Origin of the sequence: Archangium lansingense, from assembly GCF_026626635.1 — a bacterium.
Classification (GTDB): Bacteria; Myxococcota; Myxococcia; order Myxococcales; family Myxococcaceae; genus Archangium; species Archangium lansingense.
In genome coordinates this window covers 3,904,547-3,962,217 of sequence record NZ_JAPNKA010000001.1, presented here as the reverse complement: position 1 = coordinate 3,962,217, position 57,671 = coordinate 3,904,547, and the positions used below count along the sequence as shown (strand labels likewise).

The following is a 57,671-nucleotide window of genomic DNA, read 5'->3' as shown; positions in this document are numbered from 1 at the left end:
GGAGTCGTATCGAGCTGTGTGCTCCTGCTCGTCGTGGCGCCGTTCGCCGCGTGGGGCGTGGAGGACCGGCTGAAGCAATCCTCCGAGCTGGAGGTAAGCACCCCCGTCGTGGGTGAGCCCTCCGCGACCATCCGCAACCCGGTCATCACCCGGGGCCAGGACGAGTCGCTCGTCGTCTGGGCGGACCAGCGCGACGAGCGCGAATGGCACCTGTACGGCGCGTGGGTGGGAAGCGACGGCGCCCCCCAGGGCAATACCTTCCTCATCGGCGCGGAGGTCCCCGCCGGGTCCGCCCCCCTCGTGGCCTTCAACGGCACCGACTACCTGGTGGTCTGGGCGGGCCGCGATCCGGCGGACGTCTACCAGTGGAGGGTCTGGGGCCAGCGGGTCTCCCGCTCGACGGGGGTCCGCGAGGCCCGCCCCTTCGCCATCACCTCGGGCGAGCGTACGGATATCGGACTCGCCGCCGCGAACGGCGTCTGGTTCGTCGTGTTCGCCGGCTGGGGCTCGGACGCGACGAAGGGAGACATCCACGGGGTGCGCGTGAGCGCGGCGGGAGAGGTGCTCGATGCCTCGCCGTTCCCCGTCTCGCACGGTGCCAATGACGAGCAACAGGTGGCCGTGGGCTCCAACGGCACGGGCCTGCTGGTGGCCTGGCAGGACCAGCACCTGGGCCTGCGCTGCGCGAGGGTCTCCTCTTCTGGAGACGTCGCGACGACGGTGATGTCCCTCAGTACCAGTCCGGGCTACCCCGCGGGCGCTCGAATCACGAGCGATGGAGAGCGCTTCCTCGTGACTTGGAATGACGAACCCGGCTCCAAGACCTGGGGCATGTATGGCGTCCGGGTGGACGCGAATGGTGCCCTCGTGGGAGCGCCCTTCCTCATCGACAACGACTACGGAGTCGACCAGGTGCGCATCGCGTACGATGGCACGCGGTACATGGTGGTGTTCGGCGACTGGCGGTTCAACGACGAGGGCCTGAGCCGCTGGTTCGTCCAGGCCGTGCGCATCGGCACCGACGGGACCGTGCTGGACTCGCCGCCCCTGCGCCTGGCGGAGCTGGACTCGAGCGACCTGGCGCGGCCGGCGGTCGCCCGCGAGGGGAACGGCTTCCGGGTCGTCTGGAACAGCGGCGCGCGGCTCATCTCGCGCACCATCACCACCGACGGGCTGCCCGCCGCGGCCACGACGCAGCTCAACCGGCCCTTCAACTCGCAGAGTGCTCCGGCGGTGGCCTTCGATGGGCACCAGTTCCTGATCGTCTGGGAGGACGGCCGCTCCGGGGTGACGAACATCTACGCCACCCGCATGCTCCCGGATGGGACGTCCCTGGATGGAGCGGGCTTCCCCCTCAGCGCGTACCCGGCGGCGCAGCGGCAGCCGGCCGTCACCTTCGATGGGACCCACTTCGTCGTGGCCTGGGAGGACAAGCGCTCGGGGAACATGGACCTCTACGCCGCGCGCGTCGGGACGGACGGCTCCCTCGTGGACCCCGAGGGCTTCCGGGTGGCCGGCTCGCCCGGCGCCGAGCAGACGCCTGCGCTCGCCTCGGATGGTCAGGGTGGTGTCCTGGCCGCCTGGGTGGTGGACTCGGGAAGCGCGCAGGAGCTGTTCGGAGCACGGCTCTCCGGGGGCACGGTCGTGCCGCTGTCCGGCTCCATCTCCGGACAGGCCTCGGTGGCCTACACGTCTGCGTATAGCCGCAACCTCACCGTCAGCTACGGAGGTGGCAGCTACCTGGTGGCCTGGGTGGACCGACGCCGGGGCGGCTCGCACATCTGGGGGGCGCGCCTGTCCGCCACCACGGGCGCGGTGGAGACGTCCCCGTTCTCCATCTCGGCGATGAGCTCGGATCTCAAGCAGCCGGTGTCCGCCTTCGACGGCACGGACTTCCTGGTCCTCTGGGTCGGAGGGGCCACCGCCAGGAGCTTCGGTGCGCAGCGCATCAGCGTCACGGGCGTGCCGCAGGGCTCGCCGCTGGCGCTGGGCGACAGCTACAGGCCCGACCTCCCTCCCGGCCTGGCGTTCGACGGAAGCGACTTCGTGGTGGCCTGGGAGGTCTCGTTCCATCACCTCCTCCAGAGCCAGTCCTTCTCGCCCCTCGGCGAGATCACCGGCAACGAGCGCATCGACCCGACCCCGGGCCGCAGGCTCGACACCTACCGGGGCCACGCCCTGGCGAGCGGCCCCGCGGGCCAGTCGCTCCTCGTCTACACCCGCTATGACTCGCAACCCGCGAACGCGTTCCGGCTCGGCGCCCGGCTGCTGAGCAACTCCGGCCCCGCCTACGTGCCGGACGCGGGGACTCCGCCGGAGACGCCCGAGGAGCCGGGCTCGGGCTGCGGCTGCACCAGCACGTCCGGTGGCCTGTGGCTCGTGGGAGCCCTGCTCGCCTGGGCGGGGGCGATGGGTTCCCGGCGGAAGCGCGCCTGACGGACCGTGGGCCGCGGAACACGCGCGGCATCCGGGGCCGGTGTCAAAGAACTCGGTGCGACACCTCGCGCTCTCCGAGTCGTCCCTACGAATCGTCGACCCCCTTCTCGGGTCCCTACGAGTCGTCTGACACCCTTCTCGGACACCCTTCTCGCGGGGCCCGGGGGCCCGGGGGCCCGGTGTCGCTACGGGCAGCTCGGGTCCTGGCCTCCACAGGTGCCCTGGCTGCACGAGGTGCCCTGGACACACGACAAGGGCTCGTCCGCGCACGACTCACCGAGCTGCTGGCGGGGCTGGCAGGTGCCGTCGATGCAGGCGAGGGTCCAGCCACACAGACTGAACTGGACGTCGCACGACTCGCCCTCGGACGCGGGGCGCCGGCAGACGTGGGTGTCCGGGTCGCAGAAGAGGTCCGGTGCGCAGGGCTCCAGCTCGGCGACGCCCGAGTACTCGCAGGACTGGCCCTCCCCCAGGGGCTGCCGGCAGGTGGATTGGATGGAGACGAGGCCCTCCGCGCACAGCCTGGAGGACGGGCTCTGCATTCCCTCTCCGCGTTGGGACTGGCACGTACCGCAGTAGAACGGGGCCGAGGAATTGCAGACGGACCGGGTGCCACACTCACCGCTCCAATGGCAGGGTTCTCCGTCCGCCACCTGACCGAAGAGGACCCGGCAGTCCGCGGACATTCCCACGCCCTCCAGCAGCATCCGCAGGGAGATCGGGCGCACGTCACAGGAGCCGGTCCGGATCTTCTCCAGACAGGTCTTGGCCGCATCCTCGTCGTAGCGCATCCGGCCGGCGCGCAGGGCCACGCTGTATTGCGCGTTCAGCCCTAGCTGGCCAATGAACCCATCCAACTGGCCGCGCTTGCAGGAGCCCACGTCGTGGGACACTCCGCAGCGCACGTATCTTTCGCACAGGGCTCCGGCGAGCGCCGAGTCGAAGGTAACTCTCGGCTGTGGGTCTCACCCTCTCGAGCACCTCGCGGCAACCGCTCGCCCGCGCAAGGCCGTGGTGCGCCTGGTGCGCGACGTGCATGCTTCCTTGGGCGGCCTCCTTCACCCTCCTGGGCATGTCGCAAGGCCCTCCTGGCCCTCCACCTACCCCGTCCCTCACCCGCAACAGGGCTCCCATGCAGCCTATGCTCAACAGCGCCCCCATCCGTCCTATGCTCCGCCATGTCCTCCCACTTGGAGTTTCCATGTCAAGAAGCGCCGTCTTGTTGCTGGTTTCGTTGTTGCTGACCCTCGGTGGCTGCAAGCCTGGAGAAGCTGGGCCGCCGGGGGAACAGGGGCCGGCCGGTCCCAAGGGCGACACCGGCCCCGCTGGTCCCCAAGGCATTGCCGGAGACCCGGGTCCCAAGGGCGACACCGGCCCCGCTGGTCCCCAAGGCATTGCCGGAGACCCGGGTCCCAAGGGCGACACCGGCCCCGCTGGTCCCCAAGGCATTGCCGGAGACCCGGGTCCCAAGGGCGACACCGGCCCCGCTGGTCCCAAGGGCGACTCAGGCTCGGTCAGCGGGAACGTCGTACACAGGTCGGTCTACACCCAGACAAGTCTTTTGTCGGCGAACGCCGCTGACTATCCAGACCTTCCTGGTCTCCGGGGTACTGTGTATGCGCCGGTCGGTTCTTACGTGGATCTGAACTTCAACGCCACGGATGCCGCAGTGTCCCCGACCGACGGGCCAGATTGCTCGATTATCGTGTGCATGGATGGCACGACTTGCAAAACCCAGTTCGTGAGTCAAAGGAATTGGTCTCTCTACAGCATCAGCGTAGACGCGGCAATCGTGAAGCAGGCACGTGACAAAACCGACGACCACATCTTCAGCGTGCAACTGGGCAAGCTCGGCGGGGGAAGCGACCCGTGTACGATTGGAAACGGGACCTTGGTTGTTACGGTCAGGAACTCTCCGTAGCGAGTGAGTCGAGCTCTCCCAAGCTGGTCGGGTCGAGGATCGGCGCGGTGGTGTGCAGGCGGGCCCTTGGCTGTATCCGCCGTTTCCGGCTTCGTGCCCGTTTGGGGTCCACCATCACTCTGTCTCCGATCCCCGCCACATCGAATCGGACAGGCGGTGGGCCTGCTCCCGCCGGCTCATTCAGGCTCGGGGTGCCTCCACAGGTCGGTGGTTGGAGGGGGCTTGGCGATAGTGAGCCGCGCCAGAGAAGGCATCGTGGGATGTTCGTGCGGCAGCTTCATCCCGATCCAGAGGCCGGTGTCAGGGGCCGGTGTCGGGGCCGGTGTCAAAAAACTCGTTGCGACACCTCGCGCTCTCCGAGTCGTCCCTACGAGTCGTCGACACCCTTCTCGGGTCCCTACGAGTCGTCTGACACCCTTCTCGGGGCCTCATGCAGTCAACATGGAGCGCTCCGCCGCTAGACGAGCACCCGGAGAAGGCCGCGCGTCGCCAGCATCCTCTGAACGTGGTGGCCAAAGTCCACGTGCTCGGGGTTGGTGATGGTGAAGCGCTCTGGAGTCAAGACGTAGGCTAAGGTCGGCCAGCATGGTGAATGCTGGAATTTCCCCTCCAGTTTGCTCCAACACTCAAGCACGGTGACACTTGAACGCAACGAATGACTCCTTGAAGAATCCTCCTCTGAACTCAGAAGCGACTGAGATACCGAAGCCCGGTGCCGGGTCTAGTATTTCCTCTGACCGTCCGATCGATTCGCTCGAAGCAGACCGGTACGGACTCCGGCAGCACTTCATCCCGCGCCTCGCACGCCTCGCCTTGGAATGGCCCACCAGGGACGGACTGGTTGTCGGGCTGTTCGGATCATGGGGTATCGGCAAGACATCCATTCTGTACATGTTCCGCGACTACGTGAATCAGAGCCGGGAACGGTACAAAAACGTGATCTTCGCCTCGTTCAATCCCTGGTTCTACGAGGACACCGGTGCGCTCATCACCTCGTTCTTCGCTACAATCGCAGCAGAAATCAGCGTGGATGAAAAAACGCCGTGGGCGCAGGCTGCGGGGGCACTTAAGGCCATGGGTTCGTTCCTTACCGCCGCATCCAAGGGCATTAGCATCTTCGGTGTGAACGTAGACGCAGAGAAGATCAAGGAAGCTGCAAAAATAGCCACAGACGCCCTCAATCAAACAGGGGAAATCACGAGCAGCCTCACTGGACTCGCAGAACTCGCGGGCGCGGGCCAGAAGAAGCTTGAAAAGCACCGAACCGATGTAGAGAACGCGCTCAAAAAGTTGGGGGAGTCCGGCGGACGAGTCGCTGTTCTGATTGACGATGTCGATCGTCTTAACAAGTCGGAACTGCTCAGTTTGCTACGCCTCGTCCGCACTGTGGCTGACTTGCCTTACGTGACGCTAGTTGTCTCAATGGACGACGTGCGCGTCCGAGACGTCTTGGGATCTGCCGTTTCCGAAGGATATGGGCAGGGCTATCTCGACAAAATCGTCCAAGTGCCCCTGCACGTTCCATTACCAAGCCGCGAAGCAATGGCCACTGATTTGGCCGCTCAACTCGAGATGGCATTCAAATCGAGGGGTGTACCCCTTCCGGTGGAACTTACACCCACTCAATTCTCAAGCCAACGGACAGCTCTCGGCCTCTTAGTGTCTCTCGTTCGCACCCCTCGGGACTTGGCGAGGTACATGAACGGGTTACGAACGCTACTTCTCGCCGGTGAAGATCCTGACGTCCACCCTACGGACGCGGCTCTTATTGAGGCGCTTCATATCTTCTACCCTGACGTCTACGACCGTGTTCGCCGCCACAAAGACTTCCTAACCGGCTCATCTTACGACAATCTCTACTACGGGTCGGCGACTCGTGATCGAGAGCAAGCGAAAACCACTCTATCCGCCAAGTTGGAGCAAATTATCCGCGGAGGCGTGTCTACCCTCGGGACGAAGAGCGAGGAATCAATTCAGGGGCTACTCACATTACTATTCGGCGACTTAACGGATCCAGAGGCAAATCGGGACGAAGCGGCGGACGCGGCGGAGCGGAAAATCCGGAGTCCTGTGGCTTTCGACAATTACTTCCGCTACGCACCGTCTATCGGAGCAGTTATGCGAGGCGAGGTGGATGCACTTCTCGAAAAGCTTTTGTCCCACGCCCGTGCGGCATCCCAAATTGAGAGTGCTGTAGTTCTGGCTGAGGCGTTCACAGGTCGGGGCCAGCAGGCCGCAGAGCAGATGATGGAAGATCTCGGATATAGGCTTCGGTCCATTGACCTCGGCCTATTGGAGTGGATCGGCAAGGGGGTTATCGCGATCACTGAGCAACTGCCTTCGGATATTACCCTTGGTCTTCTGGCTAAGGTCCTAGAAGCCATGACGCGCTTTCAGTTCGAAGATGAACGCAGATGGAGTGACAAGGAGGCTCAAGCTCAAGCTCGTAATCTCCTCATGATTGCCATCCATTCGCCGCTTTCAGTCGTCCAGCTTTACACGTTGACGATGTGGTCTAAGCATTTGGTGAACGAGGAAGTGCATCGTGAACTTGCTGCCGCGTGGCTCCAACGCCTCGACAAATACCTCCAGGAAGGAGATCTGTTTGGTGAACCAGATGTGGAAGAAGCACCTAAAATCTTCCCGTTCGCCATGAAGATGATCACCGTTCTTGACGAGGCCTCCCCGGTGTCGCTGGATGCGTTTAGATCCCACCTCGTCGAGTACGTGGAGCGCCTCCCCCAACGCCTGCCGCAGGCTCTTTATCTGGTTTCATCGGTGAGCAATAACATCCCTAGGAGCTTGTCGGAGAACCCCACCGTAGAGGGTGGGCCAGGAGGGTGATGCCCCAGGTGGTTCTTCAGAGGGAAGGAGAGTTCTGGTTGAAGGTGGAGGGTGAGCGCCACCACGACGAAGAAGCCGGAGCAGGCCGACCTGTTGAAAGTAGCCGCCAGCGAGAAGCCGGAGCGGGAGGAGGCGAAGAGCTCCGCCCGCTTCACCTCGCCGAGGCCGTTCCGGGAATGGCAACCGGAGCAGGGGCAGCTGCTGCCGCAGTACGCGCGGGAAGTGCTGGGAGAGGGGCACCTGGCGTGCTTCTTCGTCGACTTGAGGAAGGCGCTCGATTTCAGCCCGATTCTGAGCGCGTACACGAAGGAGTGCGGCCAGCCGGCCTACCACCCGGTGATGATGGCGCTGCTGCTCATGTACGCGTACGCGCGAGGCATTACGAGCAGCCGGGAGATTGAGCGGCGGTGTGAGACGGACCTCGCCTTCCGCTACCTGACGGGAGGAGAGAGGCCGGACCACGACACGGTGTGCACTTTCCGGGTGCGGCATCTGGAAGCCTTCCGGGTGCTCTTCGTGGACACGCTGAGGCTGGCGCGCAGCTCGGGGCTCAAGAAGCTTGGGCACCTGTCGGTGGACGGCACGAAGGTGAAGGCCAACGCCAGCAAGCACAAGGCCATGAGCTACGGACGGATGGAGGAGTGCATGAAGAAGCTGGACGAGCAGATTGACAGGCTGTTGGAAGAGGCAGCGGCGCTGGATGCCGAGGAGAACAAGCGCTACGGCAAGGGGCGGCGCGGAGATGAGCTGCCCGAGGAGCTGAAGGACCCCAAGAAGCGCGCCGAGCGACTGCGGGAGGCGGCGCGTCAACTGGAGGCGGAGAAGAAGCTCGAGCTGGCGGTGGAGAAGGAGAAGCGACGAGAGAAGATTGGCAAGGCCAAGGAGGACTTGGAGAAGGAGGCCAGGGAGAAAGCCGAGGCCAGGGGCGAGAGGCCGGAGGAGGCGAAACCTTCCGAGAAGGCGCAGCGCAACTTCACCGACCCGGAGTCACGAATCATGCCCAGGGGAGGCACCTTCCAGCAGTCCTACAACGCGCAGGTGGCGGTGGACGCGGACACGCAGCTGATAGTGGCGCAGGAGGTGGGGCAGAGCAGCAGCGATGCACGCCAGCTGTTCCCCATGGTGGAGCAGGTGGAGGCCAACACGGAGCTGGTGCCCGAGGAGCTGAGCGCGGATTCGGGCTACCTGTGCCAGCAGGACATTGAGAAGGTAGAGGCCAAGGGAGTGGAGTGCTTCATCGCCACCGGGCGCGACAAGCATGGGGAGGAGGCACCGCCGGCCCCACGAGGGCGACGGCCGGCGGGCATGAGTTTCAAGGAGCGGATGAAGCGCAAGCTCTCGACGAAGCGGGGGCGCAATGCATACGCGCGGCGCAAGGTGACGGCCGAGCCGGTGATTGGACAGGTAAAGAACGGAGTGCTGCCACGCTTCTCGCTGCGGGGCCTCACCAAGGTGCAAGGGGAATTCTCGCTGGCGTGCGCCGTCCACAACCTCAAGAAGCTGTGGAAGCAGGGCTGGGAGCTTCCCAGCCTTGCCGCGCAGGCCGCGTAGCGGCGAGGTAGCTGCGAGGCGGGCGACCATGGGCCACATCGGCCACGCCCCCAGTACCCGCCTGTGGTGCCATATGGTGTCTGCTATGCGCTACCGCACCGCTGGCTGATTCGCCGACAAGCTCCTAGTCTATTGAATCCCAGGCGTTCACGGGAGGACCTCTTCGACTCTCTCCAAAAAGTATTCGGCAATTACGAGCGACTCCGTCCCGTGTACGAGGAATTTCGGAGGAGGGGATTTGACGCGGGACGCTACGTCCATCTGTTGGAAGATTTTGGCGGGCTGTTCTGATGTGATGAGGCACTTCATCAGTCACGAAAGGACACGAACTACGCCCAGAGCCCTACTTTCTGCCGGGAAGGGAATCCACGACGCAGGACGAACACCTCGGCCCGCCATAACTCGTCTCAACCCCACTCCAGAGGCCCTTCCGATGCCGTAATCACTTCCTATGGAGGCACTGTCGCGAGTCGTGGACGAGTGCGCATCCAACCATTAAGACAGCACACCTCGCTAACGACGAGGCTGCGGCGTAGAATTGGAGGAGCGATGCCCATCGAAACTATTCGGATTCTGACGCGACTGAGGGACGAGCACTCGATGTCGAACAACCAGTTTCGGCGGGTGCATCACTTCTCCGCGAACGGGAAGTCGAACACCACGATCAACGTCCATCTCGGTTATTGTGGCACACTGCTGACGAGCGAGTTCTCTAGCGACGGGAATGTCCGCACTCGGGAGAGGTTACGGATCGTGCTCGACAAGAGGGACATGGACGCCGATTGGGAGACAGCAATCGCCGCAGCGCTCGCGCAGTATCCGTTGCCCTGAGCGAAGCCATCATAATCCAAGGAGGCTCTTATGCGTGTACTGCAGACGCTGATGTCGAAAGAGGGGTTCCGGGATTCCACGCACAATGATCTGCGGTTCCGAGCATTGAAGGCACTACTCGTGATAGCGAAGACGACCGAGTGCCACTTGCTCCAACTCCCGATGGGCTTCCTATTCGCGACAGATGAGGCCGACCGGGACCAACTGCTCGGTCGCGTTGTGGGCGAAGCGCGCGGGGCGGTCGTCGGCGGAATTGACGTCGGTGCGGCGTCTAAACGGAACGTGACCAAATCGGAAGTGCTCGCCCGGAGGCTTCCATACTTCGGATTCGTGGCGACCGGCGGCGGTCAACTGAGCGGCCCGTGGCGTCAGACGAGCACGACAAACAGCAACTACGATCCGCAGCAGGCATTCCCAAGTCGCGAACGCACGGTGGCGGTCGCAGGCGTCGAAGTGTCGGTGCTGCTCTGCGGCGAAATCTTCAACCCGGAAGCGGCGAAGGCCATTGGCAAGATGCGACCGTCGGTCGTCTTCGCGCCGGGCCACGCCAGCATGGGGATGGGCCTCATTCCCGCCCTCCAGCGCATCCACGAGTCGACGAACTGCCCAGTGCTCCACTCTCACCATGTTGCCAATGCGGAAACGATCCACGCGATTGCGGCGAATGGAGAGCAGGACTCACAGAGCGTCAACGCGAACTGGCAATATGAGCCGAAGCCCACTGGGCCGTTCTGGTACGGGTGGGCGGTGAGGAAGGTGTAGCCCCGGGAAAGCCTCGGCACCTCATAAGGGGCCAAGCGGCGACGCATCAACGGGGCACAGAGCCGTCGCCACCGTCCAGGCTGGTGACAGGAGGGCGCGGCACTGCGACAGGCAGAAGGCACTGACCCTGGTAGGCCACGGTCTGCGGTGGGCAGGGGCGCTTCTCAATCGGAAGCCAGCATGCGCCGGACACCTCCACCTCAAGGCCCTCTGTACACGGAGCCCCCTTCTGGTTCTTCCGCGGGCGCGGAGCCTCGCCAGAGCGGACCGGCACGGGGTCCACATTGACGTCCGTGGCCCAGACCTCCTCCGCGGCCTCTTCTCGCCCCCGCCCCTCGGCAACAGGTGCCAACGCTGCCGGCAACAGTGCCACCATGAGCACGGCGGCAACCGCCAGCGCCAACCCCATGCGCCGCCAGGGACGAGGCTCGTCTGAGGAGGGAAAGGCGGCAGACATCCAGCCCACGCCCTCGCGCACCGACTCGAACAGGCACATCAGCGCCTCCACCGAGTGCTTGTCGGGGGCCACGGCCCAGCGCGAGTCCTCTACCTCCAGGGCCACGTAGCCGGGCGAGGTCGAGGAGACGCAACGCACCCGCCAGTCACCGGGTAGCGGCACTCCGTCTCCCTCAGCGGGCTTGAACACCAGGGCCGTTGCACCGCTCGTCTCGTGCGTGGCCCGGTAGAGCTCCCCGTGGCGGAGCTCGTCCTGCGGCACCTGCTCGTGGAGCTGGTACGGCCCCAGTTGCTCCAACTCCTCCCCGCTCGACTCTGGCTCTTTCTTCACGCGCACTCCTCGCTGGCCTTCCCTGACCGCTCGCGGCCCGGCCCCCTCCTTCGCACCAGGCACGTGCCCCACTCAAGAAGGTACACGGTGGCGCCAGAGCGTCCTACCTCACGAGTCCCGCGAGAGTGGATGCAATGACTGGACCCGTCGGCCGTAGAATGGCGGCCTGCCGAGGAGATCGCCATGGGCTCCCCCCAAGAGACGAAGCCGAGCCGCCCCAAGTGGAGGCTGTACCTGTTGGATGCCGCCTTGCTGGGCGTACTGTTCGTGGGCCGCGCCAGCATCGCGGACCACTACCACGTGCCCTCCGGCTCCATGGAGCCGACGCTCGCGGTGAAGGACCACCTCGCGGTGGACAAGCGGGCCTACGGGCTGCGCATCCCCCTCACGCACACCTGGCTCACCGAGTCGGAGCCGCAGCGAGGGGACGTGGTTGTCTTCGACTCGCCCATTGACGGCAAGGTGATGGTGAAGCGGCTGGTGGGAGTGCCGGGGGACCGCATCGCCTTCGATGGCGAGGCCCTGCTGCTCAACGGCCAGCGGGTGCCCCAGGAGCAGACCGCGGACGGCGCGCGACTGGAGCTGCTCCCGGGAGCGCACCACGCGCTGCACCCTGAATTGGACCAGGGGCCCGCGATGGACGAGGTAGAGATTCCGCCTCGGCACTACCTGGTGATGGGGGATCACCGAGGCAACTCGGCGGACAGCCGCGTCTGGGGACTGCTGCCGCGCGAGAACCTGTTGGGCCGCGTGGTGGCGGTGCTCTACAGCTCACGCGAGGGGCTCTCCGGTACCGAGCGCTGGTGGATTCCGATGAGCACGGACGAGGGCACCGGCGTAGACCCTCGCCTCACGCGCTAGCGGAACCTGCCAGCAGTCTCGTAACCGAGCTCACCTCTGGACCGCGAGGATACGGCGGCCGGCCACGTCGATGGCATAGGTAGCCTCCATGTCCAGAAGGGGTCCGCCCTTTTCGCAAACCTTGGGTAGCAGGGTGATGCGGACGAACATCGCCCCTTCCGGTCCAGGGGAAGCAATCACCTCATACGACTCACGCTGATAGAGACACACTTCCTCCGGGGTTGCCCCGAGATGGGGCTTTACGTCCAGGGGAAGAAAGTCGTCCATGGCAAGTTGCATGGCCGTGGCCACGGTTCCAGAGATCGTTGTTCGGGTCTCCTTCGGTAGTTCCAGGGGAAACTGGACGCGCGCCGCTTCCTCCGGTGGAGCATGACAGGGGCGTTTGTACCAGGGAAAGATCGAGCATGCTGGCAGTAGCAGGACGAGCGGCAGAAGCAGCTTGCGCGTCATCGAATCTCCAGTTCCTTCGCGAAAGTGGATGGACCAGGTATCCGCGTGAAGTGACCGAGCCTCATCCATCGACGGCCGTCACGATTCCGGATTCCTTGTCCTCTGGCTTGATGAGCCCGATGAGTTTCCAGAGCCTCCCTTGCCGCTCGTACAGTTCGCCTGGGCGCTCCTCGTCGAGGTAGGGGATCAACTTCATGACGCGGCACCGGGTATCGAACTGGATACGGATGGACCAAAGCTGGTTGGGTCCTCTCCTATCCTGTTGAGACATGGGCGAGTTCCCCCAGGGGTGGCTGTGAAAATCGGCCAGGGTTGTCGGTTGCCCGCGAGCATCCTCCACGTAGCGCGGCGGCTTGCATTGCTTCCTCTCCCGCCCGGTCACTCGCACCATGGCACCGAGGGGAGAAGGATGACTCGCATGGTAGAAGCCATCCAGCAGGTAGAGCGCCCCACAGTACTCCTGGCCGTATTCCCCCTTCTGAACTAGTGGAAGGCTCATGATGGCAGGACACAGTTGATCGATGACTTCATCAACGTCCCTGGATGGCTTGACCTGCTCCCATGGTCCCCGAACCCAGACCCAGTTGCCTCTGAATCCGTAGTTCCGTGTCTCGCTGGTCGCGCTCTGGCTACTGGCACAGGCCAACAGCCAGGAGCACATCAGCGACCACCCCACGTAGAGGCGCATTCATCAACTCCGTCATCATTCAGGCGGGAACACCTGGCGAACTGGCCCTCGCACGCCGCAGCATAGCATGGCCCCTGATCGCCACAGGAAGGCGCCATCCGTCCATCTCCGGAAGTCCCCTGACCGTCACTCCCGAAAGGACGAGGCCGCCGTCGCGCACCGGACGTAACGGGCGAGCATGGAGGAAGGCCCTCGCCCGGGCTGGAGACGGCGCTTCCCGTGCGTGGGGAAGAGAACCACCTTCCTTGCAGAGCAGACCTGCCTGCAGGAGGGCGAGGTGATGAAGCATCCCGCGTCGCCGAGAGTCGTCACCCTCGTAGGACCCCAGGGCGTGGGCAAGACGACCCTGTTCGAGTCGCTGTTGAGGTCCACGGGTGCGGAAGAGATACGGACAGCCGGAAGCAGCAGCACGGACACCGGGCGGAGCATGACGCTCGAGCTGTCCGTGGCGCACACGCGCTTCCTCGGAGAGGAGTGGACCTTCATTGATGCCCCGGGCGCACCGGAGTTCACCCAGGAGGCGCGCCACGCCCTCATGGTGAGCGATGCGGCCGTGGTGGTGTGCGACGCCTCACCCGAGCGCGCCGCGGCCCTGGCGCCGCTCTTCACCTTCCTGGATGCACGGCGCATCCCTCACCTGCTCTTCCTCAATGTGCTCGAGGATGGCGGTGCCTCGGTGCGCGAGATGCTCGAGTCACTCCAGGGCGTCTCGTCCCGGCCGCTGGTGCTGCGGGAGATACCGCTGCGCGAGGGCGGGCACCTGGTGGGTGTGGTGGACCTGGTGAGCGAGCGCGCATGGGGCCAGGGCAAGGAGGGCAAGCCCGCGCTCATCTCCCTGCCGGACTCGGACAAGCCCCGTGAGGAGACCGCACGGCGCGAGCTCATCGAGCGGCTGGCGGACCTGGACGACGCGCTGCTCGCACAGCTCCTCGAGGACGTGGTGCCTCCACCGGAAGCCCTCTACGGGCAACTGGAGCGCGCGCTGCGTGAGGATCGGCTGGTGCCCGTCTTCCTCGGCTCCGCGGGACAGGGCCTGGGCCTGGAGCGGCTGCTCAAGGGCCTGCGGCACGAAGTCCCCTCGGTGCAGGAGACGCGCGAGCGCCTGGGCATTTCCATCCAGAGCCCCGTGCTGGCGCAGTCCTTCAAGACGCAGCACCAGCCGCACGTGGGCAAGCTGTCCATGGTGCGCATCTGGCGCGGCGAGCTGCGCGAGGGAGACTCGCTGGCCAGCAACCGGGTGGGAGGCGTGCAGAGAGTGCACGGAACGAAGCAGACGTCCGCTGGCACGGCCCGCGAGGGCGAGGTGGTGACAATAGCCCGGGTGGACGCGTTGCGTACGGGTGAGCTGACGGATGCCGAGAGCGCGTACACGCCCAAGGGCTGGCCCCTGGCTCCCCCACCGGTGCACCAGATCGCCATCGTCGCCGAGAAGCGCACGGATGATGTGAAGCTGACGAGCGCCCTGGCGCGGTTGGTGGAGGAAGACCCCTCCCTGTCGGTGGACCAGGAGGCGGACACGCAGATGCTGCTGCTCGGCGGACAGGGAGAGATGCACCTGCGCGAGGCCGTCGAGCACCTGCGCACGCGCATGCGGGTCCCCGTGGTGACGCGCCCGCTGCCCATTCCCTACCGGGAGACGATCCGCCGGACGGGCTCGCACCATGCGCGCTTCAAGCGGCAATCCGGTGGGCACGGACAGTTCGGCGACGTCGTGGTGGACGTGAAGCCGCTGCCCCATGGAGAGGGCTTCCGCTTCACCTCGGCCGTGGTGGGCGGAGCTGTCCCCCGGCAGTACATCCCCGCGGTGGAGGAAGGCGTGAAGGACGGCCTGAAACGAGGGCCGCTCGGCTTCCCCGTGGTGGACGTGGAGGTCACCCTCACCGGTGGCACCTACCACTCGGTGGACAGCTCGGATCAGGCCTTCCGCACCACCGGACGCCTGGCCATGGTGGAGGTGTTGCCCAAGCTGGATCCGGTGTTGCTCGAGCCCATCCTCCAGGTGGGCATCCATGTGCCGCACGAGGCCATTCCGCGGGCACAGCGGCTCGTCACCAGCCGCCGGGGACAGATTCTCGGCTTCGATACGAACCCGGAGATACCCGGCTGGGAGGTGCTCACCGCCTATATCCCCCAGGCGGAGATGCAGGGCTTCATCGTGGAGTTGCGCTCGGCCTCCTCTGGCCTGGGCAGCTTCGTGATGCGGCACGACCACTACTCGGAGCTGGTGGGCAAGCAGGCCGAGCGCGTGGTGAGCCACCAGCAACAGCCAGAGGCGGATCGCTGACGCTCCCTCTCCCTCTGGGAGAGGGCGGGGGGTGAGGGTCGTCCTCGCGTGTAGACCCTCACCCTGACCCTCTCCCAGAGGGAGAGGGAATCGCTCACGGCGGGGGCGGAGACAGCTCGCGCAATCCCTCGGCGATGGCGGCGGCGATGTTGCCCATCAAGTCCTGCCGCGCGTTGACGACATAGAGATGCGGGGTGAGAGCCCACACCTCGCGCACCACGCGCCGAGGAGGCGGGGGCGGCTGGGTGCGCAGCTCGGCCTGGAGCAACGGGAGCACTTTGTCGGACAGGCGCAGCGCGGTGTCCATGACGAAGATGGCCAGGTGGGGGCGCAGCACGCGCACGCGGCGGAAGAAGGCGCCCACCTCGTCCGCGGCCAGGTGCTTGGGCGGCGAGGACTTCATCTCCAGGTAGAGGAGCCGGCCCTCCGCGGCAGCCACCACATCCAGATCGCCGCCCACCTCGGGCGCGTGGAACTTCACCCCCACGGCCACGTCGAAGCCCAGCCGCCTGCGCAGCTCGCGCGCCACGTACCACTCCAGCGTGCCGCCGAAGTTGTGAGCCGGGTAGCGCAGGCGATAGCGCCCGCCGTCCTCACGCTCGGCGAGCCCGAGCTCCACCAACGTCTCGGCGGTCTTCGCGGCCTGCGCGGCCCCGACGTAGCGCGTGGCCTCGGTGGGAGAGAAGCTGCCGCGCCGAAGGATGGCGCCCCGAAGGAAGAGGCGAACGGAGTAGTGACTGAGCTGCTCCGCGAGCCGCTCGGCCGCCTCACCCTCGATGTCCGACGGAAAAGGCAAATCCAACGGGGCCACGGTGGGCTGGAAGCCCCGGCGCACGAGCATGGCCAGGGCCTCGCTGCCGGACGACAGCAACAGCCTCGGCACGGGCGGCGCTCCCACGGCGTACAGCTCCAGCTCCTTCGCCGTGGGCAACTCCCCGGAAGGTGGCGGCTGTCCCGTCACTGGTCGCAGTCGACGTCGTTGTAGGTATTGAAGGGCACGCCCGCGACGATCATCACGTCACTGTTGCCACAGGGGGGAGTGCTCAACTTCGCGTCCTTGGTGGCGACGTGCCAGGTGTCCAGGCCGCCCGGCTCGTTGTCCAACTCGCCTACGGCGAACGCGTCGATGTTGCAGCCGGGGCACGTGCCCGAGATGCCGGGAGACTTAGGTGCCTCGCCCTCGCCCGTGGTCCAGCTGAAGCTGACCGGCATGGGGGCCGGAGTGGAGGTGGGGACCTTGAACTTCGCCTCGTCCACGGTGATGCAGTTGGCGAGGTCGGGCCGGGTGATGGAGCCATCCGCCTTGCGCTCCTCACAGGTGCGGGTGGGCGCGAAGTAGTAGGCGTAGCGGTTGCCACGCTCCGGCGAGAAGCCGACGGTCCCATGGGCTTCCGCATAGGTGCCCTTCTCCTGCAGATAGGAGCGCTGGGTGGTGAACCAGGTGCGCAGGTTGGCCTTGGCCTCCGCCTGCTTCGCGCGAGCCTGGAACTTGAGGAAGTTCGGAATGGCCACCGCGGCGAGGATGCCGATGATGGCCACGACGATCATCAGCTCGATGAGCGAGAAGCCACGCCTCTGCGGGGAGAACGACGGACGGCGCATGGAGGTCCCTGAGAGCAACGGAATGCGCGCGAAACTATACCGGACCCGATGCGGAGCGGTCTGTCTCGGGCGAGCCGCATCGCGTCAAAGCCCTGGCGCCTGCCTCCCCCCCGGCCGAGCGGCACGGAAGCACGGGCTGCTAGGCTGCGCCTCCAGGTGGGCCGTGGCCCATCCAATACAGGGGGCACATGAAAGCCATCATTCCTTGGGTGCACTGCGCCATGGCGCTGCTCGCACTCTCCCCGGCGCTCGCGGCACCTCCCGCCGCTCCGGCGCCTCTCGACCCTACCCGGATCGCCTCTCACCTGGAGGCGGAGCTGACAACGGCCCAGCAGGCCATCGAGAGCCATGGAGCCCGGATGGAAGCCCTCGCGGGCCCTACGCTCCGAGGGGATGCGCTCGCCACGGAGGCCCGGGCGCTCCACGCCGCGCTCCCGGGGTTCATCCGCGAGAACCCGCACCTCTTCTCGGAGCTCATCGAGGACCTCGAGGCGCTCAGCGGGGGGCGCTCCGAGTCCCTCCAGAAGGGGGGGCAGAAAATCAGCCTCCGTCTGAGCGAGCACCTCCGCCAGGGCATCATCCGGTTCGGCAATCGGGTGGGCGCCCCACCCGCTCTCGTCGTCTCCGGGGGCGTGAGCCTGGGCTCGTACCAGGCGGGCTTCCTCTACTACTACACCCTGTTCCTCCACGACCGCGCCGGGGTGCTGCGCTCGATAGGCTCCGAGCACCGGGCCTCGCTGAAGAAGTTCGGGCTCGAGCTGCCGGAAGATCCGCCCAGCGGCTTCACCATCGTCACGGGCGCATCGGCGGGCTCGGTGAATGCCCTGCTCTCGGCGTACGCGGGCTGCCGCGCACCGGAGCGGACCCCCAGCAAGAGCCTCTTCTTCCAGACCTGGAACACGCTCGCCCTGGAGACGCTGCTCCAGCCGGGGAGCGTAGGCAACGACCACACCTTCTCGTCCAAGCCCATCATGGACGCCATCGACCGCCTCAAGACCCTGGATCCCAACGGCTGGCAGCGCTGCAGGTTCTCCCTGGGCGCGACGACCACCCGCCTCGAGAGCCGGGAGATCGATCTCGCCCAGGCCGCTGACCTCCGAGGCTCCACGGGAGAGAAGCTCCGCCTGGCGCGCTTCACCGAGAAGTTCCTGCTCACCGCCCAGGGAGAAGCCCAGCGCTCCCCCGAGTTCTGCCCCTTCCCGGGCTGTGATGGGCAGCCGCCGCCCGGCCCCACGTTCTACCCCAGGCTGGCCCAGCCAGAGGGGGGGCCCATTCCCGTGGAGAACGTCTTCAACATGGTGGCCGCCTCGGGGGCGTTTCCCACCGCCTTCGAGCCGCGCGTCATCCCCCATCGCTACTTCGACACGCGGACGAACACCTGGGTCGAGGACACCACGTCCCGGTTCGCCGATGGCGGCATCTACAACAACAACCCGCTGGACCTGGCGCTGCGGATGTCCCAATGGGAGACGCCGTCCCTGCGGGGGAGCCACCGCTTCCTCTACTTCGATCCCAACGCCGTTGACTGGAAGTGGGCCCCCGAGGAGCAGCAGCCCTTCGCGGGCCCCGGCCTGCTGTCCACCTACGAGGACCTACTGGCGGGATTTGCTGGCACGGCGATGAGCGCCCAGCTCATGGACACGCTGGAGACGGAGCCGGAGGTCCGCGAGCGCATCGACGTGCCGGTGCGCCATGCGCCGCTGTCGGGCGAGTACCTGCTCGCCATGAGTGCCTTCCTGGACGAGGACTTCCGCACCTTCGACTTCCACCGAGGAATGGTGGACGCCTGGCACTTCGTGTCGAAGGAGTCGGACACCCGCATCCTGTTCGAGGAGCTGGCGCACGCGAACCCCGAGTCGCCGCCGACGACGGTGGGGGTGGACTCTCCCCTCTTCGACTGCTTCCTGGCCTTCGAGCAGTCGGATACCGACGAGCCGGCGACGATGCCCGCGTGCGGCAAGCTCCAGACGGAGGAGAGCCGGAACATCCTGTCGCTCATGGCCGTCTCCCGGAAGCTGAGGAGGGATCCGACGCTGTCGCAGAGCAACAAGTTCGAGCGCTTCACGGAGGCCCTCGCGACACGGGGCTATGTCTTCCGCTCGGGACTGCTGAAGGGGCAGACGGCCAGTGCACTCCAGGGCAAGTTCCGTCAGGTCTTCGGGGATGCGGTGACGGAGCTCACGCACAAGCAGCCGCGTTCGCAGCAGATGGGGTTCGGGGTGGGAACCAAGCTCGCGCTGGACAGCGCCATCGCCTACCAGCCGGTTCCGTTCTACTCCCTCGTGGGCATCACCTCGGGAGGTCTTGAGCTCGCGGTCTCGCCGTCGTTGATGCACTGGAAGGAGAAGGAGCTGCGGCTGCGCACGGGTGTGCGTGCGTCCTACGGAGAGTCGGTGCGGTTCTCCGGTGGCGAGAGCCCCGCGGACTTCGACACGGCGGCCTACGTCAGCGGCGCCTTCGGGTTTGGCCTGCCGCCCATCCGATTCGAGGCGGGCCTGGGCCTGCTCACGGAGGCGTCGTACCTCCCCGACACGGGCAAGTGGGCCGCGGTGCGCTTCGCGGTGGAGGGAGCACTGATGCTGGTCGCCGCCGAGCACCTGGAGATCAGCCTGCGCCCGCGGCTCTACCTGGACCGGGGGCGAGCCACTTCGCCGCTGTACGTGCCCACCACCACCGGCGCCGACGCGCCCCAGAAGTTCGAGGCGGTGGGACTGCTACTCGGAGCCGGCTGGCGGTTCTAGCGTTGCGCATGCTCCCTCTCCCTCTGGGAGAGGGGACGTCAGCGCACGGCCACGGTGCGGCCGCGCCAGTCGGCGGAGCTCCACCGTTGGAAGGAGCCGAAGTCCTCGACGCGCTCGGCGCTCTTCTCCGGCACCAGCGTCTCGCGCTTGAGCATCTGGAAGGAGGACTTCACCCGGCCCTCCACCAGGGCCTCGCGGGCCACCAGCACCCGAGAGCCGTCCGGGGAGAAGCCCGCCAACTCCACGTAACCGAGCACCGGTTCCGTGGCCGCGGGAGCCACCGTATCCAGCACCCACGCCCCACCCTCCTGGTGGAAGACCCACAGCTCGGTCCAGCTCTCGAGCATCTGCACAGCCACCGTCACCGCCGAGCCCTGCGCCGAGCGCCGCACGGAGCCCGGCCACACCAGCCCGTAGGTGCAGCGCTCGGACAGCACCGACTTGGGGTCCTTCGCATCCACCAGGCGCATACACGTCTCACCCGGCTGCCCCTGGGTCAGCTCGAGCACGGGCCCGGAACCCGGCCGCTCCTGCGCGGGCTCCACCGCATGGCGCGAGGCTCCCACCCGTACCGCAGCAGCAGCGTAGGCCGACTTGTCCTCCTCGGCCAGCTCCGCCTTCAGCACGCGCGCCAGCGCCTCCACCGACTGCTCACTCGCCTTCGCGCCGCGCTGTGCCTCGCCCCGGCGGGAGAACTGGTACGCCAGCGCCGCGTACACTTCCGCCCGCCGCAGGTGCAGCCGGTTGGCCAGGTACGCCGGCAGCTTCGCCGTGTCCACCTGCTCCAGCACCGAGCTCCGCCACTCATTCAAGGACTGCAGTTCCACCGGGCCCGTCGCCGGATCGATGCACTCCGGCCGCGTCAGGGCAAGCGCCGCCCGGACACGCGCCTCGGGACTGCCCCCGAGCGCCAGGATGCGTCGGAAGGCCTCGCCGTCGTAGCAGACGCGGGTACGACCCTCGCGCTCGAAGCTGACGAGCTTCACCCCATAGCTGGCGGCCACGTCGAGGTGTGCCGCCAGGGCCGCGTCGTTGGTCTTATTCGAGGTAGCGCGCCGGGCAAGGCGTTCCGCAAGCGTGCCCAGTGCGTCGAAGAGCTCCGGCCCCACCTGCGAGGCAGGTGCCGCGCGCAGCAGCGCCGCCGCGTGGCCGATGCCCAGCGCCTCCGAGCCCGGCGAGTCCTTCAGGAACTCCACCACGGCCTGGAGCCGGGCCACGCTCGTCTCATCCAGGCGGTAGACGCGCACCTGGTGTGCACGCACATAGCCGGGGCGCTCGCGGCGATGGTCGTACACCTGGAGGAACCCCTGCCGTTCCCCGCGGACCTCGAGCCACTCGCCCTGCCAGAGCGTGGCCTGTCGGGCGGCGGAGTCCTGGGGAGCAGCGCGCAGGGGCGCCTGGTCCTGCACTACGAGGGCAATGACGACGAGCGTGGCGAGCATGGTGTTACTCCTCCTGGGAGGACGACTCCCCGGTGCTGACCATGGCCTCGGACGAGGGCTTCGGAGCGCCCGCGTACCCGGCCGTCTGCGGCTGTCCCAGCAGATTGCCGGCGATGAACCCACCCGCCTGCGGCGGCGCGATGATGACCTGGATTTTGTCGGACAGCTTGTCGGCGAGCGTCTTCTGGATGAGGAGCGGGTTGCGGCTGATGAGCTCGGCGTCGCGGGCGAGCTGCTCGGAAGCGGCCTTGCCGGTGACCTCCACGCGGTAGGCGTCGGACTCGGCGAGCTTGCGCCGGGCATCCGCCTCACCGGCGGCCTCGATGCGGTGCGCCTCGGCCTCGGCGGTAGCCAGGGTCAGCCGCGAGACCTTGGCGGCCTCGGCCTCCAGCCGGCGCTGTTCAATCTCCTTCTCCTTGAAGGGGAGGACGTGGCGCATGGCCTCGGCCTTCGCCTTGGCGGCGATGATCTCCTCGTTGCCAGCGGCCTCGGCGGCCGTCTCACGCCGGACCTTGTCGGCCTCGGCCTCCAGTGCGGACTGCTTGACCTGCTTGTCCTTGAGATCGAGCGTGTAGCGCATCTTCTCCGCGTTCAGCTCCTCGGAGAGCAGCGCCTCCATGCCGACACGGTACTGGTGGGGCAGGTCCACGTTGCCCAGGGTGACCGAGCGGAGGATGACGCCATCCGCGGCCAGCAAGGGCGCGAGATCCTGGGTGAGGTCCTTCTGAATCTGGACCCGCTGGGTGGAGAAGATCTCCCGGACGGTGTGCTGGGCGAAGTGGCGGCGCAGCACGCCGTCGATGGCCGGCTCGATGATCTCCTGGCCCACGTTCTCCGGGAGGCGGGCGGCCAGGGTGCGAATCTTCTCCGGGTCGAGCAGGTAGCGGATGTTGACCTCGACACCAATGGACAAGCCCTCCACGGACTGGAAGGGCGCCGGATCCGAAGCGCGAGCGCTGCGGGAGGGCTGGTAGGTCTGGTCCTTGAGGCTGTAACGACTGAGCCGGTGCACCTCGGGGACCAACAAGGCCCAGCCCTCGTGGAGCTCGGAAACGGTACCGGTGAGCCGGTTGACCCGGATGCCCACCTCGCCCGGCTCGATCATGCAGACAGGCTGGGCGGCCACGACTCCCCCCACCATCCCGGTCACGGCCAGCCCGGCGATCATCCGGCGGCCCCGCTGGGTGTAGATGAGCCACCGGCCCCGGCTGACCATCCCGCGCGCCGCCTCACCGGCCAGCGACACCATCTTCTTCAGCACCGCGCCGCGCTTCTGCTCGGGGTGCTTCGTCTCGCTCTGCTTCGCCTCGTTCTGCTTCTGCTCGGTCTGCGTCTCGTTGCTCATACGTGCCCTCTCCGGGAGGAGGGCATTGCAGGAGCGATGCCGAGCAGGCGAGCGAACCCAGGCAGAGGAACGGGCCTCGGCGGGCCTCCACCGGCGGCACCAGCGCGTGGCCACACGGACTCACCGTGTGGCTGGGGCGACCCACCGGCGTGTCATTAAAACCTTTTCCGGGGCCATGCGTGGAAGCCCCCATGCTCAAGCACTCGCTCCTGTGTCTCGGCCTGTTGGCGCTGCCCGGCTCCGCCTCCGCGGAGTCCAACCCCGCCGCCAAACCCGCTCCCCAGCAGAACCGTCCCGCCGTGTCCCCCGGGACGCTCGAGGCGGCCATCTCCGCGCCCAAGGTGCAGATCGCCCTGCTCCTGGACACCAGCAGCAGCATGGACGGCCTCATCGAGCAGACCAAGCGCCAGCTCTGGACGGTGGTGAATGCCTTCCAGAAGGCCCAGCGCGACGGGCAGCAGGCCCGGCTGGAGATCGCCCTCTACGAGTACGGCAACGACGGGCTCTCTGCCGAGGGGGGCTACATCCGCCAGGTGGTGCCGCTCACCTCGGACCTGGACCGGGTGTCCGAGCACCTCTTCGCCCTGAAGACGAACGGCGGCAGCGAGTTCTGCGGCCAGGCCATCCAGAAGGCGACCCAGCAGCTCGAGTGGAGCAAGTCGAAGAAGGACCTCAAGCTCATCTACATCGCGGGCAATGAGCCCTTCTCCCAGGGGCCGGTGGCGTTCCGCACCGCCATCTCCGCGGCGAAGGAGCACGGCATCATGGTGAACACCATCCACTGCGGCCCCTCGGAGGCGGGGGCGAGCGGCGGCTGGGCGGAGGCGGCGCGGTTCGCGGGCGGGCAGCCCTTCAACATCGACCAGAACCAGGCGGTGGCCATGATCGCCGCCCCCCAGGACGAGGAGATCGCGAAGCTGGGCGTCGAGCTGAACAAGACCTACCTGAGCTACGGGCGCTCGGGCGCGGAGGCCAAGAAGCGCCAGGAGGCCCAGGACGTCAACGCCAGCTCGAACAAGGTCAGCGCCACCACCCGCGCCATGTCCAAGGCCTCCCGGCTCTACGACAACTCGAGCTGGGACCTGGTGGACGGGACGAAGCAGGGCAAGGTGAAGCTGGAGTCACTCAAGGACGACGAGCTGCCCGAGGAGCTGCGCGGCAAGAGCGCCGAGCAGCGCAAGGCGGTGCTCGACGCCAAGGACAAGGAGCGCGCGGAGCTGCAGACCCGCATCCAGCAGCTCAGCCAGGAGCGGCAGAAGTACCTCGCTGGCAAGCAGAAGGAGATGGCCTCCGAGGGCAAGAACACGCTCGACAAGGCCATCCTCGATTCGGTCCAAACCCAGGCCAAGGCGCAGAGCTTCACACTGGAGTGAGGGCGGGTGATATGACGCGTGGCGTCGAGCGGGAGGGCTGTGCCAAGCTGCGCCGCCCCCCGCCTCGTACGACTGAAAGGAAGCGTCTTGAGTCAGCCGCGCCCCCTGGAGTTTGCCCGTAGCACGGAGAAAGAGCCTCACCTCGAGCGGGCCCGCGCCATCCTGCGTGCCCATCCCGAGATCAAGGATCTGTGCGGCCCCACTCCCATTACGGCCCTGTTCGTCCTGCTCCTGGTGGGTGGACAGGTGGCAATCGCCTGGGCCCTGCGGGACTCACCCTGGTGGGCGCTGTTGGCCACCGCGTGGCTGGTGGGTGCCTTCATCGACCACGGCCTGTGGGTGCTCATCCACGAGTGCACTCACAACCTCGTGTTCCGCAGCCCGCGCCTCAACGCCGTGCTGCAGATCTTCACCAACCTGCCCATCCTGTTCCCCGCGGCGGCCTCGTTCCGCAAGTACCACCTCATCCACCACCGCTACCAAGGGGACCCGGAGCTGGACGCGGACCTGGCCTCGCCGTTTGAGGCCAAACTGATTGGCAACTCGTTCTGGGGCAAGGCGTTCTGGCAGCTCAACTTCTGGGCCTTCCAGGCGCTGCGAGTGCCGAAGCTCAGGCGGGTGCCCTTCTTCGATGCCTGGTACGCCACCAACCTGACGGTGCAGCTGGCCTTCATCGCGGCGAGCTGGGCGCTGCTCGGGCCCCGCGCGCTCATCTATATGTTCCTGTCGTCCATCTTCGCCATCGGCCTGCATCCGCTGGGCGCGCGGTGGATTCAGGAGCACTTCCTCGTCAAGGCGCCCCAGGAGACGTACTCGTACTACGGGCCGCTCAACTGGGTGGCCTTCAACGTCGGCTACCACAACGAGCACCACGATGTGATGCGCGTGCCCTGGACGCGCCTGCCCAAGGTGCGCCAGCTCGCGCCCGAGTTCTACGACTCGCTGCACTTCCACAAGTCGTGGACGGCGCTGTGGCTGAAGTTCCTCTTCGATCCGTCGCTGTCGCTCTACAGCCGCATGACGCGCACCGGCGGCTCGGGGGACGGCACGGTGCAGGCCGAGGACGCCTCCAAGGCGGCGTGAGCTGTCAGGAGCCGGGTGCCCCCCGCGGGCCCGGCTCAACCCACGGCGGCGAGGGGCGACTCAGCGTAGCGCGTGAGGAGATCCTGTGGCGTGCCGAAGGCGGCGAGCGCCCCGGCGGAGCGGAGCTCCTCCTCTGAGAAGCCGCCGCACACCAGCCCGACGCACCGCATTCCCAGGTGCACGGCGCCCTCGACATCGTAGGGCAGACCGGCGATGGCCAGCACGTCATCGGTCCCATCGAGCCCCAGCAGCCGGACGGCTTCCGCGGGAATCTCCTCGTGCAATCGGTTGCGGTCCACCTCCGCGTCGGTGGTGCGCGCGTCGATGAGCGCCTCCACGCCGAGCAGCTCGATGTAGTGCTCCAGCTCGTCGGGGTCCGCGGTGGAGGCCAGGGCGATGCGCCACCCCTCCGCGCGCAGGTGCCGCAGCAGCTCGGGGGCCCCGAGGAAGGCCCTCACCCGCGGGAGGTACTCCTCATGGAAGAGCGCCCGGTGGAAGCTCGCCAGCTCATCGGCGTAGCGCAGGTACTCCTCCTCCGGGAGGAATACGGAGAGGAACTGGTCGCCCATCCGAGCCATCTGTGCGAGCACCCGAGGCAGACGCACCTGACGGCCGTAGCGCGCCAACGCCTCCTGCCAGGCCCGCGCACGTAGCACGTTGGTGTCCACCAGCGTCCCATCCACCTCGAAGACGATTGCCTTGGGCACTCCGCACATCCTCCGGTTGCAAACTGCGCACTCCAAACCCCGGTAGCCACGCGGGAAAGTCCAGGGCTGTGACAGAAGCGCAAGAGGCTCCCTGGTACTCCTCATGTGAAGGGACTCGCGCCTGCCATCCAGGTCCCCCAGCAGCCGAGCGGGAAGGTGTGTCTTCTCCCAGGCTCGCGCATGGGGCCAGATCAGACAGGATGTATAGAGGAGACGGAATAGAGGCCCGGAGCCCTCGAGAGGGCGCTCAGATCTTCTTCACATTGCCCGTCTTCTTCAGGTGCTTGTGGATCAGCTTCCTGAAGAGCTGCCCCTGCGTCTTGGTGGTGAGCTGGGTGTACGTGGCGGACCCCAACTGATCCCGCTTTCCCACCTTCTTGCTCGCCTTCTTCTTCTTCCGGATGCCAATCGAGTAGTCGATGGCCGAAGCCTTGGTATCGAATCCACGCTTGCTACCCAGGTGGCGGTGGATCTGGGTGTTGCGGTGCAGAAGCGTGCGATAGCCGCCAAGCTGGCGCAGGCGATTCTCCGGCTTGGTGAGGTCGAGCCTCGCGTGACCGGAGGCTGAGTAGTCCTGGTTCTCCGTCTTGGAGAGCATGAACGCCATGTCTCGATAGGCCCCCGCCGCGGGGTTGTCCTGGTCGAACTTCACGCGCTTGATGGAGTTGCCCTGGTACTCGTCATCCATCCCCTTGGAGCTGGGGGAGTTGTCCGAGCCGTACGTGGGGCTGAAGGGAATGTGCATCTCCGGGTTGGGGATGGTGATGGTGAAGCCCTGGTCGTAGGCCCCCGAATCTCCCCGCTGATTGAGGGATTCGCCGGAGGGGACATGGTCCCGGTTGACCAGCGTCCCGGTCTTCCAGGCGTCCGTGCCGGAGAGCGCTCCATACGTCCGCGACACCTTGGCATCGCTGTCCGTTGGGAGGGTGACGGCTTTCTTGTAGGGCCCCACATCGAAGGGCTCCAGGTCCATGCCCGTTCGATTGGAACGCCGTCGATCCACGAGCTCGCCCTTGCCGAGGCGATCCAGGAGGGACTGATTCGCGCTCGGAGTGCCATGGGTGGTGGAGGTGGTGCTGATGGCCGTCCCCCGGCGATCGGCCGCCGCCTTGTCCCAGGCGTAGAACTGCTTGCCGGTCTCGTCGTAGGCGTAGCGCTCGAGGGTCACGGGATCCATGACCTTGGGGCTCCCCGTCCGCTTGCCGCTGTTCTTGAACGGGGCGAAGTGGCCCGGCTCCATCTCCAGGTACTGGCCCGCGTAGGCGGACCGATTCGGGGCACTGTTGCCCAGGTACTCGACCTTCCCCGATTCGCCGACGCGGAACAGGACGTTCTTGGGATCGTGATTGGACGAGCCTGGCGACGGCGCGGGAGTGGGCGCGGTCGTCGAGGGCGGGCTGACGGGGCTCAGCACCCGCGTGCCCGACTGGGTCGGGTGCATCTGGCCGTTATGGGTGTACACCTGCCCCGACTTGGAGTGCGTATAGGTGCCATCCTTGTTGTCCTTGAGCTGGTAGCGGCGCACTCGACCGCCCATGTCGACGAACTCCCAGGCAGGCTGGAAGGGCATCGCCAGGGAGGCACTCGAGGCTGTCGGGGCCAGGGCTGCACCTGCTGCGGGACTGGAGACCGAGGTGCCACGAGCCGCCTGCTGGCCCTGTCGCTCCGCTTCGGCCTCCAGGTGGGGATGATCGAAGAGGCCTCCGCCCCGCCGAACCCTCCCGCCTCGCTGTTGGACCACGTGGGCCAGCTCATGGCCGAGCAGGGCCTGTCCCGAGGGACTGTCAGGACGATAGTGGCGCGGGGCGAGGGTGATCTCCTCGCCTCGGGTGAGGGCACGGGCGCCGATCCGGGAGGGCTCGTCACTCAGCCGGAGCTGGACCCGGGAGAAGTCCTGATGGAAGGACTGCTCCATCTTCTCCCGCAGGGTGTCGGGGAGGGCGCGACGCTGGCCCCCCGCCGCCGGGCGCGGGGAGTGGACGGGGATGCGGAGCGACTGCTCCAGGGTCAGCAACGGCCCTGTCATGGGAGGAGCGGCCGACGAGCCAGCCTCCTGCTCGCGGGCGGGCTCTGGGGAAGACTCGGAGCGGGCCGGCACCTGGGGCGCCCGGGGACGTGCCTGCTGGGTTGTCTGGCTTCCCATCTTCAGCCTCCGAATTCACTGTAGCGCGAGGCCTCGTGAATGCTCACGCCGACAGCGGCACCCGGCTCGAGTCCTCGCGTGTTGGGATGGAGCCCGCAGCCGTGGTCCGTGAATGGCGTGACCGGATGCCACACGTTCCCTGGCAGCCGGGCAGGCAGGCCACCGGCACTCACGTGACATTTCAGCGCGTCGTGAACTGACTCTCCATCTCGACACACGAGAGGAGAACCATGAAGGCCGTTGCCCTGAAGCGCTACCTGCCCAGCTCCAATCCCGAGTCCCTGCTCGACGTGGAGCTGCCGGACCCGACACCCCAGGGGAGGGATTTGCTCGTCCGGGTCCACGCCATCTCCGTGAACCCGGTGGACGTGAAGGTCCGCTCGCCCAAGGACAAGACCGAGCCCTCGCCGCGAGTGCTCGGCTGGGATGCCTCGGGCGTGGTGGAGGCCACCGGGCCGGACGTGAAGCTCTTCAAGCGCGGGGATGCCGTCTACTACGCGGGCAGCATCCTGCGCCCGGGTTGCGACAGTGAGCTGCACCTGGTGGACGAGCGCATCGTCGGCCCCAAGCCGAAGTCGCTCGATGATGCGCAGGCGGCCGCCCTGCCCCTCACTGCCCTCACCGCCTACGAGGCCCTGTTCGACCGCTGTGCCATCGACCCGGGCGGGAAGCACTCGGGCCGCACACTCCTCATCATCAATGGCGCGGGCGGGGTGGGCTCCATTGCCATCCAGCTTGCCAGGCTCGCGGGGTTGCGCGTCATCGCCACCGCCTCCCGCCCGGAGTCCCAGCAGTGGTGCCGCGACATGGGCGCCGACCACGTCATCAGCCACCGCGAGGACATCCCCCAGCAGCTCAAGGGTCTGGACATCCCCGAGGTCGACTACCTCTTCAACACCGTCGACACCACGGGCTACTGGACCGTCATGGGTGACGTCATCAAACCCTTCGGACGCATGGTCTCCATCGTCGAGGCAAGCCAGCCCCTCGACCTGGGGCGGCTGATGGGCAAGAGCGTGAGCTTCTCGTGGGAGCTCATGTTCACCCGCTCCCGCTTCCAGACGCCGGACATGGAGGAGCAGCACCGCGCCCTGAAGCAGGTGGCCGAGTGGATCGACGCCGGCCGGCTGAAGACGACGCTCACGGAGAAGCTCTCCCCCATCAACGCCACCAACCTCCGCGCAGCACACGCGAAGGTCGAGTCTGGGAAGATGATGGGCAAGCTCGTCCTCGCCGGGTGGCGCTGACTCCGAGGAGCACTCGGAGTAGAGACGAAAGGTGTCAGGAGATTCGTCCAGCCCACTCAAGTCCTCTGACACCTTCTTTGGGACACCTCTTCTGCCCGGAGGCTATGCTGGCCCACCTTGCGCGCACAAGGAGCCAACGCATGAACCACCGCCCGGAGAGCCCCCTGCCTGCGGAACAGGTCGACGCTCTCATCGTCACCGCCGTCAAGGTCGAGTACGACGCGGTGCTCCAGGTCGACGCCGGCGCTGTGCCTGGAAGTGCCTGGGAAGTGCGGCCAGGACCCACCCAGTTGGATGTGGCGTTTCGCGACTTCCAGACGGCGGGGGGGGGCAGGCTGCGCGTCGCGGTGACTCGCACGCTTGAGATGGGCGGCGTGGCCACGGTCAATGTCACGGCCCCGCTCGTTCAGATCTACAGGCCTCGCTGCGTTGCCATGTCAGGGGTGTGCGCCGGCCGCAAGGGCGAGGTCGAGCTGGGAGACGTCATCATCGCGGATCGGCTGTGGACCTACGACACGGGCAAGCTCGTGGTCGAACTCGATGCCTCGGGTCAAAAGGTTGAACGGGTACTCGGTGACATGCTCACCTATAACCTTCACCCGAGGTGGAAGCAGCGAGCCGAGTCGTTCCAGCCGCCGGCCGACAGTCCCTGGCTGACCGAGCGCCCCATCCCCTATGAGGAGCAGATGGACTGGGTACTCGAGCGGCTCGTGAAGGGGGAGCAGCCCGAGAGCCATCCGGACCGAAAGGTCCGAGCGCCCTCCTGGACGCGGGTGTTGGAGTTTCTCTGGAAGAAGGGCTGGCTGCAGGAAGGTCTGCTGAGCCTCACTGAGGAAGGTCGTCGGCACATCAAAGCCCAGCTGTACCGCTACCCCGACCACCTCCCCATGACGAGCGGCTTCCAGGTGCACGTGGCGCCCATCGCCACGGGCAGCAAGGTGGTGAAGGATCCACACATCTTCGAGAAGCTCTCCGGCACGATGCGCACCTTGCTGGGCCTGGAGATGGAGGCATCCGCCATCGGCGCCGTGGCGCACCTGCACCAAGTCCCCTACATGCTCGTGATGAAGGGGGTCATGGATTTCGCGGACTCCTCCAAGAGCGACCACTTCAAGGCGTTCGCGGCACGGGCTTCCGCAGAGTGCCTGCTCGGCTTCCTGCGGGAGAACCTGCCAGAGGGGAAGCATCCCTCAGAGACAGCGCAGCCGGTGCCACTGTATCACCGGGTCAAGCGCGACCAGGTCTTCATCAGCTATTGCCCGAAAGATAGTAAGTGGCTGGCGCGGCTGGAGACAAACCTCAAGCCCTTGGTGCGCAATGGGGCCATGGATGTCTGGAGTGACAAGCGCATCCAGCCTGGAGCCAATCGGCGTGCGGAGCTCGAGAAGGCACTCGCTCGGGCCCGGATCGCCGTCCTCCTGGTGACCCCCGACTACCTGGCGTCGGATATGATCGACCAGCAAGAACTGACCCCGCTCCTCAAAGCAGCAGAGAAGGAGGAGGCCGCCATCTTCTGGCTCCCTGTCAAACACACCGTCTATCAGTATACGGAATTGATCAATTATCAGCCCCTGCTGGACCCCTTGAGACCGCTCAGCACCCGCCGGGGTTCAGAGGGCGATAAGGCATTGAGCGAGATCATTCAGAAGATCATGGACAGGCTCAAGGACTGAGGGCCCCAAAAGGCCCTTCCCCACGGCTCGGGGTGCTACGGGACAGAAGGTAGCGCACGCATGGCCCGGGCGGTGGAGAAGAGACTCGGGCCCAAGAAGCTGTGCGAATACCCCGCCACAAGGGCCCCTGGCCTTCTTGAGCGGCTACCTCGCCGCGTGCGAGCAGGTGCCGTGCCCCGCCGCGCTGCGTTTCAGCGAGTCGCTCCAGAAGAACGTGCGGCACTTCGAGGATGTATGGCAGCGCGCCCAGGTGGGCGAGTTGCGGCGCGCGCAGTTGGACGAGGTGCCCGACCCTGAGGCGCTCTGGCCCTCGCTGGAGACGGCGACCGCGAGCAGGGCGCTGCACCCGGACTACTCGGAGGTAATGCTCCGGGTGGCGGGGCTGCACGGACGGCAAGGCTAGCTCAAGGACCAGCTCCACTGGCTGAAGCGAGCCATGACCCTGCACCCCCAGTCAGCCCCGCGCGCGAGGCGCTCGCCGAGGAGCAGACTCTGATGAATCTGGTACCGGTGGCCGCCATCCTCTCCGCCCCGCGCGCCTCCGAGAGCGGCCCCGTGCCCGACAACGCGAGCCGCATTCCTGAATCCCGCCTTCCCGCCACACACAAGCCGAAGCCCGCCGCCCAACAATCGGAGTGAGCCTTCCTCCCTACTCCTCCTACCTTTCTTCAGAGGAGAGAATCGCCCTGAGAGCAGGCGCTCCCCTGGTTGCCTGCTCTCTAGCCCGAACACTCCTCACGACTCTAAACACTCCCCGAGGTCTATCCTGTGCGGAGGATTGATCTGGCAGTCGCACAGTGATGAAGCTCCCCGCCTGTGCCCAGCGCGGCCCGGAGAAGAGGGGTATAGTGCAGCAGCGGCCGCTACATTGCGTCCTGCTCTATACGAGTGAGGACAACAAGCACGCGGGCAAGCTGGTCACCCAGCTCGCTCCCCTTGTGACTAAGGGCCTGCTGACGCTCCACCGCTACACAGCACACCCGAGCCCCCCTGAGAACAGATGCTCGTGGATGACGGAGATGCTGTCCGTGACCGATCGCATCCTGCTCCTCGCGACACCGCGCCTGTTCAACGACCTGCTCTGGAACCTGCTCTCGGAGAAGCTTCGGGACGTCGCCCCGCCGCCTCGGTTCAAGATCATCCCAATCATCCTGGAGCCCTGCGACTGGCAGATGGACCCACTCCTTGAGAATTGTCAGCAGCTTCCCAGGAACGGGAGGGACTTTCGTCATCCCAGATTCTTCTCGGGAGTGGCCGAAGAACTGAAGGCAATGGCCGAGGCGGCAAGGCAGGGGCAGGCATGAGCAACACCGCTCCATTCCATTCCAAGTTCCATGACATCGCTAGGCCGGATGGGCCACTGGTTGGCCGTCAGCGGGAGCTCGTGCGACTGCGCGAACTATGTGCGCAGCCCCGGACTTCCATTGTCGTCATTCAAGGCTCGGCGGGCTCGGGTAAGACACGCCTCGCTCTGGAGCTTCTGCGCTCATGGCGATGCTCCTTCGCGTGGTCGTTCCAGAGCGAGCCAGGTCATGAGACGGGACGGGTTTCCGCGGACTCGTTTGCGTCGGAGTTGCTCCGCTATCTCGGGGAGGAACCACGGGCACATGAATCGGGATGGGATCGTACCCTCCGCATCGCCGAGCGCCTGAAGCAGCAAAGGATTCTGTTGGTTCTCGATGGAGCGGAGCTGCTCCAGCAACCAGAGACTGGAGAATTCCTCGATCCAACGCTCAAGCTGCTAGTGTCGAGTTTGAGCGAAGGCCATAGCGGCCAGTGCCTCATCACGACCCGCATTCCCGTTCGAACCAACAAGTCATCTTGGGTGAAATCCTTCGCACTCGGCAACTTGAGCGCGGAAGCGGGCGCTTCCATGCTCAAGGACGAAGGAGTCCAGGCCAATGAGTCCGAGTTGCTCGATACGGCGCTTGCAGTCCGAGGTCACGCCTTCTCGTTGAAGCTGGTGGGAGGGCTCGTGGGCAAGTTCAGGAGAGGGAAGAGCCGTCTGACCACTATGCTCGGTGATATGTCATCTCCTTGGGCACTTCGCTACACCAGCGACTCATCGTCATCCTGGGCGGTGCTCGGCTCACTGTTGCAGGCGCATGATCAATCCTTCGAAGCGGGTCCAGAAAGCGCGCTCCTGAGGTTTATGGCGGTGCTCGGCAGCACCGTTCGGCGAGAACTGCTACATCAGCTCCTGGAACAGCCAACTTTCGATTGGCGTTTCCATGGCCTGAAACATCTGCGCACCACAGACATTGATGAAGGCATTTCTCGTCTGCGGAGCCATTCGCTCCTAACAGAAACAGAGGATGAGCGATTCCTGCTCCATCCAATCGTCCGTGACTATTTCAGGGAACAGCTTCGAGCCGAAGCGCCGGAAAAGTACCGTGTTCTCCATGAGTATCTCTTCGAGTTCTTCAGGAGGAAGACGGCCCGTCGGCCCGATAAGACCGGCGAGTTACTGCCGTTGTACCAAGCATTCCACTCTGGATACCTGGGCGGTCGGGCCGAGGCATCTTTCCGCGATGTATTCTGGGAGCGACTCCGGAGAGGACATCAGGACTACAGCACTAGGATCCTGGGAAACGAAACTAGTGATGCGATAGCGCTGTACGGCTATCTGCGGAATGATTGCCGACCAAGCGAGCAGGAACCACTGACGCTCATTCGCTCGGCGCTGGAGCAAGCTATGAGCCGGTTCTGGAGCATCGGTTGGACGGACGATGCAATTCGAACCGCCTGGATACGCTTCCGGCTGGAACGAGAGAAAGGAGCGATTGAGGCGGCTGCCGCGCTCTCCGTGCTCATTGAATTCCTGGTGCAATCAGGTGATCTAGCGAATGCCCACGGTGTGGCCCTCCTGAAGCATCAGCTCGCCGAGCAGGCGAAAGACGCCTATCTCCTCGTCAAGAGCAAGAGCCAGCTCGCGCGCGTACTACATCGCCGGGGACTTCTCGAATCGGCACTGAGCATGTTCCTCTCCGCCGAGGAACTGAATACTCGTGACGAGCCGGAGGCGCCTCTTCTTCAGGAACTCGATGGCCTGTTCTTCTGTGAGCTGCTACTCGACCTTGGCGAGGTTGAGCAATCCACGAGAAGGATGGCTCGAATCATCGAGCAGATGGGAGAACTCCGCCCTGAAGAGGACGTCGTCAAGAATCTGCTGATCACGAGGATTCTGCTCGATAGCGGGAAGCCGTCGGAAGCGCTCGCACTCCTTGAGGAAGCCTTGGTACTTTCGAAAGAAATATCCTCGAGGCCGCTAGAGCTGCAAACGTTGCTGATGCGTGCGACCTGTTATGCCGAACTGGGTTCGAGCCACGTTCAGGAGGATCTCAAGAAGGTTCTCATGCTATCATCGTGTTTGAATCTGAAGCTCATCCACAGCGATGCACGACTGCTGGAGGCACACGTGACGCTTCAGCAGGACCCAGCACGGGGCAAGGAGCAGCTCCGCGAGCTGAGGGCCACGCTGGACGATTTGGACTACAGGCTCAAAATCCCGGATCTCCTCATGGAGGAAGCTCGACTGGCTCTCCTGGAGAGCGACAAGGAGCTCGCACGGGAGTTCTTCCAGGAAGCTTCTCGACTGGTGGAGACGATGCCGTGTCGCTCTCGCGAGCAACGACTGAAAAACCTTTCGCGGGAGCTATAAATCAACTCCGCAGGAAGCATCTCCGGCCTCTACCTGGGATACTCGCTTACGTGATCCCTCGGGGACCTGCCCTGGAGGAAGCCACAGCGAATGTTCGACCCCGAACGCGCGCAACGCTCAAGTGAGACATGCGAAAGAGAGCATAGGAAAGATGGGAGGCCGGTTGACGGTGAGGGCCGGAACATAGGGGACAAGGAGGGCCGTTGACGGGACCAAGGTCTGCGCCTCCACTGAATGTGGCAAGCGGCGCATGCCTGGGGTGAAGTCCGAGGTGGTTTGCCTGTTGAAAGAGGCCGCACAGTGCGCAAGCCGGAAGATGGTCGGCATAGCACGAGAGACTCTCACGTTGAAGGCAGCCCTCTTCACCTTCGTGGACGTGAAAGGCGCCTGGATCCGACCACCAACGCTGCCGAGTATGCGCTACGCCCCGCTATCCTCTGGCGCAAAGGCAGTAGGGGGACACACAGTCCGGAGGGCGCCCTCTTCGTCGCACGCATGCTGACCGGGGTGGCCATGCTCAAGCAGCGGCGCAACGTGCTGGAGTTCTTGACGGCCTCTTGTGAGGCTTCGCTGCGCGCGCAACCCGGGCCATCTCTGCCTCAACTGCGCCCCCTGTCCACCCGACGCGGTGAACGGTTACCCTCGTCCCTCAACAAGCCAGGCGCGTAAACGCGTACCAGTATGACTCAGGAATCGCACTTCCCGGCTCCCGGGCTGGTTATCAGGAGCTTCGTTCCGAGCTTCATCTCTCGAAGGCGTTGAAAATGCACTGGCTAATGCGGTGGAGAGCATCATCGATCTTGCTCTTCCCCCACTTGACCAACGGCTTTTGGGGGTCGAGAACGGCATGGTATCGGCTGATCTCCGTCGAGAGGACGTCACTGGTGCGTACGGGCACCCAGAGGATTGTTGCTTCCTCATGTTTGGCTGCCTCGAGCAGCGGCGGTAACTCGTTGCCCACAATGAAATCAGAGGCAAGGAAGTCAGCGAAGTCGCTCGATGACGCGCAGGCGGCCGCCCTGCCCCTCACCGCCCTCACCGCCTACGAGGCCCTGTTCGACCGCTGTGCCATCGACCCGGGCGGGAAGCACTCGGGCCGCACACTCCTCATCATCAATGGCGCGGGCGGGGTGGGCTCCATTGCCATCCAGCTTGCCAGGCTCGCGGGGTTGCGCGTCATCGCCACCGCCTCCCGCCCGGAGTCCCAGCAGTGGTGCCGCGACATGGGCGCCGACCACGTCATCAGCCACCGCGAGGACATCCCCCAGCAGCTCAAGGGTCTGGACATCCCCGAGGTCGACTACCTCTTCAACACCGTCGACACCACGGGCTACTGGACCGTCATGGGTGATGTCATCAAGCCCTTCGGACGCATGGTCTCCATCGTCGAGGCGAGCCAGCCCCTCGACCTGGGGCGGCTGATGGGCAAGAGCGTGAGCTTCTCGTGGGAGCTCATGTTCACCCGCTCCCGCTTCCAGACGCCGGACATGGAGGAGCAGCACCGCGCCCTGAAGCAGGTGGCGGAGTGGATCGACGCCGGCCGGCTGAAGACGACGCTCACGGAGAAGCTCTCCCCCATCAACGCCGCCAACCTCCGCGCGGCACACGCGAAGGTCGAGTCTGGGAAGATGATGGGCAAGCTCGTCCTCGCCGGGTGGCGCTAAGGATTTTCAAGATTTACTTGTTTCTCCAGGATGAGCCCGTGCTACGTCACGGCACGGGACCCCTCACCCTGGAGAACGCATGATTCCGCTGCATAGCCCTTCCCGGATTCAGCGCGGCGCGCTGGCCCTCCTCCTGGCCCTGCTCCTGCCAGCCCCCTTCGCCGCGGCACATGGTCGGTATTTCAATGATGCGACGAGCATTCCCACGCAGCATCCCAACTGGATGCGCTGGGTGCCGGACAGCACCCGGGTGTCGGCGCTCTCGCTGCCAGGCACGCATGACACCATGGCCGATGAGACGGAATGGTATGTGACCGTCTTCGAGCGCGCGTGGATTCTCACCCAGGGCATGAATCTGCGCCCGCAGCTCGACGCGGGCGTGCGCGCCGTGGACATCCGTGCCCGCCACATCGGAGATCGCTTCACCATCCATCATGGTGCGTACTACCTGATGACCAACTTCGATGACGTGCTGAGCACCACGGTGCAGTTCCTCAAGGACAACCCCACCGAGACCGTGCTGATGCGCGTCAAGAAGGAGCACACCGAGGAGAACACGACGCGCTCCTTCGCCGCGACGTTCGAGTGGTATCGCAACCAGGCCGCCTACAATCCCTACATCTGGCGGGGCACGCACGTGCCGACGCTGAGCGAGGTGCGCGGCAAGATCGTCATCCTCGACGACTTCGATGGCGGCGACCACGGTATCAGCTGGGGCAGCATCCGCCTGCAGGACGCGTGGGAGGAGACCAACACCTCGACCAAGTGGAACCTGGCGCGCAACCACCTCGTGGCGACCAACACGGGGGACCTCAACGCGCTGTACCTCAACTTCCTGAGCGCCTCGGGCGCCGGGGGAACGCCCGCCGGTATCGCGGACGACGTCAACGAGCAGGCCCTGCACTACCTGATGGGCGCCAACGTGCAGCGCACGGGAGTGATGATGATGGACTTTCCGGGCGCGGGATTGATCGACGCCATCATCGCGCACAACTTCCGTCTGGCCACGAGCGCAGCCGCCATCGGCGCGGACTTCGCCACTGCCTTCAACAACATCTCCTATGGCTGGCACGCCGATGGTGATGACAAGGCGAGAGATCGGGTCATCGAGGCGAGGACGTTCCTGGAGCACAAGCTGCCGGGCATGTACTGGCATGTCATCGTGTCGGGCACCCAGGGAGGCGACAACTGGGGCTACTCCGCGTCGCACTACGGGCTGTACCAGAAGTCGGATTGGGTGGATGGCTATAGCCACGTGGCGTTCAACACGCTGTCGAACGACAGCGCGGTCAGCGAGAGCTACCTGGCGAGCTACGTCGACAGCCAGCTCGGGAGCCTGAGTGGTTCCGCGGAGAACCGGGCGGCGCAGCTGGCCTCCCGCGTGCGCGCACGCTTCCCGTTCCAGTCCTGGACCGTCCTGGTCAAGCGCACGCCCGGTGGGTTCAACAACTGGGCCTACACCTATTGGGGTGCGCACTACATGCGCTGGCAGGGGGACTATGCCTACGCGGTGTGGGGCTACGGCGCCCAGGCCGGCGTGTACCTGTACGAGCACGCGGGGTATCAGGGAGACGTCATCCAGCTCACGGGTCCCACCTACGAGCTGGGCAGCCGTGGCTTCAACGACCGCGCGTCCTCCGTGCGCATCATTGGCAACTACCGGGCGAACCTCTGGCAGCACGACAACTGGGGCGGCTCGGGGCTGTACGTCACGCAGAGCATCGACAACCTGGGCACCCAGTGGAATGACCTGGCGTCCTCGCTGGAGGTCTGGCGCTACTGAGGAGGCGCTCACGCTGTTGCTCCAGGTGCGAGCGATTGGTTTCTGAGCCGGGGGCGGTGAGTTTTCGCTCCCTCTTCTGGGTGAAGGTTTTCATGGGCTTTCGGGGGTTCTGTCTCACTGCACGGTGCTCTACATCGGTGTCGGATTCTCTTGGGAGACACCGTTGCATTCCACGCCCCCCACCGCCCTCGCCACCGGAACAGAGTACGAACGACTGCTATCCAGCCTCCGGCTGAAGGGCCCGTGGGCGATAGACGCGGAGCCCTCCTGGAGCACACCGCCAGAGGGCGTGGACCGTGCGCGGATTGCAGCCCGCGTGCGAGACAACAGGAGAGACCACGGTCCCTGGCGGTCGGTGCTGGACGTGCTCGAGCAGCAGGCGCGACTACATGCCGACCGCGTCGCGCTCTCGGATGCGGCCCTCGAAGTCACCTATGCGCAGCTGAGGAAGCGGACCTCCGCCCTGGCGGGAATACTGCGAGCCAGGGGGCTCGGGCGCGGTGATGTTGTCGCGGTCGTGATGGACCGCGGACCCGCCTTCGTCGAGACCGTGCTCGCCGTCTGGAAGTGCGGTGCAGCCTATCTTCCGCTGACGCCTGCGCACCCGGCGGCCTGGCGCGAGGACGTCATTCGAAGAGCAGGGGCGGTACTGGTCGTAGGCCTGTCGCAAGCCAGCGCCATGCCGGGAGTGCCCTACCTCGAGCTCGGCAGCGCGCCCGTCACCCTCGAGCCGGCGCTCGAGGACGCACCAGGCGGGGCTGCGCTCACCCCGGAGGATCTCGCGTACATCATCTGCACCTCTGGCTCGACCGGTGAGCCCAAGCTGGTCATGCTCGAGCATCGGGGTGTCTCCCATCTGCTCCAGGCCCAGCGGGACTTCCTGGGCGAGCTGGGGAAGGACATGCGGGTGCTGCAGTTCGCTCACCCGGCCTTCGACGGGGCCTTGTTCGAGCTCGTACTGGCGCTGGCCAATGGCGGTCGCCTGGAGTTCATCGACGACACCCAGCTCTCTGGAGATCCACTGGCGCAAGTGCTGTTGAGCCGCCGGGTGACCCATGCCGTGCTGCCCGCGGCTGTCCTGCGCACGCTACGGGCAGGCCGGTTCACAGACCTCCAGGTGGTGATGAGCGTCGGCGACGTATGCCTCCCGGAGACCGCTCGGCAATGGGCGGCGTTCCAACGGTTCGTCAACGGCTACGGCCCGGCAGAGGCGACGGTGTGCACCACGCTGCACCCGGTGGAAGCCCAGGACGGCGAGCGAGTGCCCATCGGCCGTCCCATCTCCAACTGCCACGTCGTCATCCTCGACGAGCACCTGCAGCCGGTTCCCGACGGAACCCCGGGAGAGATCTGCATCGGCGGGGACGGCGTCGGGCGCGGGTACCTGGGACAGCCCGGCCTCACCGCCGAGCGGTTCGTTCAGGATCCGTTCAGCCCGGTGCCGGGAAGCCGGCTGTACCGCAGCGGCGATCTCGGCAGGCAGCTGGCGGACGGTACGATCGAGTTCCTCGGCCGGCGCGACCACCAGGTCAAGGTCCGCGGCGTGCGCATCGAGACAGGTCAGGTCGAGGCGGCGCTGGCTGCGCTGCCAGGCGTGCGTGATGCGGTGGCCGTCATCGACGGGACGGGTGAACGTCTCCTGGGCTACGTGATACCGGCCGCTGGCACGGTGTTGTCGGCCGACGGGTTACGCGCCGAGCTCCGCCGACTCCTGCCCGGTTATCTGGTACCGGATGTCATTGTGCCGCTCGACGAGTGGCCGCTGAACACGAGCGGCAAGGTCGATCGCGCCAGGCTGCCCCGGCCACAACGGCCGGACACCACCGGTTACCAGCCGCCGCGCACGCCCGTGGAAGCGGCGCTGGTGAGAATCGCGGCTGAGCTGCTCGGAATGGAGTCGGTGGGAGTGCACGACAACCTGTTCGAGCTCGGTGGCCATTCCCTGTTCGCCACCCAGCTCGTCGCCAGGGCCCGCGGCACGCTGGGGGCGCAGCTCGAGCTGAGCGCTGTTCTCCAGGCTCCTACGGTCGCCGGAATAGCGGCGGCGATCGGTGACCGGCTCGACCGTGCGGAGCTGGGCCCGCGAGCCGCTGAACCCGGCACCGGGGTCGCTCCGTCGTACGCCCAGCAGCGGGTGTGGCTGATGCACAAGCTCAATCCGGACGCACGGGCCTACCACACGCAGGCGGTGCTCCGGCTGGCAGGAGACCTGGACATCACCGCGTTGCACGCCAGCCTGTCGGACATCATCCGGCGCCACAGCGCGCTGCGCACACGCCTCCCCGAAGTGGATGGGGAGCTGACGTGTGAGGTGGATCCTCCCTGGGAGGTGGAGGTCCCGCTGCGGGACTTCAGCGACGCGGACGAAGCCCGGCAGGAGACCCTGGTCGGCGAGGCCGTTCGCGACATGATCCAGGCGCCGTTCTCGCTCGCCGACGGCAGGCCGTTCCGGTGGCTGCTGCTCAGGCTCAGCGCGCAGGAGCACGTCTTCGTGCACGTCGAGCACCACATCGTGCATGACGGCTGGTCGTTCAACGTCTTCGTCCGCGACCTGCTCAACGGCTATGCCGACTTCGTGCGCCATGGCCGGGTGCGGCGTCCGGACCTGTCAGTGCAGTACTCCGACTACGCGCGATGGCAGCGGGAGTGGAGCGGCACCGAGGCCGCGGCGGCGCAGCGCCGCTTCTGGCGCCAGGAGCTGGAAGGCGCCGAGACCGTGCTCCAACTCCCCCGCCGCGCGGAGCCCGGCTCGAGGAAATTCCGCGGAATGGCGCCCCGGATGGAGCTCGACGGAGAGCTCGCGCGCCGCCTGCAGGCACTGGCCGACCGGAACCACACCTCCCTGTTCAATACGCTCCTCGCGGCGTTCTTCGTCCTGCTGCACAGGTACACCGGCTCCCGAGACATCCTCGTCGGCTCCGGGGTCGCCAACCGGCGCTGGCAGGACACGGAGAACCTGCTGGGAATGTTCGTCAACAATGTCGTGCTGCGCGGCCGGTTGCACGGAGACCCCACGTTCGAGGAGTTCCTGGCTCAAGTGCGGCGAACCACCCTGGCGGCCTATGACCACCAGGAGCTGCCGTACGAGATGCTCTTCGCGGAGTCGCCCGCACGGCATCACGGCGGACTCAACCCGTTGATCCAGGCGATGTTCAGCTTCCATGACGCCTCGCTGGGCACGCTCAGCGAGGCTCCGCTGGAGGTCTCCGTCGTCGAAGGACTCAGCAACGGCTCGGCCAAGTTCGAGCTGTCCGTGATCGCGGTTCCCCGCTACTCCGAGCCAGGGCACATCAGCAGGCTGGCCGGCAACGTCGTGCGCATTCCCCGGTCCGATGCCCCGGTACGCGCCAGCCCACGCTCGTCCTTGTGCGGGATCACGCTCGCCTGGGAGTTCGACTCCGACCTCTTCGAGGAGTTCTTCATCGCCGGGATGCTGTCCGCGTATCAGCGGCTGCTGCATGCCATCACCGCCGCCCCGGACACCCCGGTGTCGAGGCTGCCCCTGCTGGACGACGCGGGCCGGCAGGCGCTCGTCGTCACGGGCCCCCGGAGTGACGCACCCGCGGAATGGTTGCCCGACCTCATCAAGCGACAGGCCGAGCGCACTCCGGATGCGCCCGCTGTGACGTCGGGCAACGCGCCAATGTCCTACCGCGAGCTCACGTTCCGGGCGGAACGGCTGGCACGTCACCTCCGCGGGATGGGCATCGGCCGGGGAGACGTGGTGGCGGTGTGCGCCCCTCACTCGGCGGAGCTCGTTGTGTCACAACTCGGAGTACTCCAGTCCGGTGCGGCCTATCTCCCGCTGGATCCGAGCCATCCCCCGTCCCGCTTGGAGCTCCTGGTTCAGGACGCCGGGGCACGAGCCGTGATCACGACAGCCGAGCTGGCCCATCGGGTACCGGGTCTCCCGACCGTGGTGCTGGAGGACGTTCCCGACTCGCCGGATGTCCCGCTGCCCTCGGGAGTACCCACCGACCTCGCGTATGTCATCTACACGTCCGGTTCGACTGGCAGGCCCAAGGGAGTCCAGATCGAGCACCGCTCGGTCGTGGCCCGTCTGTACGAAATGGAAGCCCTCGGGCTGGTGCCAGGCAAGACCGTGCTGGCCGCGGCATCGGTCGCCTTCGATGTGTCGGTGTTGGAGCTCTGGGGAGCGCTGTTGAACGGCGCCGCGATCCACTTCTTGAAACCGGGCTGGGATATGCAGGGGATGGCTCGGTGCCTCACCCAGCAGTCGATCACCCACGCCTTCCTCTCGCCCGCGGTGTTCCACTCGTTGGTGGCCGAACTCCCGGAGGTGTTCGACGCCATGGAGCGAGTCATGGTCGGAGGCGATGTCGTCTCTCCGGACGCGTTCCGGGCGCTGCGGCGCCGGGGTTTCACGAAGGTGGCGAACCTCTACGGACCGACCGAGACGACCATCGTGGTCAGCGGTCAGCGGCTCGAGGACTGGCACGACGTCGAGGGAGCCCGTGTTCCCATCGGCCGAGCCCTGTCCAACTCTCAGCTCGTCGTGCTCGACGAACACCTCCAGGTGGTGCCGCCAGGCGTAGTCGGGGAGATCTGCATCGGCGGCCCTGTCGTCGGGCGTGGATACCTCGGCATGCCGGAGCTGACGTCCGAGAGGTTCGTGGCGAACCCGTTCGGGACGCTTCCGGGCGGAAGGCTGTACCGCAGTGGGGACCTGGGCCGGTGGCTCCCCGGCGGGGTCATTGATTTCCTGGGCCGCCGCGATGACCAGGTGAAGATCCGCGGCGTCCGGGTGGAGCTATCCGAGGTCCGGACCGCACTGGCCGCCCATCCCGGGGTGACCGACGCCGTCGCTCTCGCCGATCGCACCGTGGGCGAGGTGCGGCTCATCGGCTACGTCGTGGCGGCACCCGGGTCAGCGGTGTCTGGCCAGGCTGTGCGCGAGGACGTGGCGCGCAGGTTGCCCGGACATCTCGTGCCCGGTGCCGTCCTGGTCCTCGATGCGTGGCCGTTGACCACCAATGGCAAGCTCGACCGGTCCAGACTGCCCAAGCCCCAAGTGAGCACGGACACGCCGTTCACGGCGCCCAGGAACGAGGCCGAGGCCCGGATTGCCGCGCTCGTCACCGAGCTGCTGAAGGTGGACCGGGTCGGTGTCCACGACAGCCTGTTCGAGCTGGGCATGCATTCCTTGCAGGCGATGAAGCTCGCCACGCGGCTGAGCAGGATGACCGGCCGGGAGGTCGCTCTCGCCACCGTCTTCGCGGGCCCGACCGTCGCACAACTGGCCGAGGCGCTCACCACGTTGCCGCCTGCTCGGCCCGCCATCGGGAAGCTGCCGCGCACATGACGACCGCGTTCCCGATGTCCTTCGCCCAGCAGCGGCTGTGCTTCCTTCACTGGCTCGATCCCTCGGGATTTGCCCAGAGCTCGGCACGCTGCTTCCGGGTGACAGGCCCCCTGGACACCACCGCGGTGCGTGCGGCGGTGGACGTGCTGGTGGCCCGGCACGAATCGCTGCGGACCGTCTTTCCGCTCGGTGCGCATCAACACGTGCTGCCCGACGGATGCGGACACGTGTGCGTGCTCGACGTTCCAGACGAAACCGAGGCGCTGCGGCACGCGGAAGCCGTTGTGTCCCAGCCGTTCGATCTCGAACACGGGCCGCTGCTGCGGCTCACCGTGCTCCGGCAGGCTCCGGAGACGCACTTCCTCGTGTTTTCGATGCATCTCCTGGTGGCCGACGGCTGTTCGTTGCAGATCTTCTTCGAGGAGCTGGCCATCGCCTACCAGGCAGCGGTCGCCGGGGAGCCCGCCGCGTTGCCCGAGCTGCCCGTGCAGTATGCGGACTGGGCGGCGTGGCAACGAGAGCAACTCACCGAGCAGCGGAGGACGGAGCTGGCACGCTGGTGGCGTCAGCAGCTCTCCGGACTGCCGCTGGTGCTGGACCTCGTCCCGCCCCGTCGCGCGCAGGGGCGAGGGCGGCGCATACATCGCGCGCTCCCCTCCGAGGTCGCCGCGGCGGTGCGCGCGTTCGCGAGTGCCGAGCGTCAGACCGTATTCACGGTCCTGGCCGCGGCCTGGGGGGTGGTGCTCGGTCACTGCGCGAACAGGCAGCAGGTGCTGCTCGGTCTGGCCGTGGCCAACCGCGATCTGCCGGAGCTCGAGCGCGTGCTCGGGTTCTTCGTCAACACCGTCGCGCTGCGGGTCGACCTGAGCGGAAACCCCACCTTCCGCGAGCTGCTCGCGAGGGTGGCCGAGGCTACGGCCGCCGCCTATGCGCACAAGGACATGCCCTTCGAGCAGCTCGTCGCCGAGCTCGCCCCACCGAGAGACCCCACCCGGTCGCCAGTCGTGCAGGTCAACTTCGCCTACCACCCGGTGGGTACGGCCGGTGCCCTGGAGTTACACGGCTGCTCGGTAACGGAGCACCTGCTGGACTTCGCCACCGCCAAGTTCGAGCTCACCCTTCGCGTCGAGGAGACCGCCAGCGGCGCGAGCATCCTCTGGGCCGAGTTCGATGAGAGCGTGTTCGACACCGGCTTCATCGACGGCTTGCTGTCGGCTTACGAGGCGGTCCTGCGCGCCCTCGAGCCCGGTGAGCCGGTGTCTAACTTGCTGCCCGTGCGCTCCGCGACGGAACGGGCCCTCACCCGGATCTTCGCCGACGTGCTGGGGCTCGAGGCCGTCGGGCCATACGACGACTTCTTCCGTCTCGGCGGCCATTCCCTGCAGCTGATCGACGTCGCGGTCCGGGTCCGTGCCGAGCTTGGCCGGCACATCGGGCTGCGTGACCTGTACGCAACCCCAACGGCGGCCGGAGCCGCTGCCCTGCTCGAGCAACCAGGAGCGTCACGATGAGCGATGCCTATCCCATGCCCAAGAATTGGCGGTGCCCGCTAGACCCTCCAGCCGAGTACAAGCGGCTGCGGAAGGAGGCCCCGGTGACCCGCGTTCGGGTGTGGGACGGCAGCACGCCGTGGCTGATCACCCGCTACGATGATGCCTCCCAGGCCCTCGGCGACCCACGGTTGAGCCTGGACTTCAGGCTGCCGGGCTTCCCCCACACCTCGCCCACCTCGGCTGCGCGGCTGGACCGGGTCCTGCCGTTCGCGTTCCGCGCGGATTCGGAGCACCGGGCCCAGCGGGCCATGCTCATGCAGGAGTTCTCTCCTCGGCGGATGGAGCTCCTGAGGCCGCGGATCCAGCGCATCGTCGACGAGGCGCTCGACACGATGCTGGGCGGGCCGCGGCCGGTGGACCTGCTGGCGGCCTTCGCGCTCCCCGTGGCCATTCGCGTCATCTGCGACCTGCTCGGCGTCTCCCATGACGACTGCGAGCACCTGCACCGCCTCAGCTGCGCGATCGGGTCCCGTGACACGCCGAAGGAGGAGGCCGGACGGGCACTGGAGGAGATGGACGGCTACTTCGAGCGTCTCGTGGCCGAGAACGTGCGCAACCCCAGTGACACGCTCATCGGTCGCGTCGTGGCCGAGTACGTACGGAAGGGAGCGCTGAGCGAGCAGGACGCAGCCGCCATGTTCCAGATGCTGTTCCACGCCGGACACGGGCCATCCGCGTACATGCTCATCATGGGCACGCTGGCGCTGTTGCTCGACCCGGACCAGCGCGGCGAGCTGCATGCGGTCGCAGAGGATCCCCAGCAGCTCTCCGCGGCCATCCAGGAGTTGCTGCGTTACGTCACCGTCTCACACAGCGGCAGGCAGCGCGTCGCCACCGAGGACATCATTATTGGCGGTCAGCTCATCCGTGCCGGTGAAGGCGTCCTCGTCCAGACGGACTCCGCCAACCGCGATGAGACGGTCTTTCCCAACCCGGACCAGCTGGACCTCCACCGCCCACCGCACCGCAACCTCGCCCTGGGGCATGGGCTCCACCTGTGTACAGGACGCGCGCTCGCCCTCATCGAGCTGGAGGTGGTGTTCCCCACGCTGCTCCGGCGCGTCCCTACCCTGCGGCTGGCCGTGCCCGTCGAGGACATCCCCTTCAAGCAGAACGACAACCTGTTAGCCGCGTACGAGATGCCGGTCACCTGGTAGCCCGCCCCTAAAACCGGGGCTGGCTCCAAGGACAGCGGCCGTTGTCGATAACGCAGCACGTGCTTCCCGGGTGGCACTGACGCGGGCCATGGGCCACGACGGCGTGGCCGCGCGGACACACCCCGGGTGAAGCCCGGGGCCTGGGGAGTGCCTATAGGGTGGCCCGGGGATTGCTGTTATGAGGGGGGCGCCCGGCCGCACCCCTTGTGCGGCACCTCCACCAGAGGGCCTCATGCTCCTCTCTCCGCTGTCACTTTCCCTCCTGCTCCACGCCGTCAGCCTCTCGCCCGCCTCCGTGCCGGCGAAGGGCAATCAGGAGACTCTCGTCACGCTCGACCGCGCCTCGCGCGTGTCCATCACCGCGCGCACCCCCGCCGGGACCTCCTGCGAAATCGTCGACCAGGTGCGCGGCCCCTTCGCCCAGAGTGGTGCCGCGGGGAGTGCCAACTGCGAGCTGGATCTGCTGTTGGACGAGGGCACCTACAAGCTGCGCTTGGCCTCGAGAACCACGGGCAAGGGCACCCAGGGGAAGGTGGACCTCAAGGCGGTGGCCTACACCGAGGACAACGCCCAGCCGGTGCTGCTGGTACCGGAGCGCGAGGTGCGCCAGGTGCTCGCCCCGCGCCACCAGGCGTCCTTCTGGCTGAAAATCGACAAGCGCCAGCCCGTCACCCTGCGGGTCTCCGGCCGCACCGCCGGAGACGTGCGGCTGTGGCGCAACGGCGCGTGGCTGGAGCCCGTCCAGGTGAAGGACGCCTCCACGCAACCCCGCGCGGGGCAACCTCAATACGAGTGGTGGCTGGAGACCACGCTCGACCCGGGCAGCTACCTGCTCACCGCCTACGGCACGGCCCCGAAACAGTGGACCGAGGGACAGGAGGACAACACCCTCTCGGTGGCCTATGCCTTCCCGAAGGCGCCCGCGGTGCGCTCGCTGAGCGTCACCCTTCCGTCCTGGGGCATGTCCTCGGTGGAGCTGCCCCCGGGGCCCTCCGCGCTCTTCCTCTCGCGCGAGAGCAGCACCCAGTCCTCCAGCCGCCTGAGCATCCACGGGCTGTCCGCCGAGGGCGCCAGCAACGTCACCTCGAGCACGGAGGCGAGCTGTCAGATCCAGAGCAAGGCGCTCGCCCCGCAGTGCAGCGCGATGGTGGGTGGGGCGAGCACGAGCCGTCACGTGGCCATCCTCCGGGGTGAGCCCGGAACGCGGCTGATGCTGCAATGGGCCCCCCTCCCGGCGAACGATCGCTTCCTGGACGGCACCTACGGCCAGGGCGGGCTGACGCCGTACTTCAGCGCACCTTCCAGCGGCGAGTTCCTGGTGGGCCTGCATGAGGTGCCCCTGGACGCGGACAGCGCGCCCCTGGGGTGCATGCTGGAGGAGTCGGTCCGCAATGACTGGGTCCCCCTGAAGTTCGATGTGCCCGAGGTGGGCCCCGACCGTCCGTTCCGCCGGGCCTTCAACTACAACGGCTCGAACACCACCATCTGGTTCGAGGTGACGCGCTCCGGGCGCTACGTCTTCTCCACCAGTGGGGACCGCAAGAGCCGCTGCGAGCTATGGCAGGTGGACGGCCCCAGACGGCAGCGCGTCATCGAGACGGACCCGAGGGGGCAGACGTGCCGCATCGCCCAGACGGCCGGGCCCGGCATCTACGAGCTGAAGCTGTACGGTGGCACCGAGGGCATCGAGCGGCTCACGCTGGCCCCCGAGGGCCGCGAGCCCCAGCAGGACACGGCCACGCGCACCTCGTGCCTGATGAAGGGCGTGCAGTTGCGGAAGGACACCCTCTACCGCATCGTCGCCAACCGGAGCACGGCCAGCTCGCTGCGAGGCCTCGTGCTGCGCCCGCTGCCGCTCGCCCTCTCCGAGCCCCTGCCGGTGGTGCTCGACGGCACGGATGCGCTCGAGCTGCCCCTGGCGCAAGGAGGCGCCGCGGAGGTGCGCTCCTCCGGAGGCGAGCCCTTCACGTGCGCCCTGGGAAGCACTCGGGTGGAGGCGCGTGACGGACGCTGTCAGCTTCCGTCCACGGGCGGCACACTCACGCTGTCCCAGCCGGGTGGAGCGTCCCTCAACCTGATGGTGCACCGGCCCCCGCCGCCCGCACCGCCTCCGCCGCCGCTGAGCGCCTACTCGCCGATCTTCCCTCCCCTGCCCTCGCTGCGGCCCTCCGAGCCCGCCTGGTTCGACTTCGACCGCGGGCAGTCGCACTCGCTCACCTTCGACGTCAAGAAGGAGGGCCTCTACCACGTGACGACGCAGGGCCTGCTGGCCACCGACTGCAGCATCCGCACGCCCGTGGTGCCCCAGGTGGGCAGCGCCCAGGGCGGAGGGCGCGGGCGCAACTGCCTCGTGTCCACCTACCTGCGGCCCGGCCGCTACCTGCTCACCGCGAAGACCGTGAATCAGAGCAAGGGCCGAGGGGCCGTGCTGCTGGAGCGGCGCGAAGTGAAGGGGGCCGAAGGCGTACGCGCGGACGGCGAGGTGTTCTTCCGCGTGGAAGCGGGCGACCTCATCCAGCAGAAACTCACGGTGCCTCGCGGCGCGGACTACACCCTGTCCACCGCCGCGCTGGGAGCTCAGCTCCAGTGCCGCCTGGATGATCCCCAGGGCTGGCCCGTCGTGGCGGTGCCCACGGCCTGCGAGCAATCGATGCGGCTGGCCAAGGGGACCTACCTGTGGACGCAGCTGCCGCTGACGGTGGAGTCCATGCGCCGCACCGCGCTGGAGCGCATCCAGCCCCCGGTGGTGCTCAAGGGCAACAAGGCGCACGCGGTGCTCTACAACCAGTGGTACCGGGCGGAGCTCGGCAAGGACGGCAAGGACGAGTTCACCTTCGAGGTGCCAGCGCGAATGGCCGTGTCCTTCACGCTCACCCATGGCATGCAGGGGCGGCTCTACACCGTGGGCGCGGACGGTGCGCTCAAGCCCGTGGAGGTTATCGCTCCGCAGAGCACGTACGCCCCGCCGCCGCCCCCATCGGAGGAAGGGTCCTCCGAGTATTCCGAGGGCGAGCAGGCCTCGGAGGAATCCTCTGAGTATTCGGAGTCTTCCGGTGAGGAGGAGGCCGCTCCAGCGGTGACGCCTCTCCCCGCGGCGCACACGCCGCCCCCCGAGGGACAGTCCCTTCAGCTCGAGCCCGGACGCTACCAACTGGTGGCCGAGCACAGCCGCGGGGACGTGGCCATCTCCTATTCGCTGTACCTGCGAACCGAGGTGCTCGCGCCCCCCATGGTGAAGGACGTGAACGTCCCCGGGCGCTTCCCGCTGGTGCTGCCGGTGGACGGCACGCTGCGCCTCTTCACGCGAGGCAGCACGGACGTGCGCTGCCGCCTCTTCGACAACGCGGGACGGCTCGTGGTGGAGAGCGCGGACCATGGCGCGGACTGGAACTGCGCCATCGCCGAGCCACTCCCCGCGGGCAGCTACACGCTCGTGCTGGAGAGCCAGACGCAACAGCCGGGCCCCTCGCGCGTCGCGGTGGAGCTGGCCACGGTGTCCGATGCCGGAGTGCTCGCCGAGGGCGGCACGCTGGAGGTGGGCAACGGGGTGGTGCGCGCCGCGCTGCCGCCCGTGCCCGCGGAGACGCTGCAGCAGGTGGTGCTGCGGGCGAAGTCGGCCTTCTCCTGTGCCCTGGAGGATGAGCGCGGCGCGGTGGTATCGCGAGGCATGGACGTGCGCGAGTGCCAGGTGCTGCTGAATCCGGGCACCTCGTCCTGGCGCGTGCGCGTGTGGACGCTGGGCCAGCCCACCAAGGTGAGCACCAGCGTGGCAGCGCGCCCCCTGCGTCCCTTCTCCGGCGGGAGGATCCCAGCCGGCGAGGCCACGAGCGCACAGGTGTCCAGGCCCGGCCGCTACGAGACGGGCAGCGGCGTCTACTGCCTGCCCGCGTCCAAGCAGGGCCCCCTGCGGCCGTGCGGTCCCGAGGCCTCGCTGGAGGCCGGTGACTGGGTGTTCGGTGTGCCCGGCGCCACCGCCGAGACGAAATTCCTCCTCTCCGAGCGCGTGGCCACGCTGGAGAAGCCCGAGGAGCAGCGCGCTTCGCTGAGCCGGGACACCGCGCTGCTTCGCCAGCGCTCGAAGCAGCAGGCCCTGCACCTGATGCGCGTGAGCGTGCCCTTTGGCGACTCCGCCTACCCGGCATGCCGGTTGGACGGTGGCGTGGCGCAGCAGCGGCGCTCCGCGTGCTTCGCGGCCACCGGCCCCACCGAGGAGTCGCTCGCGCGTTGGTGGACGCCCGTGGGCGAGAAGGGAGAGGCCGTCGTCCAGCGACTCTCCTTCCCGGTGCCCACTTCATCCGTGCCACTGGCGCCCGGACTGCAGGACCTGACGTGGAGTGGTGGACCCGGCCTCCGAATGGTGATGCCCGGTGAGCCCGCGCGCGTGCAGCTCTCGCTTCCTCGGGAGGCCTGGGCCGTGCTCGTGGATGACAAGGGCACCGCGGTGGACCTGTGCCCGCCCGGCGACGCGCTCTCCCGCTGCATCCTGAGCGGCACGGGCGGCGCGGTGTTCCTCTGGTCCCCGGCCGAGTCCCGAGTGCAGACGGAGGTGCTCTCGGTGGAGGCGGCGAAGCCAGCAGTGCCCCTCGCGACCCTCTTCGAGGCCACCTCCCGCGTGCCCGGCCAGCAGGTGTTGTCCTTCGGTACCTCGGAGAGCCCGCGCCTGCTGCGGGTGACGGGCGCGGAGCGGTGTGTGGCCTCGCTCGATGACGGGACGCGGCTGGAGGGCTGCGAGCACCAGGTGCCGCCAGGCCGCCGCGGTCAGCTCCTGCTGGAGACGAACCCAGGCGGCGTGCGCGCGGTGCTCACGACTCCGGAAGGGCTCGGCCAGGCCCTGCTGCCCCCGGCCCCCAAGGGCAAGGCGCCCGAGCTGCCTGCCGCGAAGGCCCTGCGTCTCTCCTCCGAAGTGGTGGAGCGCACCCTCACCGTGCCCGCCGATGCCGTCGTCCACCTGCGGAGCGACTCGGGGGTCTGCGGCCTCGCCCGGGACACCACCGTGCTCGTGGTGGCGGGCCTGGAACGTGGCTGCTCCGTCGACCGGCTGCTCGAGGCCGGTACCTACCGACTCGTAGTGCGTGGCTTCGCTGGCCAGCCCCTCACCGGCAACGTCACCTGGACGCACGAACCGGTGAAAACGCTGACCGAGGGCGTGGCCGCAGCCGAGGGCTGGGTCGCCCCGGGACAGACGCACTACTTCCGCTTCGACACCGCCTCGGCCGGCAACATCGGCCTGGGGTTGCAGGTGCCCGCCGAGGTGCTCCAGTGCACCGTGCTCGACACCACCCAGCGCGTGCTGGGCGAGGGCTGCCAGCAGTTCCTCGCCCTCGAGAAGGGCACCTACCTGCTCGCCATCCACGCTCCCAGCACGTTGGAGCGTCCCCTCCCCTTCAAGCCCGTCCTCGTGGGACTCGCCGGTGCGAAGACCGGTGTCCCCGAGGAGTACCTGCGCGACTTCTTCAATCGCATCGGAGAGAGCCCGTGATGCGCCTCGTGAACTCCCTTCTCTGCCTGCTCCTGGTGCTCGCGGCCGTCCCCGCCCGGGCGCAGGAGTACCGTCCGGCCGACGAGAGCCAGCGCCCCGAAGGCGGAGGAGTGAAGATCCTCCCCGACCAGTTCCTGCGCGGCTTCGACCCGGTCACCGTCTACTTCCCCGACAACGTGGGGCCCGGCAAGCAGAGCGCCGACGATGGCGCGAAGCGGCTCAAGGTGGTGCCCTCGTGGCCCGGCCAGTGGTTCTGGGCGGACCGCAAGACGCTCCAGTTCCGCCCCGCCGAGCCCTGGCCCGCGCTGGCGCGCTTCTCCTTCGAGGCCGGTGGCTCGCGGAAGATTCTCACCACGATGATGTCGGCGCCCTCGGCGATGTCGCCGCAGCCCGACAGCACGGACCTGAGGCCCTTCCGCACCCTCACGCTCACCTTCCCGCAGGCGCTGCCGCTCGACTCGCTGCGCAAGATGCTGCGGCTGGAGGTGCGCGACCTGCCGGGCCTGGCGGACTCGCCCACGCGGGTGCTGAAGGACTGGACGCTGTCGCAGCTCCCGCGCGGCAGCCAGCGCGAGCAGGCCGTCTATGCCATCACCCTCGAGGAGGACGTGCCCGAGGGCAAGCAGCTGCGCGTCAACGTCAGCCTCGCGCTGGGCGATGAGGACAAGGTGCTGTGGGTGGGGCGGCTGTCCACGCGGCCCGCCTTCCACCTCCAGCAGGTGCAGTGCGGCAGGAGCCAGTTCTCGCTGACGGGTGGAGCGTCTACGCCCCGAGACATGGCGCTCGCGTGCGGCAACCAGGGAGACCTGCCGCAGCTCGTCTTCTCCGCGCCGGTGGAGGGCCTCACGCTCACCACGCTCAAGAAGCTGGTGCGGCTGGAGCCCGCGGTGCCGGACCTGCACTACCAGGCGTACGGCAGCCGCGTGGCCCTGCGCGGCAAGTTCGTCCCGGACACGCTGTACCGCATGCGCATTGGTGCCGCGCCCATCCACGATGACAGCGGCCGGCCCCTGCGGGACCCTGGCGAGCTCCAGGTCTTCTTCCACCTGGACTTCAAGCAGCCCTTCCTGCGCTGGATGCAGGGCACCGCGGTGGTGGAGGCCAAGGGCCCGCGCATGCTGCCGCTGCAGGGCTACGGCGACGCGCGCGCGGACGTGCGCGTCTACCGGGTGGATCCGCTGCACCCCGGCCTGTGGCCCTTCCCCAACCGGCCCATCGTCATCAACGAGCAGAGCGCCCCGCCCTTCCCCGGCGAGGAGCCCCAGGTGAAGCCGACGCCCGGCTACATCGGTGAGGACGAGCTATCGGCGCACATCCGGCTGCTGGGCACGCCGCTCGTCTCCACGCTGGTGGATCTGCCACTGCCCAAGCGCGGTGGCACCACCACCTTCGGCCTGGACCTGGCGCCCCTGCTCAACCCGGCGGTGGGCAAGGTGAGGCCCGGCACGTACCTCGTTGGCCTGCGGCGGCTCACCGGCGCGCCCGAGCGCTCCTACGTCCGGGTTCAAATCACCAACCTGTCGCTGAGCACGGTGGAGGAGCGGGACAAGGCCGTCTTCTTCGTGCGCACGCTGGACACGGCCCAGGAGATCCGTGGCGCGCGCATCGTGCTCGAGGGCCATCGCCGGGTGCCGGATCCGAAGTGGCCGAACAGGACCATGGAGGTGCCCTTCAAGCACGAGCTCACCACGGACGAAAACGGCCGGGCGAGCCTCAGCCCCCAGTCGGACTGGGTGCGCATCGAGCGCGTCTCCGTGCAGAACGGCGAGGACATCCTCGTGTTGGATCCACGCGAGGCCCCGGCGGCCTTCACCAACAACCACTGGTCGCCGTCCTCGGGCTGGCTGGAGTGGCTGTCGCAGCAGCCGCCGCCGCCGCCGAACGATGGGCTGCGAGGCTTCCTCTTCACCGAGCGGCCCATCTACCGGCCGGGCGAGAAGGTCTACATCAAGGGCTTCCTGCGCAAAGAGGTGGGCGGAGACTTCGTGGCCCCCGGGAACGAGAGCAACTACACGCTGCGAGTGGAAGGCCCGGGCGAGCAGACCTGGAAGCTGCCGCTGACCTTCACCGCGCTCTACGGCTTCTCCGGCGAGTTCCAGGAGAAGGACGCGCCCACCGGCGAGTACTACGCATTGCTCGAGGAGGTGCGCACGGGGCAGACGCTCATGCGCCGGAAGTTCCAGGTGGAGGCCTACCGCATCCCCACCTTCGAGGTGCAGCTCTCCAGTCCCGCCACGGTGCGCCTGGATGCGCCCTTCAAGGTGAAGGCGGTGGCGCGCTACTACGCGGGCGGCAACGTGGCCGGGCAGCCCATCTCGTGGACTGTCACGCGCCGCCCCTACTACTACGTGCCCAAGGGGCGCGAGGGCTTCCTCTTCGCCTCCAGCACCCAGTTCGCCCGCGAGGGACAGAGCCGCGCCCCCGAAGCGATGTCGCGCAACGCGACGCTGGATGACAACGGCGCCGACGAGATGAGCGTCAACCCGGCGCTGGACCTGGACGGCTCGGCGCGTATCTATCGCTTCGAAGCAACCGTCACCGGCGCGGACAACCAGCCCGTCTCCGCGGTGCAAGACGTGAAGGCCCTGCCGCCCTTCGTGCTGGGCCTGAAGCTGCCGCGCTACTCGGACAAGCCCTTCACGCTCACGCCGGACATCGTCGCCGTGGGCGTCAATGACAAGCTGGTGAAGGGTCAGGAGGTGCTGGTGCGCCTCTACAAGCGCATCTGGCACAGCCAGCTTCGGGAGACGCACTTCGCCACCGGCGAGGCCCGCTACGTCACCGAGCAGGAGGATGTGAAGCTCGCGGAGAAGACAATCACCACCACGGAGGACAAGCCCGTATCGCCAGCTTTTGAGCTGAAGGAGGCCGGCGTGTACGTGGTGGAGTTGGTGGCGCGCGACAAGCTGGGGCGTGTGCAGACGCTGTCGGCGGACCTGTACGTGGGAGGCCAGACGCCCATGGCCTGGCAGAAGTCGCGCCAGGGCGTGTTCGGGCTTACTCCGGACAAGACGTCGTACAAGCCGGGCGAGACGGCACGCCTCATCCTCCAGAGCCCCTTCCAGGAGGGCCGTGCACTGGTGGTGGTGGAGGAGCCGGGTGGCAATACCTACACCTGGCACGAGGTGTCCGGTGGCAAGGCGGTGCACGAGCTGGCCATCCGTTCCCAGCACGTGCCCAACGTGCCAGTGCATGTGCTGCTGATGCGGGGACGGCTCGGCGAGGGAGACAAGGACGACTCGCGCTACCGGCCGCAGACGCTCGGGGCCTCGGTGGACGTGAAGGTAGAGCCGGTGCGCAACCAGGTGATGGTGGACATCAAGCACCCGGAGACGGCGCGCCCCGGAGCCACCATCCCGGTGGAGCTCGCGCTCAAGGACGACCAGGGCAAGCCGCTCGCTGGCGAGGTGACGCTGTGGCTGGTGGACGAGGCCGTGCTGTCGCTCGCGCCGGAAGGGCCGCTCAACCCGCTCGACGAGCTCATCAAGGAGAACATGCGCGGCACCACGCTGCGCGACACGCGCAACACCCTGGTGGGCAAGCTCTTCGAGCAGGAGGAGACGCCCGGAGGTGACGGCAGCGAGGAGGAACAGGAAGGCGGCAGCAAGCGCGTGGTGCGCAAGAACTTCCAGACGGTGCCGTACTACCAGGCCACGTTGCAGGTGCCGGCGTCCGGCAAGCTGACGGTGCAGGTGCCACTGTCGGACGACCTGACCAACTTCCGCGTGCGAGCAGTGGCCATCTCCGGGCTGCAGCGCTTCGGCTACAAGCAGACGGTGCTGCGCGTGCGATTGCCGGTGCTGGTACAGCCGCAGCTCCCGCGCTTCGTGCGCCAGGGAGACCGCTTCTGGGGCGGCGCGGTGGGCCGGGTCGTGGAGGGCAGCGGTGGACCCGGCTCGGTGCAGGTGCGGGTGTCGGGCCCGGCGGACCTCCAGCCGCTGAGCCAGAACGTGGAGCTCCAGGCCAACCGGGCCATGAGCTTCGTCACGCCCATCACCGTGAAGAGCGCGGATGTGTCCGAGCCGCAGTCCCTGAAGGTGCGCGTGGACATCGAGCGCAAGGCAGACAAGGCCGGGGACGCCTTCGAGGTGCAGCTACCCGTGCTACCGGACCGAATTGTGGAGCACTTCGCGTACTTCGACACGCTGAACGCGGGCAACGCCACGCTCAAGCCGCTGCCCGAACCGGCGCGTCCGGGCACCGCGTCGCAGGAGGTCGTCATCACCGCCATCCCCGGCGTGCTGGAGATGATCTCCGGCCTGGAGTACCTGGCCGAGTACCCGCACGGCTGCCTCGAGCAGAAGCTGTCGCAGCTCTACCCGGACGTGGCGCAGGCCGCGGTGCTGCGCGAGCTGGGGGTGCGTACGCCCTTCGGCAAGCAGATCAACGGGAACGTGCAGCGCATCCAGGAGGAAATGGCGCTCTACCAGGATGACCAGGGCCTGTTCGCCTTCTGGCCGGGAGGCCCGGGCGACGTGCAGGTGACGGCGCTGGCGGTGGAGTTCCTGGACGGGGCGCGGCGCGCGGGCCTGAAGGTGGACGAGAAGCTGCAGACACGTGCGGTGGAGGGACTCAAGCGCGTGCTGCGCAGCGACTACCCGGGCCTGGTACAGGAGTGGCGCTACAACCAGCGGACGGCGTCGCTGCGAGCCCTCGCCCGCGTGGGCTCGCTGGACCAGCACTACCTCATCGATCTCTTCCAGCTTCGCGGGAGCCTGGACATCCAGAGCCTGGCGGACTTGGCCTCCACCATGTCCACCCAGCCCACGGTGTACCGCGCCAACCTGGACGTGTTGCGCACCGATCTGTGGGACAGCGTCATCATCAAGCTGAACAAGGGCAAGCCCGTCTTCGAGGGCCTCAAGTGGCGCCGCGACGCGTGGGGATACTACGGCTTCCTCGGCTCGAGGCCCGCCAGCGTGGCGGCCGTCTTCGAGGCGCTGATACGGCTGTCCCCGGAGGATGCGAGGCTCGAGCAACTGCGCGACGCGCTCCTCTCCTACGCGAGCGCGGAGACGGGCTTCGGCAGCACCTTCGAGAACCGCCGGGCCATCGGTGCGCTGGCGCTGTACCTGGAGAAGGCGAAGCCCGCGGTGCCGGAGACCACGGTGACCCTCTCCTCGGGTGCCACGCTCAAGGTGGACAAGAACACGAAGACGGCCCGCGCCGAGGTGGCCAATGACGCGCAGCTCTCCGCCACCGTGAAGGGTGGGCCCGTGGGCATGCGCGTAGAGACCCAGTACGTGCCGGCCACGCCGGGAGACAAGGTGACGCCGCTCAAGCAGGGCTTCATCGTCTCGCGCAGCGCCACCTGGCTGCACGCGGACGGCTCCGAGGAGACGCGCTTCGACGACGCCTCGGGCGAGGTGAAGGAGCTGAAGGTGGGCGACATCCTGGAGCTGCACACGCGCATCGTCACCGAGGAGGAGCGCATCCACGTGGCGCTGGTGGTGCCCTTCGCGGCGGGACTCGAGCCCCTCAACCCGGAGCTGGCGAATGCCTCCTCGGACGCGAAGCCGTCGCAGTCGGACTCGCTCCGCCCGGCCTACGTGCAGCGGCTGGACAACGAGGTGCGCTACTACTTCCTGCAGATGCCGCGTGGCACGCACACCTTCCACTTCCGGGTGCGCGCCGCCACCGAGGGCTCCTTCGTGCACCCCGCGCCCTGGGCCGAGCTGATGTACCGCGAGTCGGTGCGGGGCCGCGGCGAGGGCCTGCGCGTCGTGGTGAAGGGAGAGCATGAGAAGTAGGTGGACACGCCGGGCGGCGGTGCTCGCCCTGGTGCTGCTGGTGGCGGGGGTGTGGTTCGCCTCCAGCCTCCAGGACGGGCTGCTCGGCTACGAGCCCTCGCGCCTCGTGCTGGACCGGCGGGGCGCGTACCTGGGCGAGGTGCCCGGCTCGGGCGGGGAGCTTGGCTACTGGCCGGTGCCCTACGTGCTGCCCGAGCGCATCGTCCAGGCCACGCTCGTCACCGAGGACCGGCACTTCTACGAACACCCGGGCGTGTACCTGCCGGCAGTGGGACGAGCCCTGATGCAGAACGTGCGAAATCTGCGCGTCATCTCGGGGGCGTCCACCCTGGCCATGCAGGTGGCGCGGATGCAGACGCCCGGAGAACGCACCGCCTGGCGCAAGGTGCGCGAGGCGGTAGAGGCGTTGCTGCTCGTGCACGGGCACGGCCACGAGAAGGTGCTCCGCCAGTACCTGGCCATCGCGCCCTACGGCAACCGGGTGCACGGAGTGGCGCGAGCCTCGCGCCTCTACTTCGACAAGCCCGTGG

At 67.0% G+C, this 57,671-nt stretch carries 35 protein-coding genes (1 of these 35 cut by a window edge); 24 read left to right on the top strand and 11 right to left on the bottom strand.

Annotated elements, in window-relative coordinates; all coding sequences use genetic code 11:
• Positions 1-18 precede the first annotated feature (18 nt).
• Positions 19-2,436, top strand: coding sequence for a TolB-like translocation protein (locus tag OV287_RS16110; RefSeq protein ID WP_267534910.1), 2,418 nt, complete (start codon positions 19-21; stop codon positions 2,434-2,436).
• Between the two features lie 185 nt (positions 2,437-2,621).
• On the opposite strand, the gene OV287_RS16105 is transcribed toward OV287_RS16110, so the two are convergent.
• Both OV287_RS16105 and OV287_RS56445 read right to left on the bottom strand, forming a co-directional pair.
• Complete coding sequence (locus tag OV287_RS16105) at positions 2,622-3,317, bottom strand: hypothetical protein (protein WP_267534909.1); 696 nt, start codon at positions 3,315-3,317, stop codon at positions 2,622-2,624.
• Positions 3,318-4,814: 1,497 nt separating this feature from the next.
• Complete coding sequence (locus tag OV287_RS56445; RefSeq protein ID WP_373371913.1) at positions 4,815-4,991, bottom strand: Imm52 family immunity protein; 177 nt, start codon at positions 4,989-4,991, stop codon at positions 4,815-4,817.
• A gap of 29 nt (positions 4,992-5,020) precedes the next feature.
• Here OV287_RS56445 and OV287_RS16100 point away from each other — a divergent pair, with 29 nt between their 5' ends.
• The 4 genes from OV287_RS16100 to OV287_RS16085 all read left to right on the top strand — a co-directional run bounded on the left by OV287_RS16100 (position 5,021) and on the right by OV287_RS16085 (position 10,345).
• Positions 5,021-7,201, top strand: coding sequence for a KAP family P-loop NTPase fold protein (locus OV287_RS16100; protein WP_267534908.1), 2,181 nt, complete (start codon positions 5,021-5,023; stop codon positions 7,199-7,201).
• A 51-nt stretch (positions 7,202-7,252) separates the two neighbouring features.
• Positions 7,253-8,752 carry an IS1182 family transposase gene (locus OV287_RS16095; protein ID WP_267534907.1) on the top strand — a complete coding sequence of 500 codons (1,500 nt, stop codon included), beginning with the start codon at positions 7,253-7,255 and terminating at the stop codon, positions 8,750-8,752.
• A 549-nt stretch (positions 8,753-9,301) separates the two neighbouring features.
• Positions 9,302-9,583: a hypothetical protein gene (locus tag OV287_RS16090; protein WP_267534906.1), complete on the top strand. Its 282-nt coding sequence runs from the start codon at positions 9,302-9,304 to the stop codon at positions 9,581-9,583.
• 30 nt (positions 9,584-9,613) lie between these two features.
• The gene (locus tag OV287_RS16085; RefSeq protein ID WP_267534905.1) at positions 9,614-10,345 is read left to right on the top strand and encodes a hypothetical protein; all 732 of its coding nucleotides are present in this window, start codon (positions 9,614-9,616) and stop codon (positions 10,343-10,345) included.
• Positions 10,346-10,391: 46 nt separating this feature from the next.
• Here the strand turns inward: OV287_RS16085 and OV287_RS16080 are convergent, their stop codons facing one another.
• Positions 10,392-11,132 carry a hypothetical protein gene (locus tag OV287_RS16080; RefSeq protein ID WP_267534904.1) on the bottom strand — a complete coding sequence of 247 codons (741 nt, stop codon included), beginning with the start codon at positions 11,130-11,132 and terminating at the stop codon, positions 10,392-10,394.
• A gap of 183 nt (positions 11,133-11,315) precedes the next feature.
• Between OV287_RS16080 and lepB the strand changes: the two genes are divergently transcribed.
• The gene (gene lepB / locus OV287_RS16075; protein ID WP_267534903.1) at positions 11,316-11,993 is read left to right on the top strand and encodes a signal peptidase I; all 678 of its coding nucleotides are present in this window, start codon (positions 11,316-11,318) and stop codon (positions 11,991-11,993) included.
• A 30-nt stretch (positions 11,994-12,023) separates the two neighbouring features.
• Here the strand turns inward: lepB and OV287_RS16070 are convergent, their stop codons facing one another.
• Complete coding sequence (locus OV287_RS16070) at positions 12,024-12,443, bottom strand: hypothetical protein (protein ID WP_267534902.1); 420 nt, start codon at positions 12,441-12,443, stop codon at positions 12,024-12,026.
• 61 nt (positions 12,444-12,504) lie between these two features.
• Positions 12,505-13,131 carry a hypothetical protein gene (locus OV287_RS16065; RefSeq protein WP_267534901.1) on the bottom strand — a complete coding sequence of 209 codons (627 nt, stop codon included), beginning with the start codon at positions 13,129-13,131 and terminating at the stop codon, positions 12,505-12,507.
• Between the two features lie 280 nt (positions 13,132-13,411).
• Between OV287_RS16065 and OV287_RS16060 the strand changes: the two genes are divergently transcribed.
• Positions 13,412-15,415, top strand: a complete 2,004-nt coding sequence (locus tag OV287_RS16060; RefSeq protein WP_267534900.1) for an elongation factor G — start codon at positions 13,412-13,414, stop codon at positions 15,413-15,415.
• Between the two features lie 94 nt (positions 15,416-15,509).
• On the opposite strand, the gene OV287_RS16055 is transcribed toward OV287_RS16060, so the two are convergent.
• Positions 15,510-16,346, bottom strand: coding sequence for a hypothetical protein (locus OV287_RS16055; protein ID WP_267534899.1), 837 nt, complete (start codon positions 16,344-16,346; stop codon positions 15,510-15,512).
• A gap of 26 nt (positions 16,347-16,372) precedes the next feature.
• Positions 16,373-17,017 (bottom strand): type IV pilin protein, encoded by a 645-nt coding sequence (locus tag OV287_RS16050; protein ID WP_267534898.1) that lies wholly within the window; start codon positions 17,015-17,017, stop codon positions 16,373-16,375.
• A 188-nt stretch (positions 17,018-17,205) separates the two neighbouring features.
• Here OV287_RS16050 and OV287_RS16045 point away from each other — a divergent pair, with 188 nt between their 5' ends.
• A complete protein-coding gene (locus OV287_RS16045; protein ID WP_267534897.1) occupies positions 17,206-19,758 on the top strand; it encodes a patatin-like phospholipase family protein in 2,553 nt (850 codons plus the stop codon).
• A 38-nt stretch (positions 19,759-19,796) separates the two neighbouring features.
• Here the strand turns inward: OV287_RS16045 and OV287_RS16040 are convergent, their stop codons facing one another.
• Positions 19,797-21,200: a hypothetical protein gene (locus tag OV287_RS16040; RefSeq protein ID WP_267534896.1), complete on the bottom strand. Its 1,404-nt coding sequence runs from the start codon at positions 21,198-21,200 to the stop codon at positions 19,797-19,799.
• A gap of 4 nt (positions 21,201-21,204) precedes the next feature.
• Positions 21,205-22,545, bottom strand: a complete 1,341-nt coding sequence (locus OV287_RS16035) for an SPFH domain-containing protein (protein WP_267534895.1) — start codon at positions 22,543-22,545, stop codon at positions 21,205-21,207.
• Between the two features lie 191 nt (positions 22,546-22,736).
• On the opposite strand from OV287_RS16035, the gene OV287_RS16030 reads away from it, so the two are divergent.
• Positions 22,737-23,918, top strand: coding sequence for a vWA domain-containing protein (locus OV287_RS16030; protein ID WP_267534894.1), 1,182 nt, complete (start codon positions 22,737-22,739; stop codon positions 23,916-23,918).
• Between the two features lie 87 nt (positions 23,919-24,005).
• Positions 24,006-25,001, top strand: coding sequence for a fatty acid desaturase (locus OV287_RS16025; RefSeq protein WP_267534893.1), 996 nt, complete (start codon positions 24,006-24,008; stop codon positions 24,999-25,001).
• A gap of 35 nt (positions 25,002-25,036) precedes the next feature.
• Here the strand turns inward: OV287_RS16025 and OV287_RS16020 are convergent, their stop codons facing one another.
• Complete coding sequence (locus tag OV287_RS16020) at positions 25,037-25,708, bottom strand: HAD family hydrolase (protein ID WP_267534892.1); 672 nt, start codon at positions 25,706-25,708, stop codon at positions 25,037-25,039.
• Positions 25,709-25,955: 247 nt separating this feature from the next.
• The gene (locus tag OV287_RS16015) at positions 25,956-27,851 is read right to left on the bottom strand and encodes an eCIS core domain-containing protein (protein ID WP_267534891.1); all 1,896 of its coding nucleotides are present in this window, start codon (positions 27,849-27,851) and stop codon (positions 25,956-25,958) included.
• A gap of 230 nt (positions 27,852-28,081) precedes the next feature.
• Between OV287_RS16015 and OV287_RS16010 the strand changes: the two genes are divergently transcribed.
• From OV287_RS16010 to pbpC, 14 genes are all read left to right on the top strand, one after another.
• Positions 28,082-29,098 carry a zinc-binding alcohol dehydrogenase family protein gene (locus tag OV287_RS16010; protein WP_267534890.1) on the top strand — a complete coding sequence of 339 codons (1,017 nt, stop codon included), beginning with the start codon at positions 28,082-28,084 and terminating at the stop codon, positions 29,096-29,098.
• 140 nt (positions 29,099-29,238) lie between these two features.
• The gene (locus OV287_RS16005; protein ID WP_267534889.1) at positions 29,239-30,771 is read left to right on the top strand and encodes a TIR domain-containing protein; all 1,533 of its coding nucleotides are present in this window, start codon (positions 29,239-29,241) and stop codon (positions 30,769-30,771) included.
• Between the two features lie 136 nt (positions 30,772-30,907).
• Positions 30,908-31,174, top strand: coding sequence for a hypothetical protein (locus OV287_RS16000; RefSeq protein WP_267534888.1), 267 nt, complete (start codon positions 30,908-30,910; stop codon positions 31,172-31,174).
• 92 nt (positions 31,175-31,266) lie between these two features.
• Positions 31,267-31,410, top strand: coding sequence for a hypothetical protein (locus OV287_RS15995; RefSeq protein WP_267534887.1), 144 nt, complete (start codon positions 31,267-31,269; stop codon positions 31,408-31,410).
• A gap of 161 nt (positions 31,411-31,571) precedes the next feature.
• A complete protein-coding gene (locus tag OV287_RS15990; protein WP_267534886.1) occupies positions 31,572-32,075 on the top strand; it encodes a hypothetical protein in 504 nt (167 codons plus the stop codon).
• Entirely contained in the window at positions 32,072-34,432 is a 2,361-nt protein-coding gene (locus OV287_RS15985) for an AAA family ATPase (protein WP_267534885.1), read from the top strand. The genes OV287_RS15990 and OV287_RS15985 overlap by 4 nt, the downstream gene beginning before the upstream one ends.
• A gap of 962 nt (positions 34,433-35,394) precedes the next feature.
• Positions 35,395-36,096 carry a zinc-binding alcohol dehydrogenase family protein gene (locus OV287_RS15980; protein WP_267534884.1) on the top strand — a complete coding sequence of 234 codons (702 nt, stop codon included), beginning with the start codon at positions 35,395-35,397 and terminating at the stop codon, positions 36,094-36,096.
• Positions 36,097-36,175: 79 nt separating this feature from the next.
• Entirely contained in the window at positions 36,176-37,879 is a 1,704-nt protein-coding gene (locus OV287_RS15975; protein ID WP_267534883.1) for a phosphatidylinositol-specific phospholipase C domain-containing protein, read from the top strand.
• Positions 37,880-38,042: 163 nt separating this feature from the next.
• Positions 38,043-43,202, top strand: coding sequence for a non-ribosomal peptide synthetase (locus tag OV287_RS15970; protein ID WP_267534882.1), 5,160 nt, complete (start codon positions 38,043-38,045; stop codon positions 43,200-43,202).
• A complete protein-coding gene (locus OV287_RS15965) occupies positions 43,199-44,713 on the top strand; it encodes a condensation domain-containing protein (RefSeq protein WP_267534881.1) in 1,515 nt (504 codons plus the stop codon). The genes OV287_RS15970 and OV287_RS15965 overlap by 4 nt, the downstream gene beginning before the upstream one ends.
• Positions 44,710-45,912, top strand: a complete 1,203-nt coding sequence (locus OV287_RS15960) for a cytochrome P450 (protein ID WP_267534880.1) — start codon at positions 44,710-44,712, stop codon at positions 45,910-45,912. The genes OV287_RS15965 and OV287_RS15960 overlap by 4 nt, the downstream gene beginning before the upstream one ends.
• A gap of 232 nt (positions 45,913-46,144) precedes the next feature.
• Positions 46,145-51,391, top strand: a complete 5,247-nt coding sequence (locus tag OV287_RS15955) for a hypothetical protein (RefSeq protein WP_267534879.1) — start codon at positions 46,145-46,147, stop codon at positions 51,389-51,391.
• A complete protein-coding gene (locus tag OV287_RS15950; RefSeq protein ID WP_267542351.1) occupies positions 51,391-57,141 on the top strand; it encodes an alpha-2-macroglobulin in 5,751 nt (1,916 codons plus the stop codon). Before OV287_RS15955 ends, OV287_RS15950 begins: the two co-directional genes overlap by 1 nt.
• Positions 57,131-57,671, top strand: partial view of a penicillin-binding protein 1C gene (gene pbpC, locus OV287_RS15945; RefSeq protein WP_267534878.1) — the beginning only. It continues 1,820 nt past the right edge of the window; the window shows 541 of its 2,361 coding nt (coding positions 1-541); its start codon is at positions 57,131-57,133; its stop codon lies off the right edge, out of view. The genes OV287_RS15950 and pbpC overlap by 11 nt, the downstream gene beginning before the upstream one ends.

Bases quoted from the DNA above. Each gene is read 5' to 3' on its own strand.
- OV287_RS16070 (WP_267534902.1), bottom strand. From the start codon at position 12,443: ATGACGCGCAAGCTGCTTCTGCCGCTCGTCCTGCTACTGCCAGCATGC.
- OV287_RS16090 (WP_267534906.1), top strand. From the start codon at position 9,302: ATGCCCATCGAAACTATTCGGATTCTGACGCGACTGAGGGACGAGCAC.
- OV287_RS15955 (WP_267534879.1), top strand. From the start codon at position 46,145: ATGCTCCTCTCTCCGCTGTCACTTTCCCTCCTGCTCCACGCCGTCAGC.
- OV287_RS15960 (WP_267534880.1), top strand. From the start codon at position 44,710: ATGAGCGATGCCTATCCCATGCCCAAGAATTGGCGGTGCCCGCTAGAC.
- OV287_RS16010 (WP_267534890.1), top strand. From the start codon at position 28,082: ATGAAGGCCGTTGCCCTGAAGCGCTACCTGCCCAGCTCCAATCCCGAG.
- OV287_RS16050 (WP_267534898.1), bottom strand. From the start codon at position 17,017: ATGCGCCGTCCGTCGTTCTCCCCGCAGAGGCGTGGCTTCTCGCTCATC.
- OV287_RS15985 (WP_267534885.1), top strand. From the start codon at position 32,072: ATGAGCAACACCGCTCCATTCCATTCCAAGTTCCATGACATCGCTAGG.
- OV287_RS16035 (WP_267534895.1), bottom strand. From the start codon at position 22,545: ATGAGCAACGAGACGCAGACCGAGCAGAAGCAGAACGAGGCGAAGCAG.
- OV287_RS15980 (WP_267534884.1), top strand. From the start codon at position 35,395: ATGAAATCAGAGGCAAGGAAGTCAGCGAAGTCGCTCGATGACGCGCAG.
- OV287_RS16065 (WP_267534901.1), bottom strand. From the start codon at position 13,131: ATGCGCCTCTACGTGGGGTGGTCGCTGATGTGCTCCTGGCTGTTGGCC.
- OV287_RS16005 (WP_267534889.1), top strand. From the start codon at position 29,239: ATGAACCACCGCCCGGAGAGCCCCCTGCCTGCGGAACAGGTCGACGCT.
- OV287_RS15950 (WP_267542351.1), top strand. From the start codon at position 51,391: ATGCGCCTCGTGAACTCCCTTCTCTGCCTGCTCCTGGTGCTCGCGGCC.
- OV287_RS16030 (WP_267534894.1), top strand. From the start codon at position 22,737: ATGCTCAAGCACTCGCTCCTGTGTCTCGGCCTGTTGGCGCTGCCCGGC.
- OV287_RS16085 (WP_267534905.1), top strand. From the start codon at position 9,614: ATGCGTGTACTGCAGACGCTGATGTCGAAAGAGGGGTTCCGGGATTCC.
- OV287_RS15965 (WP_267534881.1), top strand. From the start codon at position 43,199: ATGACGACCGCGTTCCCGATGTCCTTCGCCCAGCAGCGGCTGTGCTTC.
- OV287_RS15975 (WP_267534883.1), top strand. From the start codon at position 36,176: ATGATTCCGCTGCATAGCCCTTCCCGGATTCAGCGCGGCGCGCTGGCC.
- OV287_RS15995 (WP_267534887.1), top strand. From the start codon at position 31,267: ATGAATCTGGTACCGGTGGCCGCCATCCTCTCCGCCCCGCGCGCCTCC.
- OV287_RS15990 (WP_267534886.1), top strand. From the start codon at position 31,572: ATGAAGCTCCCCGCCTGTGCCCAGCGCGGCCCGGAGAAGAGGGGTATA.
- OV287_RS16045 (WP_267534897.1), top strand. From the start codon at position 17,206: ATGAAAGCCATCATTCCTTGGGTGCACTGCGCCATGGCGCTGCTCGCA.
- OV287_RS16015 (WP_267534891.1), bottom strand. From the start codon at position 27,851: ATGGGAAGCCAGACAACCCAGCAGGCACGTCCCCGGGCGCCCCAGGTG.
- OV287_RS16040 (WP_267534896.1), bottom strand. From the start codon at position 21,200: ATGCTCGCCACGCTCGTCGTCATTGCCCTCGTAGTGCAGGACCAGGCG.
- OV287_RS16060 (WP_267534900.1), top strand. From the start codon at position 13,412: ATGAAGCATCCCGCGTCGCCGAGAGTCGTCACCCTCGTAGGACCCCAG.
- lepB (WP_267534903.1), top strand. From the start codon at position 11,316: ATGGGCTCCCCCCAAGAGACGAAGCCGAGCCGCCCCAAGTGGAGGCTG.